General features: G+C 73.4%; 57 protein-coding genes and 1 tRNA gene (2 of these 58 only partly in view). 36 read left to right on the forward strand and 22 right to left on the reverse strand.

Annotated elements, in window-relative coordinates; genetic code table 11:
- The 3 genes in view from J3P32_RS14570 to holA are tightly spaced (at most 20 nt apart) and all read left to right on the forward strand, a layout consistent with a single transcriptional unit that may run on beyond the window.
- Positions 1 to 301 carry the final stretch of a ComEA family DNA-binding protein gene (locus J3P32_RS14570; RefSeq protein ID WP_210440497.1) on the forward strand. 518 nt of this gene lie to the left of the window's left edge, so the window shows 301 of its 819 coding nt (coding positions 519-819); the start codon falls outside the window, past its left edge; its stop codon occupies positions 299 to 301.
- Between the two features lie 20 nt (positions 302 to 321).
- Positions 322 to 2,589 (forward strand): ComEC/Rec2 family competence protein, encoded by a 2,268-nt coding sequence (locus J3P32_RS14575; protein ID WP_307861710.1) that lies wholly within the window; start codon positions 322 to 324, stop codon positions 2,587 to 2,589.
- Between the two features lie 12 nt (positions 2,590 to 2,601).
- Positions 2,602 to 3,588 (forward strand): DNA polymerase III subunit delta, encoded by a 987-nt coding sequence (holA, locus tag J3P32_RS14580; RefSeq protein ID WP_210440498.1) that lies wholly within the window; start codon positions 2,602 to 2,604, stop codon positions 3,586 to 3,588.
- 85 nt (positions 3,589 to 3,673) lie between these two features.
- Here the strand turns inward: holA and rpsT are convergent, their stop codons facing one another.
- The 3 genes from rpsT to J3P32_RS14595 all read right to left on the reverse strand — a co-directional run bounded on the left by rpsT (position 3,674) and on the right by J3P32_RS14595 (position 5,297).
- Entirely contained in the window at positions 3,674 to 3,934 is a 261-nt protein-coding gene (gene rpsT / locus J3P32_RS14585; protein WP_210440499.1) for a 30S ribosomal protein S20, read from the reverse strand.
- Between the two features lie 198 nt (positions 3,935 to 4,132).
- Positions 4,133 to 4,309 carry a hypothetical protein gene (locus tag J3P32_RS14590; protein WP_210440500.1) on the reverse strand — a complete coding sequence of 59 codons (177 nt, stop codon included), beginning with the start codon at positions 4,307 to 4,309 and terminating at the stop codon, positions 4,133 to 4,135.
- Between the two features lie 28 nt (positions 4,310 to 4,337).
- A complete protein-coding gene (locus tag J3P32_RS14595; protein WP_210440501.1) occupies positions 4,338 to 5,297 on the reverse strand; it encodes a phosphotransferase family protein in 960 nt (319 codons plus the stop codon).
- Between the two features lie 83 nt (positions 5,298 to 5,380).
- On the opposite strand from J3P32_RS14595, the gene J3P32_RS14600 reads away from it, so the two are divergent.
- Positions 5,381 to 5,911, forward strand: coding sequence for a GNAT family N-acetyltransferase (locus J3P32_RS14600; RefSeq protein WP_307861711.1), 531 nt, complete (start codon positions 5,381 to 5,383; stop codon positions 5,909 to 5,911).
- 82 nt (positions 5,912 to 5,993) lie between these two features.
- On the opposite strand, the gene J3P32_RS18575 is transcribed toward J3P32_RS14600, so the two are convergent.
- A complete protein-coding gene (locus J3P32_RS18575) occupies positions 5,994 to 6,899 on the reverse strand; it encodes a DMT family transporter (RefSeq protein ID WP_210440502.1) in 906 nt (301 codons plus the stop codon).
- A gap of 107 nt (positions 6,900 to 7,006) precedes the next feature.
- On the opposite strand from J3P32_RS18575, the gene lepA reads away from it, so the two are divergent.
- From lepA to hemW, 5 genes are all read left to right on the forward strand, one after another.
- The gene (gene lepA / locus J3P32_RS14610; RefSeq protein WP_210440503.1) at positions 7,007 to 8,881 is read left to right on the forward strand and encodes a translation elongation factor 4; all 1,875 of its coding nucleotides are present in this window, start codon (positions 7,007 to 7,009) and stop codon (positions 8,879 to 8,881) included.
- Positions 8,881 to 9,321 (forward strand): HutD family protein, encoded by a 441-nt coding sequence (locus tag J3P32_RS14615; RefSeq protein ID WP_210440504.1) that lies wholly within the window; start codon positions 8,881 to 8,883, stop codon positions 9,319 to 9,321. The genes lepA and J3P32_RS14615 overlap by 1 nt, the downstream gene beginning before the upstream one ends.
- Positions 9,322 to 9,364: 43 nt before the next feature.
- Positions 9,365 to 10,297 carry an aminoglycoside phosphotransferase family protein gene (locus J3P32_RS14620; RefSeq protein WP_210440505.1) on the forward strand — a complete coding sequence of 311 codons (933 nt, stop codon included), beginning with the start codon at positions 9,365 to 9,367 and terminating at the stop codon, positions 10,295 to 10,297.
- Positions 10,298 to 10,443: 146 nt separating this feature from the next.
- The gene (locus tag J3P32_RS14625) at positions 10,444 to 12,264 is read left to right on the forward strand and encodes an AMP-dependent synthetase/ligase (protein ID WP_210440506.1); all 1,821 of its coding nucleotides are present in this window, start codon (positions 10,444 to 10,446) and stop codon (positions 12,262 to 12,264) included.
- A gap of 287 nt (positions 12,265 to 12,551) precedes the next feature.
- A complete protein-coding gene (hemW, locus tag J3P32_RS14630) occupies positions 12,552 to 13,769 on the forward strand; it encodes a radical SAM family heme chaperone HemW (protein WP_210440507.1) in 1,218 nt (405 codons plus the stop codon).
- Positions 13,770 to 13,811: 42 nt separating this feature from the next.
- Here hemW and J3P32_RS14635 read toward each other — a convergent pair whose 3' ends face one another.
- The 4 genes from J3P32_RS14635 to J3P32_RS14650 form a co-directional block, all read right to left on the reverse strand.
- Positions 13,812 to 14,660, reverse strand: a complete 849-nt coding sequence (locus J3P32_RS14635; RefSeq protein ID WP_210440508.1) for a DUF3097 domain-containing protein — start codon at positions 14,658 to 14,660, stop codon at positions 13,812 to 13,814.
- Positions 14,661 to 14,740: 80 nt separating this feature from the next.
- Positions 14,741 to 15,067 carry a hypothetical protein gene (locus J3P32_RS14640; RefSeq protein WP_210440509.1) on the reverse strand — a complete coding sequence of 109 codons (327 nt, stop codon included), beginning with the start codon at positions 15,065 to 15,067 and terminating at the stop codon, positions 14,741 to 14,743.
- A gap of 74 nt (positions 15,068 to 15,141) precedes the next feature.
- Positions 15,142 to 15,822 carry a hypothetical protein gene (locus J3P32_RS14645; RefSeq protein ID WP_210440510.1) on the reverse strand — a complete coding sequence of 227 codons (681 nt, stop codon included), beginning with the start codon at positions 15,820 to 15,822 and terminating at the stop codon, positions 15,142 to 15,144.
- A gap of 81 nt (positions 15,823 to 15,903) precedes the next feature.
- Entirely contained in the window at positions 15,904 to 16,767 is an 864-nt protein-coding gene (locus tag J3P32_RS14650; RefSeq protein WP_210440511.1) for an MBL fold metallo-hydrolase, read from the reverse strand.
- 79 nt (positions 16,768 to 16,846) lie between these two features.
- On the opposite strand from J3P32_RS14650, the gene hrcA reads away from it, so the two are divergent.
- From hrcA to J3P32_RS14665, 3 genes are read left to right on the forward strand one after another with little or no spacing between them, the layout of a single operon-like run.
- A complete protein-coding gene (gene hrcA / locus J3P32_RS14655) occupies positions 16,847 to 17,869 on the forward strand; it encodes a heat-inducible transcriptional repressor HrcA (RefSeq protein ID WP_210440512.1) in 1,023 nt (340 codons plus the stop codon).
- Entirely contained in the window at positions 17,866 to 19,041 is a 1,176-nt protein-coding gene (gene dnaJ / locus J3P32_RS14660) for a molecular chaperone DnaJ (protein ID WP_210440513.1), read from the forward strand. The genes hrcA and dnaJ overlap by 4 nt, the downstream gene beginning before the upstream one ends.
- A 3-nt stretch (positions 19,042 to 19,044) precedes the next feature.
- Positions 19,045 to 19,785 (forward strand): 16S rRNA (uracil(1498)-N(3))-methyltransferase, encoded by a 741-nt coding sequence (locus tag J3P32_RS14665; protein ID WP_210440514.1) that lies wholly within the window; start codon positions 19,045 to 19,047, stop codon positions 19,783 to 19,785.
- A gap of 15 nt (positions 19,786 to 19,800) precedes the next feature.
- On the opposite strand, the gene J3P32_RS14670 is transcribed toward J3P32_RS14665, so the two are convergent.
- The gene (locus tag J3P32_RS14670; RefSeq protein WP_210440515.1) at positions 19,801 to 20,790 is read right to left on the reverse strand and encodes a Gmad2 immunoglobulin-like domain-containing protein; all 990 of its coding nucleotides are present in this window, start codon (positions 20,788 to 20,790) and stop codon (positions 19,801 to 19,803) included.
- 75 nt (positions 20,791 to 20,865) lie between these two features.
- Between J3P32_RS14670 and J3P32_RS14675 the strand changes: the two genes are divergently transcribed.
- The 10 genes from J3P32_RS14675 to era all read left to right on the forward strand — a co-directional run bounded on the left by J3P32_RS14675 (position 20,866) and on the right by era (position 30,516).
- Complete coding sequence (locus J3P32_RS14675; protein WP_210440516.1) at positions 20,866 to 21,219, forward strand: HIT domain-containing protein; 354 nt, start codon at positions 20,866 to 20,868, stop codon at positions 21,217 to 21,219.
- A 5-nt stretch (positions 21,220 to 21,224) separates the two neighbouring features.
- Positions 21,225 to 22,478 carry a hypothetical protein gene (locus J3P32_RS14680; RefSeq protein ID WP_210440517.1) on the forward strand — a complete coding sequence of 418 codons (1,254 nt, stop codon included), beginning with the start codon at positions 21,225 to 21,227 and terminating at the stop codon, positions 22,476 to 22,478.
- 265 nt (positions 22,479 to 22,743) lie between these two features.
- Positions 22,744 to 23,796 (forward strand): PhoH family protein, encoded by a 1,053-nt coding sequence (locus tag J3P32_RS14685; protein WP_210440518.1) that lies wholly within the window; start codon positions 22,744 to 22,746, stop codon positions 23,794 to 23,796.
- Positions 23,793 to 24,254 carry an rRNA maturation RNase YbeY gene (gene ybeY, locus J3P32_RS14690; protein ID WP_210440519.1) on the forward strand — a complete coding sequence of 154 codons (462 nt, stop codon included), beginning with the start codon at positions 23,793 to 23,795 and terminating at the stop codon, positions 24,252 to 24,254. Before J3P32_RS14685 ends, ybeY begins: the two co-directional genes overlap by 4 nt.
- A 21-nt stretch (positions 24,255 to 24,275) precedes the next feature.
- On the forward strand, positions 24,276 to 25,592 hold the full coding sequence (locus tag J3P32_RS14695) for a hemolysin family protein (RefSeq protein ID WP_210440520.1): 1,317 nt from the start codon (positions 24,276 to 24,278) through the stop codon (positions 25,590 to 25,592).
- Entirely contained in the window at positions 25,589 to 25,966 is a 378-nt protein-coding gene (locus J3P32_RS14700) for a cytidine deaminase (protein WP_210440521.1), read from the forward strand. The genes J3P32_RS14695 and J3P32_RS14700 overlap by 4 nt, the downstream gene beginning before the upstream one ends.
- Before the next feature lie 42 nt (positions 25,967 to 26,008).
- A complete protein-coding gene (locus J3P32_RS14705) occupies positions 26,009 to 27,373 on the forward strand; it encodes an FAD-binding oxidoreductase (protein WP_210440522.1) in 1,365 nt (454 codons plus the stop codon).
- Positions 27,370 to 28,659: a class I SAM-dependent methyltransferase gene (locus tag J3P32_RS14710; RefSeq protein WP_210440523.1), complete on the forward strand. Its 1,290-nt coding sequence runs from the start codon at positions 27,370 to 27,372 to the stop codon at positions 28,657 to 28,659. The genes J3P32_RS14705 and J3P32_RS14710 overlap by 4 nt, the downstream gene beginning before the upstream one ends.
- A 20-nt stretch (positions 28,660 to 28,679) precedes the next feature.
- Entirely contained in the window at positions 28,680 to 29,456 is a 777-nt protein-coding gene (locus tag J3P32_RS14715; protein ID WP_210440524.1) for a siderophore-interacting protein, read from the forward strand.
- Positions 29,449 to 30,516 carry a GTPase Era gene (era, locus tag J3P32_RS14720; RefSeq protein ID WP_210440525.1) on the forward strand — a complete coding sequence of 356 codons (1,068 nt, stop codon included), beginning with the start codon at positions 29,449 to 29,451 and terminating at the stop codon, positions 30,514 to 30,516. The genes J3P32_RS14715 and era overlap by 8 nt, the downstream gene beginning before the upstream one ends.
- Here era and J3P32_RS14725 read toward each other — a convergent pair.
- Together J3P32_RS14725 and J3P32_RS14730 are read right to left on the reverse strand one after the other, a co-directional pair.
- Positions 30,513 to 31,358, reverse strand: coding sequence for a septum formation family protein (locus tag J3P32_RS14725; protein WP_210440526.1), 846 nt, complete (start codon positions 31,356 to 31,358; stop codon positions 30,513 to 30,515). The genes era and J3P32_RS14725 overlap by 4 nt on opposite strands.
- A gap of 11 nt (positions 31,359 to 31,369) precedes the next feature.
- Entirely contained in the window at positions 31,370 to 31,855 is a 486-nt protein-coding gene (locus J3P32_RS14730) for a flavodoxin family protein (protein ID WP_210440527.1), read from the reverse strand.
- Positions 31,856 to 31,902: 47 nt separating this feature from the next.
- Between J3P32_RS14730 and J3P32_RS14735 the strand changes: the two genes are divergently transcribed.
- From J3P32_RS14735 to recO, 3 genes are all read left to right on the forward strand, one after another.
- Entirely contained in the window at positions 31,903 to 32,661 is a 759-nt protein-coding gene (locus J3P32_RS14735; protein WP_210440528.1) for a class I SAM-dependent methyltransferase, read from the forward strand.
- Positions 32,662 to 32,836: 175 nt separating this feature from the next.
- Positions 32,837 to 34,576, forward strand: coding sequence for a 2-isopropylmalate synthase (gene leuA / locus J3P32_RS14740; RefSeq protein ID WP_210440529.1), 1,740 nt, complete (start codon positions 32,837 to 32,839; stop codon positions 34,574 to 34,576).
- Between the two features lie 68 nt (positions 34,577 to 34,644).
- The gene (gene recO / locus J3P32_RS14745) at positions 34,645 to 35,373 is read left to right on the forward strand and encodes a DNA repair protein RecO (RefSeq protein WP_210440530.1); all 729 of its coding nucleotides are present in this window, start codon (positions 34,645 to 34,647) and stop codon (positions 35,371 to 35,373) included.
- A gap of 29 nt (positions 35,374 to 35,402) precedes the next feature.
- Here recO and J3P32_RS14750 read toward each other — a convergent pair whose 3' ends face one another.
- Complete coding sequence (locus J3P32_RS14750; protein WP_210440531.1) at positions 35,403 to 36,212, reverse strand: SDR family NAD(P)-dependent oxidoreductase; 810 nt, start codon at positions 36,210 to 36,212, stop codon at positions 35,403 to 35,405.
- Positions 36,213 to 36,325: 113 nt separating this feature from the next.
- On the opposite strand from J3P32_RS14750, the gene J3P32_RS14755 reads away from it, so the two are divergent.
- Positions 36,326 to 37,105, forward strand: coding sequence for an isoprenyl transferase (locus J3P32_RS14755; protein WP_307861712.1), 780 nt, complete (start codon positions 36,326 to 36,328; stop codon positions 37,103 to 37,105).
- 9 nt (positions 37,106 to 37,114) lie between these two features.
- On the opposite strand, the gene J3P32_RS14760 is transcribed toward J3P32_RS14755, so the two are convergent.
- The 4 genes from J3P32_RS14760 to J3P32_RS14775 are packed head-to-tail and all read right to left on the reverse strand — an operon-like array spanning position 37,115 to position 40,404.
- A complete protein-coding gene (locus J3P32_RS14760; protein ID WP_246850129.1) occupies positions 37,115 to 37,528 on the reverse strand; it encodes a Fur family transcriptional regulator in 414 nt (137 codons plus the stop codon).
- Positions 37,515 to 38,519, reverse strand: a complete 1,005-nt coding sequence (locus J3P32_RS14765) for a metal ABC transporter permease (protein ID WP_307807935.1) — start codon at positions 38,517 to 38,519, stop codon at positions 37,515 to 37,517. The genes J3P32_RS14760 and J3P32_RS14765 overlap by 14 nt, the downstream gene beginning before the upstream one ends.
- Positions 38,516 to 39,385, reverse strand: coding sequence for a metal ABC transporter ATP-binding protein (locus J3P32_RS14770; protein ID WP_210440532.1), 870 nt, complete (start codon positions 39,383 to 39,385; stop codon positions 38,516 to 38,518). Before J3P32_RS14770 ends, J3P32_RS14765 begins: the two co-directional genes overlap by 4 nt.
- Positions 39,382 to 40,404: a metal ABC transporter substrate-binding protein gene (locus J3P32_RS14775; RefSeq protein WP_210440533.1), complete on the reverse strand. Its 1,023-nt coding sequence runs from the start codon at positions 40,402 to 40,404 to the stop codon at positions 39,382 to 39,384. The genes J3P32_RS14770 and J3P32_RS14775 overlap by 4 nt, the downstream gene beginning before the upstream one ends.
- Before the next feature lie 128 nt (positions 40,405 to 40,532).
- Here J3P32_RS14775 and J3P32_RS14780 point away from each other — a divergent pair, with 128 nt between their 5' ends.
- From J3P32_RS14780 to J3P32_RS14805, 6 genes are all read left to right on the forward strand, one after another.
- Positions 40,533 to 40,862 (forward strand): antibiotic biosynthesis monooxygenase family protein, encoded by a 330-nt coding sequence (locus tag J3P32_RS14780; RefSeq protein ID WP_307861713.1) that lies wholly within the window; start codon positions 40,533 to 40,535, stop codon positions 40,860 to 40,862.
- A gap of 52 nt (positions 40,863 to 40,914) precedes the next feature.
- Positions 40,915 to 42,327 carry a glycine--tRNA ligase gene (locus tag J3P32_RS14785; RefSeq protein ID WP_210440534.1) on the forward strand — a complete coding sequence of 471 codons (1,413 nt, stop codon included), beginning with the start codon at positions 40,915 to 40,917 and terminating at the stop codon, positions 42,325 to 42,327.
- Between the two features lie 48 nt (positions 42,328 to 42,375).
- Complete coding sequence (locus tag J3P32_RS14790; RefSeq protein WP_210440535.1) at positions 42,376 to 43,071, forward strand: hypothetical protein; 696 nt, start codon at positions 42,376 to 42,378, stop codon at positions 43,069 to 43,071.
- Between the two features lie 37 nt (positions 43,072 to 43,108).
- A complete protein-coding gene (gene dusB, locus J3P32_RS14795) occupies positions 43,109 to 44,248 on the forward strand; it encodes a tRNA dihydrouridine synthase DusB (protein ID WP_210440536.1) in 1,140 nt (379 codons plus the stop codon).
- A 264-nt stretch (positions 44,249 to 44,512) separates the two neighbouring features.
- On the forward strand, positions 44,513 to 45,364 hold the full coding sequence (locus J3P32_RS14800; RefSeq protein ID WP_210440537.1) for a hypothetical protein: 852 nt from the start codon (positions 44,513 to 44,515) through the stop codon (positions 45,362 to 45,364).
- Positions 45,365 to 45,400: 36 nt separating this feature from the next.
- Positions 45,401 to 46,684, forward strand: coding sequence for a deoxyguanosinetriphosphate triphosphohydrolase (locus J3P32_RS14805; protein WP_210440538.1), 1,284 nt, complete (start codon positions 45,401 to 45,403; stop codon positions 46,682 to 46,684).
- A gap of 29 nt (positions 46,685 to 46,713) precedes the next feature.
- Here the strand turns inward: J3P32_RS14805 and J3P32_RS14810 are convergent, their stop codons facing one another.
- Positions 46,714 to 47,040 carry a YtxH domain-containing protein gene (locus tag J3P32_RS14810; protein ID WP_210440539.1) on the reverse strand — a complete coding sequence of 109 codons (327 nt, stop codon included), beginning with the start codon at positions 47,038 to 47,040 and terminating at the stop codon, positions 46,714 to 46,716.
- A gap of 25 nt (positions 47,041 to 47,065) precedes the next feature.
- The gene (locus J3P32_RS14815) at positions 47,066 to 47,341 is read right to left on the reverse strand and encodes a DUF3618 domain-containing protein (protein ID WP_210440540.1); all 276 of its coding nucleotides are present in this window, start codon (positions 47,339 to 47,341) and stop codon (positions 47,066 to 47,068) included.
- A gap of 242 nt (positions 47,342 to 47,583) precedes the next feature.
- Between J3P32_RS14815 and dnaG the strand changes: the two genes are divergently transcribed.
- From dnaG to J3P32_RS14830, 3 genes are all read left to right on the forward strand, one after another.
- Positions 47,584 to 49,485: a DNA primase gene (gene dnaG / locus J3P32_RS14820; RefSeq protein WP_210440541.1), complete on the forward strand. Its 1,902-nt coding sequence runs from the start codon at positions 47,584 to 47,586 to the stop codon at positions 49,483 to 49,485.
- The gene (locus tag J3P32_RS14825) at positions 49,482 to 49,988 is read left to right on the forward strand and encodes a hypothetical protein (protein ID WP_210440542.1); all 507 of its coding nucleotides are present in this window, start codon (positions 49,482 to 49,484) and stop codon (positions 49,986 to 49,988) included. The genes dnaG and J3P32_RS14825 overlap by 4 nt, the downstream gene beginning before the upstream one ends.
- A 52-nt stretch (positions 49,989 to 50,040) precedes the next feature.
- A tRNA-Asn gene (locus J3P32_RS14830) sits at positions 50,041 to 50,116 on the forward strand.
- A gap of 99 nt (positions 50,117 to 50,215) precedes the next feature.
- Here J3P32_RS14830 and J3P32_RS14835 read toward each other — a convergent pair.
- On the reverse strand, positions 50,216 to 51,022 hold the full coding sequence (locus tag J3P32_RS14835; protein WP_210440543.1) for an SDR family NAD(P)-dependent oxidoreductase: 807 nt from the start codon (positions 51,020 to 51,022) through the stop codon (positions 50,216 to 50,218).
- A gap of 308 nt (positions 51,023 to 51,330) precedes the next feature.
- On the opposite strand from J3P32_RS14835, the gene J3P32_RS14840 reads away from it, so the two are divergent.
- Positions 51,331 to 52,158: a hypothetical protein gene (locus J3P32_RS14840; RefSeq protein ID WP_210440544.1), complete on the forward strand. Its 828-nt coding sequence runs from the start codon at positions 51,331 to 51,333 to the stop codon at positions 52,156 to 52,158.
- A 42-nt stretch (positions 52,159 to 52,200) separates the two neighbouring features.
- Here the strand turns inward: J3P32_RS14840 and J3P32_RS14845 are convergent, their stop codons facing one another.
- The 3 genes from J3P32_RS14845 to J3P32_RS14855 all read right to left on the reverse strand — a co-directional run.
- Positions 52,201 to 52,953, reverse strand: a complete 753-nt coding sequence (locus tag J3P32_RS14845) for a PIG-L deacetylase family protein (protein WP_210440545.1) — start codon at positions 52,951 to 52,953, stop codon at positions 52,201 to 52,203.
- A 124-nt stretch (positions 52,954 to 53,077) separates the two neighbouring features.
- On the reverse strand, positions 53,078 to 54,358 hold the full coding sequence (locus J3P32_RS14850; protein WP_210440546.1) for a DUF1501 domain-containing protein: 1,281 nt from the start codon (positions 54,356 to 54,358) through the stop codon (positions 53,078 to 53,080).
- A 1-nt stretch (position 54,359) separates the two neighbouring features.
- Positions 54,360 to 55,704, reverse strand: the 3' portion of a protein-coding gene (locus tag J3P32_RS14855) for a DUF1800 domain-containing protein (RefSeq protein ID WP_210440547.1). It continues 53 nt past the right edge of the window; the window shows 1,345 of its 1,398 coding nt (coding positions 54-1,398); the start codon falls outside the window, past its right edge — the gene reads right to left on this strand; it ends in the stop codon at positions 54,360 to 54,362.

Here is a 55,704-nt window from a genome sequence, read left to right on the forward strand (position 1 = left end):
GGCGCTCAACCTGGCCCGGCCGGTCGTCGACGGCGAGCAGATCCTGGTGGGGGTCGCGCCGGCGGCCGGGGTGGCCGGCACCCTCGACGCGCCCGTGCCCGGCGGCGAGCAGCTGGTCAACCTCAACACCGCCGACCAAACCACCCTCGACACGCTGCCGGGCGTCGGGCCGGTCACCGCCGACGCCATCCTGTCCTGGCGGGAGGCCAACGGCGCGTTCAGCTCGGTCGAGGAGCTCCTCGAGGTCGACGGCATCGGGCCGGCGACGCTCGAGGACCTCGCCCCGCTCGTGACGATCTGACCTCGCGGACGAGACGCCCGGTGCCTGACCTGCGCGCGGTCGTGCTGGGCGCCGGCGCCTGGGCCGGTGCCTTGCTGGTGCTGCTGCTCCCGGGGCGGGTGGCTCTCGGCGCGGTCCTCGCACTGGCAGCCGTCGCCGGCGTCCTCGTCGTACGTCGCCGCCTGGCAGCCGGCTGGCTGGGGCCCGTCGCCGCCCTCGTCGCGGTGGCCGGCGTGGCCGCCCTCCAGCAGGCGGTGATCGCCACCTCGCCGCTGACCGGGCTCGCCGAGCAGGAGGCGGTCGTGACGCTGCGGCTCGAGCTCACCTCCGACGTACGCGTCGTCGCCGGGCGCCACGGCGACCTCCACGTCGTCCGGGCGCAGGCCTCCCGCGTCCACGGCCGGGGCGACACGTGGCTGCTCGACGCGCCGGTCGTCGTGCTGGCCGACGCCGCGTGGCCGCGACTGCCCCTCGGCACCTCGCTGGACACCACCGCCCGGCTGGTGCCCGCGGACGGCGACGTGGCGGCGCTCGTCCGGCCCACGGGCGAGCCCCGGGTCGTGGCGCCACCGGACCCGTGGTGGGACGCCGCCGCAGGGGTGCGCCGCTCCGTGCGAGCCGCTGTGGCCGGGCGGGACGCCGACGCCCGCGAGCTGGTGCCGGCGCTCGTGGTCGGCGACGACGGCGGCCTCGACGCCCGCCTGGCCGACGAATTCCGCACGACCGGCCTCACCCACCTCCTCGCCGTGAGCGGCACCAACCTCACGCTGGTCGTGGGGTCCCTGCTGGTGCTCGGCCGGTGGCTCGGCGTGCGCGGACGCTGGCTCCACCTGCTGGGGGCGATCGGCATCGCGGGCTTCGTCCTGACCGCGCGGGCAGAGCCGAGCGTCGTGCGCGCCGCGGCGATGGGCACCGTGGCGCTGGTCGGCATGGGCAGCAACGGCAGGTCCCGCGGCGTCCGCGGCCTGGGGGTGGCGGTCCTCGGCCTCCTGCTGGTGTGGCCGCGGCTGGCCGTGACGGCCGGCTTCGCGCTGTCGGTGCTGGCGACGGCCGGGATCCTGCTGCTCGCACCGGTCTGGCGCGACGCGCTGATGCGCTGGACGCCGCGCTGGGTGGCCGAGGCGGTCTCGGTGCCGCTGGCGGCGCAGGTCGCCTGCACGCCGGTCGTGGCCGCCCTCTCCGGCCAGGTCAGCCTCGTCGCGGTGGGCGCCAACCTGCTGGCCGCGCCGGCCGTCGCTCCGGCGACCGTGCTCGGTCTGGCCGGCGGGCTGCTCGGCCTGCTCTGGTCGCCCCTGGGGGTCGTCGTCGCGGCACCGGCCGCGTGGTCCGCGGGGTGGATCATCGCCGTCGCGCGCCGGGGTGCCGACGTGCCGACGGCGGCGGTCGACTGGGGCACCGGTCCGGTCCCGCTCGCCGTGCTCACCCTGCTGTGCGTCGCTGCTGTGCCGCTGGCCCCGCGGTTGCTCGGGCGGCCCGGGTCGACCCTGGCCTGCACGGGCCTGCTCGTGGTGGCGATGCTCGTGCGGCTGCCGACGCCGGGCTGGCCTCCGGACGGCTGGGTGCTGGCCATGTGCGACGTGGGCCAGGGCGACGGGATCGCCCTGCGCGCCGGCCCCGGTCAGGCGGTGGTCGTCGACGCGGGTCCCGAGCCCGCGGTGATGGACGCGTGCCTCGACCGGCTCGGGATCACCTCCGTGCCGCTGCTGGTGCTGACGCACTTCCACGCCGACCACGTGGGCGGTGTCGCCGGGGTCGTGGACGGGCGTGAGGTCGGTGCCATCGAGGCGACGGGCCTCGTCGAGCCGGCGGCCGGTGCCCGGGGCGTCGAGTCGGCAGCCGGCCGCGTCCCTGCACAGGCGGCGTACGGGCTCACCCGCACGGTCGGCGAGGTCACCCTCCAGACGGTGTGGCCCCGCCCCGGCGAAAGTAGGGTCGACCCGAGCGAGAGCGCGGCCAACAACGCGAGCGTCGTGCTCGTCGCCGAGGTGGCGGGCGTGCGCGTCCTGCTGACCGGCGACGTCGAGCCGTCCGCGCAGGCCGCTCTCGCCCGCGACCTGTCCGACCTCCGGGTGGACGTGCTCAAGGTGCCGCACCACGGCAGCCGGCACCAGGACACCGACTGGCTCGGCTCGCTCGGGGCGCGGCTGGCGTTGGTGTCGGTGGGGGAGGACAACGACTACGGCCACCCGGCGCCGGACCTGCTGTCGTCCCTCTCCTCCGCCGGGATGCGGGTGTGGCGCACCGACCTCTCCGGCGACGTGGCCGTCGTCGCGCGCGACGAGGGACTCGGTGTCGTCGCTCGCGGATAGAGTTGCCGCACCATGGCACGCACCCCCTCCGCCGCGCAGGTCCTCGGCCACGTCGTCCTCGTGACGGGCAAGGAGGAGTTCCTCTCCGCGCGCACCGTCGCGTCGGTGCGCGAGGCCGTGCGCGCCCACGACGCGGAGGCGGAGCTCGCCGAGACGATGGCCTCCGACCTCACCCTCGCCTCGCTCGGCGAGATGTCCGCACCGTCGCTATTCTCCTCGGTGCGGTGCGTGGTCGTGCGGGGGCTCGAGGACCTGCCCGACGAGTCGGTCGACGGCCTGCTGGGCTACTGCGCAGCGCCGGCCGACGACGTCGCGCTGGTGCTCGTGCACTCAGGAGGGCAGAAGGGCAGCGGCGTGCTGACCAAGATGCGCAAGCTGCCGCGCGTGACGGAGGCGAGGTCCGAGGAGGTACGGCCCAGCGAGATGGCGGCCTTCGTGACCTCGGAGGTCGCCTCCCACGGCGCCAGGATCGTGCCCGACGCCGCCGCCTTCCTCGTCCAGGCCGTCGGCAACGACCTGCGCTCCCTGGCGGCTGCGGCCGACCAGCTCACCAGCGACTTCCACGGCGAGCAGCTGACGGTCGACAAGGTGCAGCGATACTTCGGCGGCCGTGCGGAGGCGAAGTCCTTCACCGTCGCCGACGCGGCCTTCGCCGGCAAGCGCGCGGTGGCGCTCGAGGAGCTGCGCTGGGCGCTCGACTCGGGCACCGCCCCCGTGCTGGTCACCTCGGCGATGGCGGCCTCGGCCCGCAGCCTCGCGCGCTACCTGGGTGCCCCTCGCGGAGCGCGCGACGCCGACCTCGCCCGCGACCTCGGCGTGCCGCCGTGGAAGGTCCGCACCGTGCGGGACCAGTCCCGCTCATGGAGCCCGGAGGGCATCGCCGCGGCGGTGCGCGCCGTCGCCGTCGCCGACGCCGACGTCAAGGGTCAGGCGCACGACGCGTCGTACACCCTCGAGCGGCTCGTGCTCACCGTCGCCGGCCTGCGCGACTCCCGCTGAGGGCGGCGCCGACGCCCGGGGGTGACCCCCCGGAAATGCGAAACACCCGCCACGAAGGGCGGGTGTCCGGCGAGAAGGGCCTGCGTCAGAGCGCGGCGGCCTTCTTGGCGATCGACGACTTGCGGTTGGCGGCCTGGTTGGCGTGGATGACGCCCTTGGAGGCGGCCTTGTCGAGGGCCTTCATGGCGTCGCGACCGGCGGCGACGGCCGCGTCCTTGTCGCCCGCCTCGGCCAGCTCGCGGAACTTGCGAACGGCGGTCTTCAGGCGCGACTTCACGGCCTGGTTGCGCTGGCGGCGCACCTCGTTCTGCTTGTTGCGCTTGATCTGGGACTTGATGTTCGCCACGTGGTGATCCTCGGATGTCAGAGCTGGTCTGGAATGGAAGTCTCGTGCCTGTCGGCTGCCTGGCAACCCCCCAGCCGAGAGGAGCGTGGGGGTCGGGTGCCGGACATGCAGGGAGAAACACTACCGGCAGGGCGCGTACCCGCCCAAATCGCGCAGGCGGAGGTGCGCCGTGCAGGCCATCGGGGCCCGGCGAGCGTCTCACCCGCCGTCCGGGACCCGGCGGCCGGTGCGGCGCGCGACGGCACCCAGCATGCGTCGTGAATCGGTGATCCTGAAGTCCTCGAGCGTCGGCAGGTTCACGTCGACCGCCACGACCGACCGCACGGCCAGGTGGGCGCCGAAGCCGGCGAGGAAGGCGGTGACGATCTCGTCCACGGCCTCCAGCAGCGGCGGGGACGTGGGGTCACGACCACCCGCGCCGCTCGGCGAGCCAGTCCCAGCACACCTCGCCCTGCCAGCGCTGGTGGTCGCGCAGGTGCGGGGACGTGGGCGGCACGGGCAGCTCGCACTGGGTGAGGAAGTAGCCGACGTAGAGCGCCAGGTTGATGTCGAAGGCCTCGGGGTCGACGTGCCGCAGGAGGCGGCGCGAGGCGATCACGGCGTCGACGTCGATGCCCTCCCCGCGGGGTCCGATGAGGGCGGCGAAGGAGTCGAACCACGCGGCGCCGCGCACCGGCCAGTTCCAGTCGCAGACCAGGGCGCGACCGTCGGCGTCGATGATGACGTTGTCGGAGCGGATGTCGGTGTGGACGAGCGTCTCGCCGCCCACGACGTCGGCGTAGCGCAGGGCCAGTGCCTCGGCCTCGGCGAGGCGGGCCGGGCCCAGGTCGGCGCGGCGCTCCCGCAGGGCGGTCCAGCCGGCGACCAGCGGGGCGAAGTCCGCCTCGGCCGTGTCCAGCGCGAGCTCCCCGGGGGGAGGGGTGAGCGCGTCGGCCGCGACCTCCAGGGAGTCCAGGAGCGCGTCGAGGTCGGCCGCGCGCCACGGCCGGTGCGGCGCGCGCCCGGCGACGTACTCGATGCCCAGCACCACCCAGTCGTCGTCGAGGTGCCACAGCAGCCGCGGGGCCGGTACCCCGGCCGGCAGGGCGGCGAGCTTGCGGGCCTCCTCGCGGTAGGAGTCCGCGAACATGCGCTGCGCCTTCACCGACGCCGCCTTCACGAAGTGGCGCGAGCCGTCCTCGCACACCAGCACCGAGGCGAAGCCGGGCGTGAAGCCGGTGGTCTGCGAGGTGGCGGACACGACGGGGGAGCCGCACCGTCGCTCGATGTACGCCCGGAGGTGCGGCGGCAGGAAGCCCCACTCGAGGCGCCGGGCCGTCCTCCCGTGCGGGGCGGGATAGGGGGCGAGGGGCGCGCGGGACATGGCGGCATCCTTCCCCACCCGTCGGCGCGCCACGAGCCGATATCCGCTGGCACCGCCCCGGACGTGCCCGCGAGACTGGTGCCGTGCCCGATCTCGTCCTGCCGACCACGTCGGTCCACCGGTCCTTCCTCGCGGCGATGGACGAGTTCGTCGCGGAGGGCGCCGAGCACACCCAGACCGCGGCGTGGATCGAGCGACATGCGCCGAGGTGGGAGGAGCCGCAGGCGTTCGCGGCCTTCGTCGAGGCGGTGCGGGCCGACGCCCTGCCCGCGACGCCGCGGCCCGAGCGGCACGTGCCGTGCACGACGCTGTGGTGGGTGGACGGCGAGGACTACCTGGGCCGCCTCGCCATCCGGCACGTGCTCAACGACTTCCTGCTCGAGGTGGGCGGGCACATCGGCTACGACGTGCGTCCGTCGCGGCGTCGCGAGGGACACGCCACCGCCATGCTGCGGCAGGCCCTGCCCTGGGCGTCCGGGCTGGGCGTCGACCCGGCCCTGGTGACCTGCGACGTGGACAACCACGGCTCGATCCGGGTCATCGAGGCCGCGGGCGGCGAGCTGGAGGACGTGCGGGGGGCCAAGCGGCGGTACTGGGTGCCCACCTCGGGGTAGTCCACCGGGTTCTGGTCGTCCCGCGGGCGGTCCGGCAGCCACTTCCCGGTGGACTACCGAGGGGTCGGGCGTCGGGCGGGCGTCAGGCGGGCGGGGGAGGGACCGGCGTACGACGGGTGCGCGTGGCCGCCCCGACGCTGACCACCGCCACCACGAGGCCGAGGAGCTGGACGGCTGACAGCGTCTCGTCGAGCAGCAGCCAGGCGAGCACCGCCGTCACCGGCGGGCTGAGGAAGAACAGGCTCGCCGCCGCGCCGGACCCGCCACGCAGCACGAGCAGCGAGAGCAGCACCAGCCCGAGGATCGAGTTCACGATCGCGAGGAAGAGGACCGCGACGAGCGCCTCCCGGCCATCGGTGACCGGCCAGGCACCCTCGGTCGTCCAGCCCAGGACGAGCAGCGGGGGAGCGGACACCGCGAACTGGACCGCCGCCGACCAGAGCAGGTCGGGCTGCGCGCCGATCCACCGCTGGCCGAGGGTGCCGAGGCTGAGCGTCAGCATGCTGAGGGAGCCGATGAGCACGGCGACCGGGCCGCCGGCGTGCCCGAGGTCTGCCCCCAGCACGAGCAGGACGCCGGCCACGCCGACCACGAAGCCGACCACCTGCAGCGGGGAGACCGCCTCACCGAGAAGGGCGGCCGCGAGGAGGGCGGTGAGCACCGGGCTGAGGGCGTGGAAGAGCGAGGCCAGCGTGGCCCCGAGCCCGAGGTCGAAGGCGACGTACATCAGGCCGAACTGGAGCGCGTTCATCACCAGTCCCACGGCTGCCACGCGGCCGAGCGTGGCGCGGTCCATCCGGGTGGGCCGGCGCAGGGCGAGCGCGAGGCCGGTCGCGAGCAGCGCGGCGAGGACGAAGCGCCACGCGAGCACGGAGAAGGGCGCTGCGGCATGGACGGCCGCCGGACCCGAGATGTAGCCGGAGGACCACACGAGCACGAAGGCCGCCGCCGGGAGGAGGGGGAGCCCCGGACTGGTCCTCGGCGCCACGCGAGCACGCTAGCGTCCGCCCTCGCGCGGGCGCCCGCCGGTTCGGTGGGGCACGACCCGCGTGGAAGAATGACGCGATCCCGCCGTCGTATCCCTGAAAGCAGTCCGTGAGCCTCACAAACGCGCCGCAGCCTGGCTCGACCGACCCGTCGATCATCCGCAACTTCTGCATCATCGCGCACATCGACCACGGCAAGTCGACCCTGGCCGACCGGATGCTGCAGCTGACCGGGGTGGTCGACGAGCGGGCGGCGCGCGCGCAGTACCTCGACCGGATGGACATCGAGCGCGAGCGCGGCATCACCATCAAGTCGCAGGCCGTGCGGATGCCGTGGACGGTCGAGGCCGGCAACGCCGCGGGCGCCGAGCCGGGGACCTACGTCCTCAACATGATCGACACCCCCGGCCACGTGGATTTCACCTACGAGGTCTCGCGCAGCCTCGAGGCGTGCGAGGCCGCGATCCTGCTCGTCGACGCCGCCCAGGGCATCGAGGCGCAGACGCTGGCGAACCTCTACCTCGCGATGGCCGCGGACCTCCACATCATCCCGGTGCTCAACAAGATCGACCTGCCGAGCGCCAACGTGGAGAAGTACGCCGCCGAGCTCGCCGGCCTGGTCGGCTGCGAGCCCGAGGAGGTGCTGCTGACCAGCGCCAAGACGGGCGTCGGCGTCCAGGCGCTCCTCGACGAGATCGTGCGGCAGACCCCGGCGCCGGTCGGCGACGCCACCAAGCCGGCCCGCGCGCTGATCTTCGACTCCGTCTACGACACCTACCGCGGCGTGGTCACCTACGTGCGCGTGGTCGACGGCAAGCTGAGCCACCGCGACCGGATCAAGATGATGTCGACCAACGCGGTGCACGAGATGCTCGAGGTCGGGGTGATCAGCCCGGAGCCGGTGAAGGCCGGCGAGATCGGCGTCGGCGAGGTCGGCTACCTGATCACGGGCGTGAAGGACGTGCGCCAGTCACGGGTCGGCGACACGGTCACCTCCCAGCACCACGGCGCGACGGAGCCGCTTGGCGGCTACAAGCACCCGAACCCGATGGTCTACGCCGGTCTCTACCCGATCGACGGCGACGACTACCCGACGCTGCGCGACGCCCTGGAGAAGCTCCAGCTCAACGACGCGGCGCTGACCTACGAGCCGGAGACGTCCGGCGCCCTGGGCTTCGGGTTCCGCTGCGGGTTCCTCGGCCTGCTCCACATGGAGATCACCCGCGACCGCCTCGAGCGCGAGTTCAACCTCGACCTCATCTCGACCGCGCCCAACGTGGTCTACGAGGTGGTCATGGACGACGGCACCCACCACGAGGTCACCAACCCCAGCGAGTACCCCGACGGCAAGGTCGCGGAGGTCCGTGAGCCGGTCGTGAAGGCGACGATCCTCGCGCCGGCCGACTTCATCGGCACCATCATGGAGCTGTGCCAGCTCAAGCGCGGCAACCTGCAGGGCATGGACTACCTCTCCGAGGACCGTGTCGAGATGCGCTACACCCTGCCGATGGGCGAGATCGTCTTCGACTTCTTCGACCAGCTGAAGTCGCGCACGAAGGGCTACGCCTCGCTCGACTACGAGCGATCCGGCGACCAGGCCGCCGACCTGGTGAAGGTCGACATCCTGCTCCAGGGCGAGCCGGTCGACGCGTTCAGCGCGATCGTGCACCGCGAGGCCGCCTACTCCTACGGCGTGATGATGGCGTCGAAGCTCAAGGACCTCATCCCGCGCCAGCAGTTCGAGGTGCCCATCCAGGCCGCGATCGGCGCCCGCGTCATCGCCCGCGAGACCATCCGCGCCATCCGCAAGGACGTGCTGGCCAAGTGCTACGGCGGTGACATCAGCCGCAAGCGCAAGCTGCTGGAGAAGCAGAAGGCGGGCAAGAAGCGGATGAAGAACATCGGCTCGGTCGAGGTGCCGCCGGAGGCGTTCGTCGCCGCGCTGTCCACCACGCAGCCGGCGGAGAAGTCCGGCAAGAAGTAGTGGACCGCGAGCTCGCACGCGCCGACGACCACAGCTGGCGGATCAGCCTGCTCGAGGTCGCCGCCGACGGACCGCTGCCCACCGCTCCGGGCCGCACCCGGCTGCTCACCGTGGTCGACGGTCCGGTGCTCGGCCTCGAGGTCGACGGTCAGAGCGCGGTCGTCGAGCCGCACCGCCCGTACGCCGTCCCCGCCGACGCCGCGGTGGTGGCGTCGGCGCCGGAGGGCGCCGTGCGCGCGCTCGAGGTGGTCGTCGACCCGGCGGCCGTCTCGCCGTTCGTCACCGTCCTCGAGCTGGGCCGGTCGTCGACGCTCCCGCTGGCCGGCGACCAGGCGGCGTACGTGCTCACCGGCGGCGACGCCCGCACCCTGGTCCGCGGCCCCGGCGAGGTCGCCGGGCGGTGCACCGTCGCCGTGGTCACCCTCGAGCAGACCGGCTGACCGCACGCGTCCGTGCCCGCGGCGCGGAGCCTAGGCTCGGGGCATGCCCGTCACCATCCCGCAGGGCCTGTCGTCGCAGCGCGGACGAGGACCGGACTGGGCGCGGTGGCTCGAGCGGCTGCCGCGGCTCTGCGCCGACCTGCTCGCCGAGTGGCGGCTCCGCGCGACCGAGGAGCCGCTGCACGGCCGCTGCTCGCTGCTCGTCCCGGTGACCGACGCCGACGGCGCACCCCGCGCCCTCAAGATCGGCTTCGACGGGAACGAGGAGTCCCGCCACGAGGCCCTCGCGCTGCAGCACTGGGGCGGTCGCGGCGCCGTACGCCTGGTGCGCGCCGACCCGCGCCGGCGCGCGCTCCTGCTCGACTGGCTGCCGGGGCCGGACCTCGGTGACGCCTGGGACGTCGAGGCGTGCGAGGTGGTCGGCGACCTCCACCGGCAGCTACACATCCCCGCCCTGCCGCAGCTGGCGAGCGTGGCGTCGTACGTCGAGCGCTGGCTGCGGGACCTCGAGCGGCTCGGACGCGACCTGCCGGTCCCGCGCCGGTACGTCGAGCAGGCGCTCGCCCTCGGTCCCGACCTGGTCGCGGACGACAGCGGCTCCGTGGTCGTGCACGGCGACCTGCACTACGCCAACGTCCTGGCGGACGCGTCGGGGCAGTGGCGCGCGATCGACCCGAAGCCGATGGCCGGCGACCCCCACTACGAGCCGGCGCCGATGCTGTGGAACCGCATGGACGAGCTGAGCGGTCCGCTGGCGGTCGGCTCCGTGCGCGAGGGGCTGCGCCGGCGCTTCCACGCCCTCGTCGACGCCGCCGGGCTCGACGAGGCGCGGGCCCGCGACTGGGTCGTGGTCCGCACCGTCCTCAACGCCGGCTGGTCGGTGCAGGACGCCCGCCGTGCGGGACGCCGGCTCACCGCCGACGAGCAGGAGTGGATCACCCGGTGCGTGGCGATCACCAAGGCGGTCCAGGACTGAGGCGAGGACCGGTCCAGGTGCGGTCACCGGACAATTGCGGCGGTTCGCTACCGCTGGGTAAAGGCGGTGATCTAGGTTACAGCCAAGTCAGCAGCCAGCCCGCTGTGTGGCGCGTACCGCCACGCTCCGACGATTGTAGGTATTCCATGCCGATCACCGCCGACACGTCCTTCCTGGACACCATGCCGGCCAACGTGGCCGTCCAGTTCTTCGAGCGCGTCGCCGCGTCTCCCGACAGCGAGGCGTTCCGCTTCCCGCGCGGCGAGGCGTGGGAGTCCGTCACCTGGAAGCAGGCCGGGGACAAGGTCGAGGCCCTCGCCGCCGGCCTGATCGTGCTGGGCGTCGAGCCGGAGCAGCGCGTCGGCATCGCGTCCGGCACCCGCTACGAGTGGATCCTCGCCGACCTCGCGATCATGTGCGCCGCCGGGGCCACCACCACGGTGTACCCCACCACCAACGCCGAGGACACCGTCTACATCCTCGGTGACTCCGAGAGCCGGGTCGTCTTCGCCGAGGACGACGAGCAGCTGGCCAAGCTCACCGCGCACCGCGCGGAGCTGCCGCACGTGATGAAGGTCGTCACGTTCGAGGGCAGGGCCGACGGGGACTGGGTGATCAGCCTCGACGACCTCGCCGAGCTGGGCGCGAAGCGGCTCGCCGAGCAGCCCGACGTCGTGCGGACCACCTCGCAGGCCATCCGCCCCGACCAGCTCGCCACCCTGATCTACACCTCCGGCACGACCGGTCGCCCCAAGGGCGTGCGCCTGCGCCACTCGTCGTGGGTCTACGAGGGCGAGGCGATCCGCGCGCAGGGCATCCTCGGGCCCGATGACCTCGAGTTCCGCTGGCTGCCGATGGCCCACTCGTTCGGCAAGGTGCTGATGTCGACGCAGATGGCGTGCGGCTTCGCCGCCGCCATCGACGGCCGCGTCGAGAAGATCGTCGACAACCTGGGCGTCGTGAAGCCGACGTTCATGGGAGCCGCGCCCCGCATCTTCGAGAAGGCGCACGGCCGCATCGTCACCATGCAGGCCGCCGAGGGTGGCGCCAAGGAGAAGATCTTCAAGAAGGCGTTCGAGGTCGGCCTCGAGGTCGAGCGGCTCAAGCGCGAGGGCAAGTCCGTCCCGCTGGGCCTGAAGGTGCAGCACGGGCTCTTCGACAAGCTGGTGTTCTCCAAGATCCGCGACCGGTTCGGCGGCAACGTGCGCTTCTTCATCTCCGGCGCCGCCGCCCTCAACCGCGACATCGCGGAGTGGTTCGGTGCAGCCGGCATCACGATCCTCGAGGGCTACGGGCTCACCGAGACCTCGGCCGGCTCCTTCGTCAACCACCCCGACCAGAACAAGTTCGGCACCGTGGGGCCGGTCTTCCCGGGCAGCGAGGTCAAGCTCGGCGAGAACGACGAGATCCTGATCAAGGGCCCCGGGGTGATGGACGGCTACCACAACCTCCCCGAGGAGACCGCGCGGACGCTCACCGCCGACGGCTGGCTGCACACCGGCGACAAGGGCGCCCTCGACGAGGACGGGCACCTCGTCATCACCGGACGCCTCAAGGAGCTCTTCAAGACCTCCGGGGGCAAGTACATCGCGCCGCCGGCGATCGAGTCGAAGTTCAAGGCCGTGTGCCCCTACGCCAGCCAGTTCATGGTCTTCGGCGACGAGCGCAACTTCTGCGTCGCGCTCGTCACCCTCGACCCGGACGCGATGGCCGCGTGGGCCGAGGAGAACGGCATGGGCGGGAAGTCCTACACCGAGATCGTCCGCTCCGACGAGGTGCAGAAGATGGTCGGCGGCTACATCGACGAGCTCAACAGCCACCTCAACCGCTGGGAGACCATCAAGAAGTGGCAGGTCCTCGACCACGACCTCACGATCGAGTCGGGTGAGCTCACCCCCTCCATGAAGGTCAAGCGCAACGTCGTCGAGCAGAACCACAAGGCTTTGATCGAGGCGATGTACGCCTAGTCGGGTACGCCTGGTCGGGTACGCCCGTTCGGGCGCGCCCGGTCTGGGCGGGGGCCGAGGCTGCGCACAGCCGGTGCACAGGACGAGCCGTTCGGATGGGTGCCAGGGGGGACCACCGGCACCCATCCGTCGTCTCCCCACGGCCTCTCGCTGGACTCCGACGGCGTCTTCGGCGACGGCCACTCGCTGCAGATGGCCGACATGGAGGGCTCGGTGGCCGCCGGCTGCACCGCGACGCCCACCGTGCCGATCTGGGGAGCGGGGGATCCCGTGGTTGGATACCTGACGTGCCTCCCGCTCAACCCGACGGCGACTCCGCCCCCGAGGACGGCCTGCTGCCCGACGAGGCGTGGGCGGAGTTCGGCACCCGACCGTTCGGGCTCTACGTGCACGTGCCGTTCTGCTCCGTGCGCTGCGGCTACTGCGACTTCAACACCTACACCGCCCCGGAGCTCGGCGACGAGGTCGGCGCCAGCCGCGCGTCGTACGCCGAGGCCGCGATCCGCGAGATCCGCTTCGCCCGCCAGGTGCTGGGCCACCGTGACGTGCCGATCGAGACGATCTTCTTCGGCGGCGGCACCCCGACGCTGCTGAAGCCGGCCGACCTCGGCGCCATCGTGGCGAGCGCGGCGGCCGAGTTCGGCCTCGCCGACGACATCGAGATCACCACGGAGGCCAACCCCGACAGCGTCGCGGCGTGGGACCTCGAGGAGCTGCGCACGGCCGGCTTCAACCGCATCAGCTTCGGCATGCAGTCGGCCGTCGACCACGTCCTGCGCACGCTCGACCGCACCCACGACCCCCTGCGCGTGCCGGCGGCGGTCGAGTGGGCGCGGCGGGCCGGCTTCGACGACGTCAGCCTCGACCTCATCTACGGCACGCCGGGGGAGTCGCTCGCCGACTGGGAGACGTCCGTCGACGCGGCGCTCGAGTGCCGGCCCGACCACGTCTCGGCGTACTCCCTCATCGTCGAGGACGGCACCGCGATGGCGCGCCAGGTCGCCCGCGGCGAGCTGCCGATGCCCGACGAGGACGACCTCGCCGACAAGTACCACCTCGTCGACGAGAAGCTGTCGGCCGCCGGCATGAGCTGGTACGAGGTGTCCAACTGGGCCACCTCACCCGATCACTGGTGCCGCCACAACCTGCTCTACTGGACCGGCGGCCACTGGTGGGGCGTCGGCCCCGGTGCGCACTCGCACGTGGGCGGGGTCCGCTGGTGGAACGTCAAGCACCCCGCGGCGTACGCCGGCCGGCTGGCGCGCGGCGTGTCACCCGCCCTGGCCCGCGAGGTGCTCGGCTACCACGACCAGCGCGTCGAGCGGATCCTGCTCGAGGTCCGCCTGGTCGAGGGACTCCCGGTCACCGCGCTCGAGGCGACCGGACGCTCCCACGTCGCCCGCCTCGTCGCCGACGGCCTCGTGGAGCTCGTCGCCGAGCGGCTGGTGCTCACCCAGCGCGGGCGCCTGCTCGCGGACGCGATCGTCCGCGACCTCGTGGACTGAGCCCGGGGCCGGTCGGGGCCGGGCCGGCCAGGGCTGGGTCGGTCAGGGCTGGGTCGTGAAGTCGATGAGCTCCTCGACCCGGCCCAGCAGGGCGGGCTCGAGGTCGGCGTAGGAGGAGACCCGGCCGAGGATGTGCTTCCACGCGCGGGCGATGTCGGCCTGGTCGCGGTGGGGCCACCCGAGCTGCTGGCAGGTCCCGGTCTTCCAGTCGATGCCCTTGGGGACCGACGGCCAGCGCGGGATGCCGAGGCGGTCGGGCTTCACGGCCTGCCAGATGTCGATGAACGGGTGCCCGACCACCAGCACGTGCTTGCCGATGGGGGAGCGGGCGATGCCCTGCGCGATCCGGGCCTCCTTCGACCCGGCGACGAGGTGGTCGACCAGCACGCCGACGCGGCGCTCCGGGCCCGGCCTGAAGTCGCGCAGGTGGTCGGCGAGGTCGTCGACGCCGCCGAGGTACTCCACGACGACGCCCTCGATCCGCAGGTCGTCGCCCCAGACCTTCTCGACGAGCTCGGCGTCGTGGCGTCCCTCCACGAAGATGCGGCTGGCCCGCGCCACGCGAGCCCGGGCGTTGGGCACCGCGACCGAGCCGGAAGCCGTGCGCGTGGGGGCGGCGGGCGCCCCGCCGCGGACCGGCCGGGTCAGGACGACCGGCCGGCCCTCGAGGAGGAACCCCGGGCCGAGCGGGAACGTGCGTCGCTTACCGCGCCGGTCCTCCAGCGTCAGCGTGTCGATGTCGCGGTCGACGGCGACGACCTCGCCGCACCAGTCGGTGGTGACCTCCTCGACGACCATCCCGAGCTCGGTCGGGACCTCCACGGCGCGGCCGTTCCTCGGGGCCCTCCAGTCACCGGAGAGGACGTCGGTTCCGTAGCGATCAGCAGGCACCGGCACACGGTAGGCGCACCGGCGCCCCCAACCGGTGGTGGCACGCCGTGCCCCGACGATCCGGGCGACGGGGCGGCGGATCAGCCCTCGGCGAGGCCGTCGCCCTCGGCGCCCTCGCCGCTGTTGGCGCCCCCGCCGGTGGCGATCCGCTCGTCCTCCTCCTGCGTGGCGTCCATCTCGAGCTCCTCGCGGCTCTTGGTCGCCTCGTCGTCGGGGTCCAGCGGCTGGGCGAGCGGGTTGTCCTCGCCGGGCTGGAGGTCCTCGGGGAGCTGGTCGTCGGAGATGCCGCCGAGGGTCGCCTCGGAGGGCGAGGCCGTGTCGCCGGAGTGGTCGGAGTCCGCCGGGCTGGTGCCGCTCGTCGCCTCGGGGGTCTCGCCGGGGTCCTGCTGGGACTCGTTGTCGGTCATGCCCCCAGTCCTACCGAGCCGGGCGACCGCCGGTCCAGCCCCCTCCGGGTGGGCGGCGCCGCGAGGCGCCGCGCTCAGCAGAGGCCGGCGTGCAGGCGTGAGCGCAGCGCCGCGTCGAGCTCCTGCGGGGTGGTGACCGGCTGGACGAACTCGAGGCGCCGCGTGTGCGCGCCGGCCTCGTCTACCCAGGCGACCTCCACGCCGCCCGGGTCGACCCGCCGCAGGCTCGCGGCCAGGAGCGTGCGCACCGGCAGCCCGAGCGCGGCCGCCGTGGCCGTGCGCAGCTCGGGCTCGTGCGCCTCGTTGGCGTGCTCGGCGGTGCGCTGGAGGTAGCCCTCGTTCAGCACGTGGCGCCGGTCGCGGAACTCGTGCACGTCCACCGGGACCGCCAGCGACCCGCGCAGCAACGTGACCGCCTCCAGCTCGACCGCCACGAGCGCGCGGTCGTCGGCGCAGCACCGGCAGCCGGCCTCGCGCCGGCCCAGCCGGCCCCGCATGACGAGGCGCAGCCCACGCTCGCGCGTGGCGGGGGCCCCCAGGCCGCTGCTGACCTCGACCACCGCGCCTCGGCCGTGCTCGGCGCCCGCCACGAGCGCCGATCCCGGCGCGGTGGCGAAGACGGGTACGCCGTGGACGTCGGTCGTCACCTCGCAGCCCTCGTGCTCGACGGCCGGGTCGACGTCGACGCGGAGCGTGACCGCGCTCGGGCACGACAGGACGCTGCGTGCGATCAGGGCTGCAGCTGCCGGGGTCATGGTCGCCTCCACGGATCAGGTAAGGCAACCCTAACCCCAACTGGTCCACGTGGCCAGACGGGTCACCCCGTCCGGGACGGGTCAGACCAGGGGGAGTCGCTTCTGGGCGCGCGGGAGGTGCTCGTAGCCCCGGCGGACCGCGCTCTCCAGCAGGGCGGGGTCCCAGGGCCACTCACCCTGGGCGAGGGCCTCCGACTGCGGCACGCCGCGCGAGGCGAGGTCGCGCACGGTCTCCGCGATCACGCCGAGGTCCACCCGCTGGTCCTGGACGAACGATCTGTCGACGACCCGACCGTGCCCGGGCACCACGACCGTGCGGTCGGTCATCAGGCCCAGCACCAGGTCCAGCGTCGTCGGCCACTCCAGCGGCCACGAGTCGTCGCCGATGAAGGGCGGGTCGGACTCCTCGACGAGGTCGCCGCCGAGCAGCACGTCGGCGTCCGGCACCCGGACGACGAGGTCACCCGCCGTGTGGCCCCGGCCCGGATGGACGAGCTCGACGGCACGGTCGCCCAGGTCGAGCTGCACGGCCGAGGAGAAGGTGTGGGTGGGCGGGCGCACGGTGGTCGCCAGGACCTCGTCGCGCCGTGGGTCGGCGGTGTCGCGCTCGTACTGCTCGAACGTGTGCCGCGCGGACTCCTCCAGGTGGTCGCGCGCCCACTCGGTGGCGTGGATCGGCATGTCGCCGAACTGCTCGACCATGGTGGCGTTGCCGAAGTGGTGGTCCCAGTGCTCGTGGGTGTTGACCAGCCCGGTGAGCGGTCCCGCGCCGAGGCGGCGTACGTCGTCGGCGACGAGTCGCGCCTGCGCCGCGGAGCCGTGGGTGTCGACCATGAGCAGGCCGTCGGAGCCGCCGACCAGCGTGATGTTGACGTGCATCCAGTCGTAGTGGGCCACCCACACGCGCGGTGCCACCTCGGTGAACCGGGCGCTGTCGTCGGGCATGTCCACGAGCCTACGGTTCCCTAGTAGAGTTGGCACTCCAGACGAAGGAGTGCCAGCACACGAGCAGCGAGGAGGGCTCATGGTCGACGACCGCAAGCTCGACGTGCTGCGCGCGATCGTCGAGGACTACGTCGCCACCGAGGAGCCCGTGGGCTCCAAGGCGCTGGTCGAGCGGCACGGCCTGGGGGTCTCGCCCGCGACCGTCCGCAACGACATGGCCGCGCTCGAGGACGAGGGCTACATCCACCAGCCCCACACCAGCGCCGGGCGCGTGCCGACCGACAAGGGCTACCGGCTCTTCGTCGACAAGCTCGCCACGCTCAAGCCGATGAGCGCCGCCGAGCGCCGGGCGATCGCGACGCTGCTCGACGGCGCCGTCGACCTCGACGACGTGGTGCAGCGGTCCGTGCGGCTGCTGAGCCAGCTGACCCGCCAGGTCGCGATCGTGCAGTACCCGACGCTCTCGCGCTCCACCGTCCGCCACGTCGAGCTCGTCGCGCTGACGCCGACCCGCATCCTCGTGATCCTCATCCTCAGCACCGGTCGCGTGGAGCAGCGCCTCGTCGAGCTCGACGAGGCGGTCGTCGACGCCGACCTCGCCGAGCTGCGGGTCTCGGTCAACCAGGTCACCGCCGGGGTGCGGATCGCCGAGGCGGCCGCCGCCCTCGGCGCGCTGCCCGACGACGTGCGCCCCGGCCAGGCGGACTCCGCCCGGGCGATCGTCGGGGTGCTGACCGAGGCGATGTCCGACCACCGCAGCGACGAGCGCGTCGCCGTCGGCGGCACCGCGAACCTGGCTCGCTACGGCGACTTCGACACCGCCGTCCGCCCGCTGCTCGAGGCGCTGGAGGAGCACGTGGTGCTGCTCAAGCTGCTGGGGGAGTCGGGCGTCGATGCGCTCACGGTGCGCATCGGGCACGAGGGCCCCTACTCCGAGCTCGCCGCCACGAGCGTCGTGGCCACCGGCTACGGCCCGCAGGAGCTCCACCTCGGATCCCTCGGCGTGGTGGGACCGACCCGGATGGACTACCCCGGATCCATGGCAGCCGTGCGTGCCGTCGCGCGCTACGTCTCCCGGATCCTCGATGAAGGAAACCAGTGACCCAGGACCCCTACGAGATCCTCGGCGTCTCGCGCGACGCCAGCGCCGACGAGATCAAGAAGGCCTATCGCAAGCTCGCGCGGCAGCTCCACCCCGACGTCAACCCCGACCCGGAGACCCAGGAGCGGTTCAAGGACGTCTCCCGCGCCTACGAGGTGCTGAGCGACCCCGGCAAGCGCGCGGCGTACGACCGTGGCGGCGACGCGTTCAGCCAGGGCTTCGGCGGCGCCGGCCAGGGCTTCAGCTTCACCGACATCATGGACGCGTTCTTCGGCGGCGGTGCCCCCGGCGGCGCGCAGACGCGCGGGCCCCGCTCGCGTGCCCGGCGCGGGCAGGACGCGCTGATCCGCCTCGACGTCGAGCTGGCCGAGGCGGCCTTCGGCGTCACCCGCGACATCAAGGTCGACACCGCGCTGCGCTGCGAGGCGTGCGCGGGCGAGGGCACCGCGCCCGGCACGTCGCCGGTCACCTGCGAGACCTGCCACGGCCAGGGCGAGGTCGCCGTCGTGCAGCGCTCGTTCCTCGGCGAGATCCGCACCCTCCGCCCGTGCGCGGCGTGCCGCGGCTACGGCTCGATCATCCCCGATCCGTGCCGTGAGTGCTCCGGCGACGGCCGGGTGCGCTCGCGTCGCACGCTGACCGTGAAGATCCCGGCAGGCGTCGACCACGGCACCCGGGTGCAGCTCACCGGCCAGGGCGAGGTCGGGCCCGGCGGCGGGCCGGCCGGTGACCTCTACGTCGAGATCCACGTGGAGCCGCACAAGACGTTCACCCGGCACGGCAACGACCTCCACACCACGGTGTCCCTGCCGATGACGGCGGCGGCGCTCGGCACCCGGCTCACGCTGCCGCTGCTCGAGGCCGACCTGCAGCCATCGGAGACGCAGTCGGGCGACGCCGGCACCACGACGACCTACGACCTCGAGGTGCACCCCGGCACCCAGTCGGGCAGCGAGCAGGTGATCCGCGGCTTCGGGGTGCCCAGCCTGCGCGGCGGGCGCGGCGACCTGGTCGTCAGCATCGTCGTGGAGACGCCGACCCGGCTCGACGCGCGCCAGGAGGAGCTCATGCGCGAGCTGGCGGCGATCCGCGGCGAGGAGCAGCCCGACGGCAAGAACGAGGCCCCGCACAGGTCGATGTTCGGCCGGCTGCGCGACGCGTTCCAGGGCTGAGGCGTGTCGCTCCCGGTCCACCTCGTGCCGTCGCTGGCGGGGGTCGCCGCCGGTGCGGTGGTCGAGGTGTCCGGCGACGAGGCGCACCACGCCGTCGCCGTGCGCCGGCTGCGCGAGGGGGAGCGGCTGGTGCTGACCGACGGCCTCGGGACCTCGGTCACGGGCACCGTCGCCTCGACCGGCAAGCGGGTGCTCACCGTGTCCGTCGACGCCGTGGGGCGCGAGGAGCGGCCGTCGCCGGCGATCACGGTGGTGCAGGCCCTGCCGAAGGGCGACCGCGGGGAGCTCGCGGTCGAGGTGCTCACCGAGGTGGGGGCGGACCGCATCGTGCCGTGGGCGGCGTCCCGCTCCGTCGCCGTCTGGAAGGGCGAGCGGGCCGCCAGGTCGCACGCCAAGTGGCAGGCGACGGCGCGCGAGGCCGCCAAGCAGTCGCGCCGTTCGTGGCTGCCGACCGTCGCGCCGCTGGCGTCGACGGCCGAGGCCGCCGAGGTCGTCGCGGCCGCGGACCTGGCCGTCGTCCTCCACGAGGACGCCGACGTGCCCCTGGCCGCGCTCGACGTGCCGGCCTCCGGTCGGGTGGTCGTCGTGGTCGGCCCGGAGGGCGGCATCGCCGACGACGAGCTCGCCACGCTCACCGACGCGGGCGCCCACGTCGTACGCCTGGGCGCGGAGGTGCTGCGCACCTCCACCGCCGGCGTCGTGGCGGTGGCCGCGCTGCTGGCCCGTACGCCACGCTGGTCCTGAGCGGCGTCAGGTCGCCTACCGCACGGTGATGGTCTTGGTGTCGACGGCCGGTCCGGGGCCCTCCGTGCCACCGCTGGGGTCGTAGGTCTCGCAGCGCAGCGTCACCTCGCCGGTGATGCCGTCGAGCGGCAGCTCGGCCTCGAAGGGGAAGAGCCGGTTCCCCATCCAGGCCTCCGCCTGGTAGCCGCCCGCGGCGAGCTCCTCGCGGCCGCGGAGGATCCGGCACGGGCCCGAGGCCTCGAACGAGTTGGCCACCCCGGTGATCGCCAGCGCGTCGCCGCTGACGGTGTCGCCCTCCGCGGGAGAGGTGATGCTGACGAGGTTCAGCGTGCGCAGCGCTCGCGCCGCCTCGAACGGGGCGTCGGTCGGCAGCCCGAAGAGGCGCGGCGGGGCTTCGGTGCGCTCGACCACCACCGGGACGCGGTCCTGCTGCACGCCCTGCAGCGTGTAGACCAGCTGCTGCAGCGCCAGCCTGGCCTCCCGCCTCGACATGCCGTCCGGCGCCTCGGTGAAGGCGTCGGTCGGGACCTCGACGAGCAGCACGCCGTCGGTGGCGGTGACGGCCGCGATGTCGACGGCCGGCCAGAGCGTCCGGTAGTCGGGGTCGTCGGGCTGCCCGCCGCCGGCCACCAGCCTCGCGGCCTCCGTCAGCGGGTCGCCCTCGACCCGGTGGAACTCCCGGAACAGCACGGTGCGCCCGCCAGGCCCGTCGCCGGCGAAGTATACCGGCACCGCGGTGCCGGCCGCGCCGTCGGTCGGCGCCTCGGTCCCGGGCGACGTCCCCGGCGTCTCGGGGGTCCGCGTCGGGTCCGTCGGGTCCGTCGGGTCCGTCGGCTCCGGCTCGCCGCCCGGCTCGGGGGTCGCGGTCTCCTGCCCGGTCGGGTCGGACACCGGCGCCTGGTCTCCGGCGCTGCACGCGCCCAGCGCGAGCGCACCGGCCACGACCACGGCGGCGGCGCCCGCCCGGCGTCGTACCCGTCGGGTCGGGGAAGCAAGGAGCGTCATGGTCGCCACCGTACGGCCAGCCGGCGTCCGCGGATCCGCGCACACGCCGCCTCGCACGGGCCGTACGATGACGCGATGAGCGCCACGTCGCACGACTGCGTCTTCTGCAAGATCGTCGCGGGCGAGATCCCCGCCGACGTGCTGGGCCGCAACGACCACGCCATCGCCTTCGCCGACCTCGCTCCGCAGGCACCGTTCCACGTCCTGGTCGTGCCGCTCGAGCACCACGAGGACGCCGCCGCGTCCGCTGCCGCCGACCCGGCGATCATCGGCCACCTGGTCACGCTCGCCGACGAGGTGGCCAAGGCGTCCGGCAACGAGGACTACCGGCTGGTCGCCAACACCGGCGCCGGTGCCGGCCAGACGGTCTTCCACACGCACCTGCACGTGCTGGGCGGCTCGTCGAGCATGACCGAGACGCTGGTCTGAGCGGCATGCGCCGCGCCCGCTCGCGCTCCGCCCTCGCGGCGCTCCTCGCCGCCGCGCTGCTGGCCCTGTCGGCCTGCGGCGGTGACGGCGCCGCCCGGTCCGCCGGCTCCGGGACCGGCACGACCGAGCCCGACGCCCAGGGCGCGGGCGGTGCGGCCGCTGCGGCCGACGAGGGGGAGAGCGCGGACGCCGGCGGGGACGGTGCCGGCCACGGCGGCCACCACGCCGAGCCGGCCCGGTCGAAGCCGCTGCGCGCGGGCGAGAGCCGGACGACCGTCGCGATGCCGGGCAGCTACACGCCGTCCGCCCCCTACGGCACCGGCACCGACGACTACCGCTGCTTCCTGCTCGACCCCGGGCTGGACCGCGACACCTGGCTCACCGGCACCCAGGTGCTCCCGGGGAACCCGGACGTGGTCCACCACGTGATCCTCTTCCAGGTCCCGCCGGAGCAGGTCGCCGCGGCCGAGGCCAAGGACGCCGCCGAGGAGGACGAGGGCTGGACCTGCTTCGGCGGCACCGGCCTCGACCGGTTCCAGGACGTCGACCGGTCGTCGTGGATCGGCGCCTGGGCACCGGGCGGCACCGAGTCGGTGACCAAGCCGGGGTTCGGCGTACGCCTCGCCAAGGGCAGCCGCATCGTCATGCAGGTCCACTACAACCTGCTGGCGGGCCAGGAGCCCGACACCTCGGCGGCCCAGCTCCGGCTCGCCCCGGGCAGCCGGGACTACCAGGCGCTCAGCACGATGCTGCTGCCGGCGCCGGTCGAGCTGCCGTGCCGGCCGAAGCACTCCGACAGCCCGCTGTGCGACCGGCCGGCGGCCGTGGCGGACGTCAAGGAGCGCTTCGGCGCCGAGGGCAGCACCGCCGACCTGCTCCACCTGCTGTGCGGCGGCGAGCCGCGAGCCGGCGAGGTGCAGTCGTGCGTCCGCACGCTCGGCGAGCCGATCACCATCCACGGGGTCGCCGGCCACATGCACCTGCTCGGCCGGTCGCTGCGGATCGAGGTCGACCCGGGCACCTCCCGGGCGCGCACCATCCTCGACATCCCGGTGTGGGACTTCGACGACCAGGGCAGCCGGTCGATCGAGCCGGTGCACCTCGAGCCGTTCCAGCAGGTGGAGGTCACCTGCCGCCACGTCCAGTGGCTGCGCGACAGGCTGCCCGCCTTCGAGGGCCAGCCCGACCGCTACGTCGTGTGGGGCGAGGGCACCACCGACGAGATGTGCCTCGGCATGCTGCAGGTCACCCGCCCCTGACCGCCCCACCGCTCACCCCGTCCACCGGCGGTCGCGGCACTCCGGGTAACGCCACCGAAGGTGCACTCCCGCCCCCACCGGCGGGGGCGGGAGCGCGTACGTGGTGGCGTTACCCGGGGACGGGGGGCGCGGCGGGGGACCGTCCGGCCCGCAGCGGCGGACGTGGGCGGCACGGGTCACCCCGATTCAGGTGGGCCGCGCGCCGGCCGGTCGGTAGCATGGACGGCCTCTGACACCGATGGGAAGGCCGCCCGACCCGGGCATCATGACTGAGACCAACCACGCAGGTTCCTCGCAGGACCGTCCGACGCACACCGTCGTCGTCCCCAACAGCATCGACATGGTCTCGGTCCTGGGTCCGGGCGACGAGCACCTCCGCCTCATCGAGCGGGCCTTCGAGGCCAGCGTCCACGTCCGGGGCAACCGGATCACCCTGGCCGGCGAGTCCGCCGAGGTCGCGATGGCCGAGCGCCTCCTCGACGAGGTCGTCACGCTCGTCCGCACCGGCCAGGGCGTCACCGCCGAGACCGTCGAGCGGATCATCCAGATGCTCCGCACGGAGACGCAGGAGCGGCCGGCCGACGTGCTGAGCCTCAACATCCTGTCCAACCGCGGCCGCACCATCCGGCCCAAGACGGTCAACCAGAAGCGCTACGTCGAGGCCATCGACAAGAGCACCATCACCTTCGGCATCGGGCCCGCCGGCACGGGCAAGACGTACCTCGCGATGGCGAAGGCGGTGCAGGCGCTGCAGGCCAAGGAGGTCAACCGGATCATCCTGAGCCGGCCGGCCGTCGAGGCGGGCGAGCGGCTGGGCTTCCTGCCCGGCACCCTGAGCGAGAAGATCGACCCCTACCTGCGGCCGCTGTACGACGCGCTGCACGACATGGTCGACCCCGAGACGATCCCCAAGCTGCTGTCGGCCGGCACCATCGAGGTGGCGCCGCTGGCGTTCCTGCGTGGTCGCTCGCTCAACGACTCCTTCATCATCCTCGACGAGGCGCAGAACACCACGCCGGAGCAGATGAAGATGTTCCTCACCCGCCTCGGCTTCGGCTCGCGCATCGTCGTCACCGGCGACACCAGCCAGGTCGACCTGCCGTCAGGCACCCAGTCCGGCCTCCGGGTCGTCGAGGGCATCCTCGAGGGCGTGGACGACATCACCTTCTGCCGCCTGACCGGCACCGACGTCGTCCGGCACCGCCTGGTCGGTCGCATCGTCGAGGCCTACGAGGTCTTCGACGCCGAGCGCGAGGCCAGCCGCCCCAAGTCCAAGGTGGCGAAGGCCGAGCGCGACCGGCCGCGGGGCCCGCGATGAGCATCGAGGTCCTCAACGAGTCGGGCCTCGAGCTCGACGTACGCCGGCTGTCGCACCTGGCGCGCTTCGTGATGGAGCAGATGCGGGTCCACCCGCAGGCCGAGCTGTGCATCAAGGCCGTCGACGAGGAGACCATCGCCGAGCTCAACGAGCAGTGGATGGAGAAGGAGGGCCCGACCGACGTGCTGGCCTTCCCGATGGACGAGCTGCGCCCGGGCAAGGTCAACGAGGAGCCCGAGGAGGGCGTGCTCGGCGACCTGGTGCTGTCGCCGGCGGTCGCCGAGCGCCAGGGCGAGGAGGCCGGTCACGGCCGCGAGGCGGAGATCGAGCTGCTGACGGTGCACGGCATCCTGCACCTGCTCGGCTACGACCACGCGGAGCCCGACGAGCACGCCGTGATGTTCGGCCTGCAGGGCGAGCTGCTGGAGAAGTGGCGCGCCGTCGCCGCCTCCGCCTGAGCGCTCCCGACCGGACACCCCGTGACCGCTGACATCTGGCAGCTCGGCACCGCCGCCCTGCTCGTGCTGCTCGCCGGCCTGTTCTCCGCGGCCGACGCCGCCCTCGGCAGCTTCTCGCGCGCCCGCGCGGAGGAGCTGAAGGCCGAGGGCCGGGCCGGCGCGACCCGGCTCGTGCTGCTGCTCGGCGACCCGGCGCGCTACCTCAACACCGCGCTGATGCTCCGGCTGCTGTGCGAGATCAGCGCCATCGTGCTCGTCGCCACCTGGGCGCGCGACGCCTACCACGGCTCGCCCGTCCCGACGTTCCTCACCACCATCGGCGTGATGCTGGTGGTGTCCTTCGTGGTGATCGGGGTGGCGCCGCGCACCATCGGACGCCAGCACGACGTGAAGGTGGCGCTGGCCTCAGCCGGCCCGCTCTCGCTCGTCACCACCATCCTCGGGCCCGTCCCGGCGCTGCTGATCCTGCTCGGCAACGCGATCACCCCGGGCCGGGGCTTCAGCGAGGGCCCGTTCTCGACCGAGACCGAGCTGCGCGAGCTCGTCGACCTGGCCGAGGCCTCGGCGGTCATCGAGTCGGGGGAGCGCCGGATGATCCACTCGGTGTTCGAGCTCGGCGACACCATCACCCGCGAGGTGATGGTCCCGCGCCCCGACGTGGTCTACATCGAGCGCCACAAGAACCTGCGCCAGACGCTGTCGCTGTTCCTGCGCAGCGGCTACTCGCGCATCCCGGTCATCGACGACAACCTCGACCACATCGTCGGGATGGCCTACCTCAAGGACGTGGTGCGGCGCGACTTCGAGGCACCCGACGTCGAGTTCACCCAGCGCGTGGACGAGGTGATGCGCCCGGTTCACTACGTCCCGGACTCGAAGCCGGTCGACGCGCTGCTGACGGAGCTCCAGGCGCGACGCCAGCACATCGCGGTGGTCGTCGACGAGTACGGCGGCACGGCCGGCCTGATCACGATCGAGGACGTGCTGGAGGAGATCGTCGGCGAGATCACCGACGAGCACGACGTCGCCGAGGTCGAGGTCGAGCACGTCGACGGCGGGGCGATCCGCGTCTCGTCCCGCTACCCGGTCGACGACCTCGACGAGCTCGTCGGCTTCCCCGTGGAGGACGACGACGTCGACAGCGTCGGCGGGCTGATGGCCAAGCACCTCGGCAAGGTCCCGATCCCCGGCTCGGTCGTGGAGTGCCACGGCCTGCGGCTCGAGGCGGAGCGCGCGACCGGTCGCCGCAACAAGATCGAGACGGTGCTCGTCACGGTGCTGCCCACCGCGGACGACGGCGCCACCGACGACGCGGCGCTCTCTAGACTCACGCCATGACCGACCTGTCCGGCGACCTGAGCGCCGAGGACGCCAAGCTCCTGACCCTCGCCCGCGCCACCCGAGCCCGCGCTCGCGCCGCGGAGGGCGCCGCGGTGCGCGACCTCGACGGGCGCACGTACGCCGCCGCGAGCGTGGACCTCGAGCACCTGCGCCTGTCCGCGCTCGAGGTCTGCGTCGCGATGGCGGTGTCGTCGGCCTCGGCGGGGCTCGAGGCGGCCGTCGTCCTCGTCGACACCGGTGCGGCGAGCGCCGAGGTCGACCTGCGGGCGGCTCGCGACTTCGCCGGCACCGACGTGCCCGTGCTCGTCGGCGACGTGGCGGGGCGGCTGCACACCCGGACGACCACGGCTGGGACGACCACCGGCCGGTGAGGCGCTCGCGCACCGTCGGCGGGACTCGCTAGCGTGAGCGCCGTGCGAACGCCTGTCGGTTGGGAGCAGCACTCCACGGGGGTGGCGCGGCTGAGGCAGTCCTGGGCCGCCCTGCCACCGGGTGCGCCCGTCCGGCTGGCCAAGCGCACCAGCAACCTCTTCCGCGGCCGCGCCGCCCTCGGCCGGGGCCTCGACGTGACAGGCCTCGACGGCGTGATCGAGGTCGACGGCGACGTGGCCGAGGTGCAGGGCATGTGCACCTACGAGCACCTGGTCGAGGCGACCCTGGCGCACGGCCGGATGCCGCTGGTGGTGCCGCAGCTCAAGACGATCACGCTCGGCGGTGCGGTGAGCGGGCTGGGCATCGAGTCCACCAGCTTCCGCAGCGGGCTCCCGCACGAGTCCGTCCTCGAGATGGACGTGCTCACCGGGTCGGGGGACGTCGTCACCACCAAGCCGGGCGACGAGCTCTTCGACGCCTTCCCCAACTCCTACGGCTCGCTCGGCTACGCCACCCGGCTGCGCATCGAGCTCGAGCCGGTGCCAGCCCGTGTCGCCCTGAGGCACGTGCGCTTCCACGACGCCGCCACCCTGGCCGACGCCGTGGTGCGGATCGTCGAGGACGGTGCGTGGGAGGGCGAGCGGGTCGACGGCCTCGACGGGGTCGGCTTCGCCCCCGACGAGCTCTACCTGACCCTCGCCCGGTGGAGCGACGAGCCGGGTCCGACGTCGGACTACACCGGCCAGCAGGTCTACTACCGCTCGCTGCAGCGGCGCACCACCGACCGGCTGACGATGCACGACTACCTGTGGCGCTGGGACACCGACTGGTTCTGGTGCTCGCGGGCGTTCGGCGCCCAGCACCCGCTCGTACGCCGCGTGTGGCCGCGGCGGCTGCGCCGCTCCGACGTCTACTGGAGGCTGGTCGCCCTCGACCGCCGCCTCGGCATCGGCGACCGCCTCGACCGGCGCGCCGGCCGGCCGCAGGGCGAGCGTGTCGTCCAGGACGTCGAGGTGCCGGTCGACCGGCTGCCCGAGTTCCTCGACTGGTTCGACCGCGAGGTGGGGATGCGGCCGGTGTGGCTGTGCCCGCTCCGCCTCCGGCGCAGCGACGCGGAGAGGCCGTGGCCCGGCTACCCGCTGACCGCCGGCACCACCTACGTCAACGTCGGGTTCTGGGGCGTCGTCAACGTCGGCCCCGACGCCGCGACCTCGCCGCGCAACCGCGCGATCGAGGCGAAGGTGAGCGAGCTCGGTGGCCACAAGAGCCTCTACTCCGAGGCCTTCTACGAGCGCGAGGAGTTCGACCGCCTCTACGGCGGGCCCCACCTGGCCCGCGTGAAGGCGAGGCACGACCCGCAGGACCGACTGACCCCTCTCTACGACAAGGTGGTGGGACGACGATGACCGCGAGCACGGGGGCACCGGACCGGATGTCCATCGGTGAGGCCATGGACCGGTTGGTGAGGGGCGGCCTGCCGCTGCGCTTCACGGCGTACGACGGCAGCGGCGCCGGGCCCACCGACGCCGCGGTCGGGATGCATCTGCGCACCCGGCGCGGCCTGTCGTACCTGATGACGGCGCCGGGAGACCTGGGACTGGTGCGGGCCTACGTCAGCGGCGACATCGAGCTCTCCGGCGTGCACCCGGGCGACCCCTACGACGCACTGGTCCTGCTCAAGGACCACACGAAGTTCCGGATGCCCGCACCGTCGGAGGCGCTGCACATCGCCCGCAGCCTGGGCCTGTCCCACCTGCGGCCGCCCGCGCCCCCGCCCCAGGAGCACCTGCCGCGGTGGCGGCGAGCGGTGGAGGGCCTGCGCCACTCGATGACCCGCGACGCCGAGGTCATCTCGCACCACTACGACGTCTCCAACCGCTTCTACGAGATGGTGCTGGGCCCGTCGATGGCCTACACGTGCGCCCTCTACGAGACGCCCGACGCCACGCTCGAGCAGGCCCAGGCGGCGAAGTTCGACCTGGTCTGCCGCAAGCTCGACCTCCGGCCCGGGCAGCGGCTGCTCGACGTCGGCTGCGGCTGGGGCACCATGGTCCGGCACGCCGCGCGGGAGTACGGCGTGAAGGCGCTCGGCGTGACGCTGTCGCTCGAGCAGGCGCAGTGGGCCAAGGAGGCCATCGACCGCGAGGGGCTCGGCGACCTCGCCGAGGTGCGCCACCTCGACTACCGCGACGTCGTCGAGACGGGGTTCGACGCGATCAGCTCCATCGGCCTCACCGAGCACGTCGGCGTGCGCAACTACCCGTCGTACTTCCGTCACCTGCGCGACCGGCTCAAGCCGGGCGGGCGGCTGCTCAACCACTCCATCACGCGCCGCCACAACCGCCGCCAGGAGACCGGTGCGTTCATCGACCGCTACGTGTTCCCCGACGGCGAGCTCACCGGCTCGGGCACCATCATCACCACGGCCCAGGACCAGGGCCTGGAGGTGCAGCACAGCGAGAACCTGCGCCCGCACTACGCCCTCACCCTGCGCGACTGGAACCGCAACCTCGTCGAGCACTGGGACGAGTGCGTGGCCGAGGTGGGGGAGGGCACAGCCCGCGTCTGGGGCCTCTACATCGCCGGATCCCGTGTGGGGTTCGAGCGTGACGAGGTGGAGCTGCACCAGGTCCTGGCCACCCGCAACCACGACGACGGGCGGTCGGAGTTCCCGATGCGCCCGGACTGGTGAGCCACCGATAACCTCGGCGGGTGAGCACCCGCGCCGCGCAGTTCGAGGCGACCGTACGTCGCCGTGAACCGCTGTCGGACCACCTCGTCCGGCTCGTCCTCGACGGACTCGACGGATTCGTCTCGACAGGGGTCCCCGACGAGTGGGTCGGCCTCGTGGTGCCCGGACAGTTCCAGAGCCGCTACTACACCGTGCGCTCGTGGGCCGACGGCGAGCTGACGCTCGACGTGGTCGTCCACGACGTCGGCCTGGTCACCGAGTGGGCGACGCGCGACTGCCTCGGCGACGTGGTCACCATCACCGAGCCCAAGGCGTCGTTCGCGCCGCCGCCGGGCGCCGGCTGGCTGCTGCTCGTCGGAGACCTCACCGCGATGCCGGCCATGGCGCGCATCACCGAGACCCACCCCGACCTCGCCACGCACGTCATCGCCGAGGTGCCCGACGACCTCGCCGGCTACCTCCCCGCGAGCGCCGACGTGACCTGGCTCGAGCCCCCCGGCCACGGACAGAGCAACCTCGCCCAGGTGGTCGAGGGCATCGAGTGGCCAGCGGGCGAGGGGTACTTCTGGATGGCCGGGGAGTCCGCCCAGATGCGTGCGATCCGCAAGCACCTCATGCGCGAGGTCGGGCTGCCGACCAGCCACTACGACGTGATGGGCTACTGGCGCGCCACGGCCGGGCGCCAGCCCCGGGCGGTCGACCCCGGGCCCATCTGGCGCGCGGGCAAGGCGGCAGGGAAGAGTGACGAGCAGATCTGGGCGGAGTACGACGCAGCGCGGGAGGCGGGCGATGGCTGACGACGAGCACGTGGACGAGCACGTGGACGAGCACGACGACCTCGACGACGACGACCTCGACGACGACGACCTCGACGACGACGACCTCGACGACGAGTTCGACCTCTCGGGCGTGGCGCCCGCGGGGGCCTTCTACGAGGCCCCGGAGGGCTTCCGCAGCGGCTTCGCGTCCTTCGTGGGCCGTCCCAACGCGGGCAAGTCCACCCTGACCAACGCCCTTGTCGGGCAGAAGATCGTCATCACGTCCTCCAAGCCGCAGACCACCCGCAACGTGGTGCGAGGCATCGTCCACCGCGACGACGCCCAGCTCATCCTCGTCGACACGCCGGGCCTGCACCGCCCTCGCACCCTGCTCGGTGAGCGGCTCAACGACCTGGTGCGCACCACGTGGGCCGAGGTCGACGTGGTCGCCGTCTGCTTCCCGGCCAACGAGAAGATCGGGCCCGGCGACCGCTTCCTCGTCACCGAGCTGGCCAAGGTGCGGCGCACCGTCCGGATCGCGGTCGCCACGAAGACCGACCTGGTGACGCCGGAGCAGCTGGCCAACCACCTCCTCGACATCGCGGCCCTCGGCGAGGAGACCTCGACCGAGTGGGCCGAGATCGTGCCGGTCTCGGCGGTGGCGGGCGACCAGGTCGACCTGCTGGCGGACCTGCTGGTGCGGCTGCTGCCCGAGGGGCCGCCGCTCTACCCCGACGGCGACCTCACCGACGCGCCCGAGGAGGCGCTGGCCGCCGACCTCATCCGCGAGGCCGCGCTCGAGGGCGTGCGCGACGAGCTGCCGCACTCGATCGCCGTCGTCGTGGAGGAGATGGGCCTGCGCGAGGGCCGCCCGGACGACAAGCCGCTGCTCGACATCGTGGCCAACCTCTACGTCGAGCGCGACTCGCAGAAGGGCATCATGATCGGCCACAAGGGCTCGCGCCTGCGCGCGGTCGGCACCGCGGCCCGCAAGCAGATCGAGGCCCTGCTCGGCACCCCGGTCTACCTCGACCTGCAGGTCAAGATCGCCAAGGACTGGCAGCGGGACCCGCGCCAGCTGCGCAAGCTCGGGTTCTAGTCCGGCACCCAGCAGATGCCGTAGCGCTGGCCGGCCTCCCACTGGGCGCGCGTCGGGCTCTCCTGCGCCCAGCTGAAGTCGAGCGGGTCGTCGGCGCTCGCCGCGGCGGCGTCGCGGCACGTCGCGTCCATCCGGCGGGCGATCGCGGCACGCGCCGGCAGCCGCGCGCCGCGGATGTCCACGGTCGAGACGGCGCGCCACGTGTGGTCCGCGCCGCACGTCACCCGCCGGAACCCCCTCGTCCCCGGCGCGGCGGTCGCGCACATCGCGGGTGCTGCGTCCCAGCCCCTCGTCGTGCGGGGAAGTCGCAGGAGGGCGCGCGGCGCCGCGACGGCGACGACGTCGCAGCGGAACCAGTCGGCGCCGGCCTCCGCGCGCTTCGGGCTCGGTGTGAACCAGACGGCTCGCACCATGCTCAGCCGCAGCTCGCGCGGCGTACGACCGAGGTGGCGGGGCAGGCGGGTGGTGCACGCCCGGCGCATCTGCCGCTGTGCGGCCTGCGAGTCCACCCGGCGGGTGAAGCCGGCCTTCGTCTCGAGGTCGAGCCGGCCGACGAAGTAGGTCTCGGCCGTGTGCTGGCGGCGACACGCGACGGGCGCGGTGCGTCCGACGACGGCCAGCGCCTGCCGGAAGGTCAGGGCGTGGCACTCACCGACCCGGGGGCTCGGTCCCGGGTCCGGCGACACGCTCGGCTCGGACTCGGGCGCGGACTCGGGCGCGGTCGACCCCGGCGAGGTCGATCCGGGCGACGCGGGGGCCGACGAGCCCGGGTCGTCGCCGGGCTGCGAGGGCGACGCGGTGCAGCCGGCCAGCGCGACCAGCAGGGCCACGACGAGGGACATGGCTGGGCGTCTCATCGCATCACCAGCGACGCGAGCGTCCCGCCCAGGTCGTACGCCGACTCCCGCTCCGGCTCGCCCACCTCGCCCAGCACCTCCAGCACGGGGGCGGACCGGCGCCAGGGCAGCGCACCGGCGATCGCCTCGACCGACCCGACGGCACCGGTCGTGTCGTACCGCCCGTGCACGTAGAGGCCGTACGGCTTCCGCCCGCCCGGGCCCGGGGCGGCCGAGCCGTCGTCGCCGAGCGCGCCGCCTGCCTCGAGGAAGACGGTGTCGAAGAAGTGCTTGAGCGCCCCGCTCATGTAGCCGAAGTTCGCCGGGGTGCCGAGCACGAAGGCGTCGGCGTCCCGTACGTCGCCGGCACCCGCCTCGAGGGCCGGCCGCACGACCACCTCGACGCCCTCGATCGCGTCGTCGCCCGCTCCCGCGACCACGGCATCGGTCAGGGAGCGCACCGACGGCGTGGGGGAGTGGTGGACGATCAGCAGGCGCGGCACGGTGCCGAGGCTACTCACCGGCCACCGGGCGGCGTACGGTCGGGAGCGTGACGTTCGAGGTACCGGGCGACGCCTACGACAGGTTCATGGGGCGGTACTCCCAGCCCCTGGCCGCGGGGCTCGCCGACTGGCTCGAGGTGACGACGGGCCAGGAGGCGGTCGACGTCGGGTGCGGCCCCGGCGCCCTCACGAGGCATCTCGTCGCCCGCCTCGGCGCCGACCACGTGCGGGCGGTCGACCCGTCGGAGTCCTTCGTCGCCGCCTGCCGCGAGCGCTTCCCCGGCGTCGACGTCCGGCACGGCGTGGCGGAGGCGCTGCCGTTCGAGGACGACTCCTGCGACGTGGCCGCTGCCTGCCTGGTCGTCCACTTCATGTCCGACCCGGTGGCCGGTGTCGGCGAGATGAGGCGGGTGACGCGTCCCGGCGGCTGGGTCGGTGCCACCGTGTGGGACCTCGCCGGGGGACGGGCGCCGACGTGGCCGCTGTGGGAGGCGGTCGCGGGGCTCGATCCGCGGCACGGCGCCGAGCGGGAGCGCCCGGGCGGCTCGCGCGACGGTCTCGTGGCGATCGTCGAGGCCGCGGGCCTGCGCGAGGTCGAGTCCCTGGAGCTGCCGGTCACCGTCACCCACCCGAGCTTCGAGGAGTGGTGGGAGCCCTACCTCCATGGCGTGGGCCCGGCCGCGGAGGTCGTGCACGACGTGGGGCCCGACGGCCGCGAGCGGCTCGAGGCCGCGCTCCGGCGGCGCCTCGGAGCGGGACCCTTCGAGCTCACCGCGGTGGCGCACGCCGTGCGCGGCCGTGCCTGAGCACGTCTCACTCCGCGGGAGACCGGGCACGCCCACGACGGCGGGCGGCTACGCTGGCGGGGTCATGATGCGCACCCTCCTCCTTGGCTGCCGCAGCGAGGTCTGATCCGGCCTCCTCGCTGCGGAGTGTGGCGCGCGCCGGTCGCCCAGCACCGACCGATCCCCGAGGGACACCATGACCAACCTGAGCAACACCGCCAACCAGCAGGCGACGAGCCCCATGCCGTTCGCCCGCTACACGCCCTTCGTCCCCGTCGACCTGCCCGACCGCACGTGGCCGACGCGGAGGATCGAGAAGGCGCCCCGCTGGCTGTCGACCGACCTGCGCGACGGCAACCAGGCGTTGATCGACCCGATGACGCCGGCCCGCAAGCTCACGATGTTCGAGCTGCTGGTGGCGATGGGCTACAAGGAGATCGAGGTCGGCTTCCCCAGCGCCAGCCAGACCGACTTCGACTTCGTGCGCAAGCTCGTCGAGGAGGACCGGATCCCCGACGACGTGCAGATCTCGGTGCTGACGCAGGCGCGCGAGGACCTCATCGAGCGGACCGTCGACTCGCTGGTGGGCGCACCGCGGGCCACGATCCACCTCTACAACGCGACCGCGCCGCTCTTCCAGCGGGTCGTCTTCAACGTCACCCCCGACGAGTGCCGCAGCATCGCGGTCCGCGGCACCGAGATGGTCCTGAAGTACGCCGAGGAGCGGCTCGGCGGCATCGTCGGCAGCCAGGACTTCGGCTACCAGTACAGCCCCGAGATCTTCACCCAGTCCGACACCGACTTCGCGCTCAGCGTGTGCGAGGCGGTCTCCGACGTGTGGCAGCCCGAGGCCGGCCGCGAGATCATCCTCAACCTGCCGGCCACGGTGGAGATGTCGACGCCCAACACCTACGCCGACCAGATCGAGTACTTCAGCCGCGGGCTGACCCGCCGTGAGCACTCCGCGATCAGCCTGCACCCGCACAACGACCGCGGCACCGCCGTGGCGGCGACCGAGCTGGCGCTGATGGCCGGTGCCGACCGCGTCGAGGGCTGCCTCTTCGGCCACGGCGAGCGGACGGGCAACGTCGACCTGGTGACGCTGGGCATGAACCTCTTCAGTCAGGGCATCGACCCGCAGGTCGACTTCAGCGACATCGACGAGGTTCGCCGCACGGTCGAGTACTGCACCAACCTCCCGGTCCACCCGCGCCACCCCTACGCCGGCGACCTGGTCTACACGGCGTTCTCCGGCTCGCACCAGGACGCCATCAAGAAGGGCCTCGAGGACCTGGAGAAGAAGGCCGCGGCGCTGGGCACCGAGGTGGGGCAGCTGCCGTGGGAGGCGCCGTACCTGCCGATCGACCCGAAGGACGTCGGCCGGACCTACGAGGCGGTCATCCGGGTCAACAGCCAGTCCGGCAAGGGCGGCGTGGCCTACGTGCTGAAGTCCGAGCACAAGCTCGACCTGCCCCGTCGCGCGCAGATCGAGTTCAGCCGCGTGGTCCAGCAGCGCACCGACACCGAGGGCGGGGAGATCACGCCCGAGGAGATCTGGCAGGTCTTCCGGTCCGAGTACCTCGACCGCGAGACCCCGCTCAAGCTGAACTCGGTGCACACCTCCAGCGCGGCGGGCGAGAAGGACCAGCTCACCGTCGGGGTGTACGTCGACGGCGAGCGCCACGAGCTCACCGGGCAAGGCAACGGCCCGATCGCCGCCTTCGTCGACGCGATCTCGGCCATGGGCCACGACGTCCGGGTGCTCGACTACGCCGAGCACGCGCTGTCGGCCGGCGGCGACGCGATCGCGGCGGCCTACGTCGAGTGCGCGGTGTCGTGCGACAGCGGTGACAAGGTGCTGTGGGGCGTCGGGCTGGACGCCAACATCGTCACCGCCTCGCTGAAGGCCGTGATCAGCGCCGTCAACCGCGCCTGAGCGACGCGCACCGGCAATCGCCGAGCCCGGACCGGGCCGTGGACGGGTCGGTGGGGGAGAATGGTGGCGTGCCCCTCTACCGCGACGAGGCGGTCGTGCTCCGCACCCACAAGCTGGGCGAGGCCGACCGCATCATCACCCTGCTGACGCGTCAGCACGGGCGCGTGCGCGCGGTCGCCAAGGGGGTGCGGCGCACGACGTCGCGCTGGGGCTCGCGCCTCGAGCCCTTCACCCACGTCGACCTCCAGCTCGCCGAGGGCCGCAGCCTCGACGTCATCACGCAGGCCGAGACCCTCGACCCGTTCCACGCGCGGCTCGGGCTCGACTACGACCGCTACACCGCCGGCACCGCGATGCTCGAGACCGCCGAGCGGCTCGTCACCGAGGACAAGGAGCCGGCCGTCCAGCAGTTCCTCCTCCTCGTCGGTGGCCTGCGGGCGATGTCCGGCGGGGAGCACCCGGCCGGCCAGGTGCTCGACTCCTACCTGCTGCGCTCGCTGTCCGTGGCCGGCTACGCGCCCAGCTTCGACCACTGCGTGCAGTGCGGCGTCGAGGGCCCGCACCGGTTCTTCAACCCGTCGGCCGGTGGCGTGCTGTGCGCCTCCGACCGGTTGCCCGGCTCGGCGACGCCCGCTCCGGAGACCGTGCTCGTGCTCGGCGCGCTGCTCGTCGGCGACTGGCCGGTGGTGCACGCCGCCGACCCGCGCCACCTCCGCGAGGCCAGCAGCCTCGTCTCGGCCTACCTCGCCTGGCACCTCGAACGCGGCCTGCGATCGATGGCGTACGTCGAGCGCTGAGCGCCCGCCGCCGCGGCCCGGCGGTCCGGTCAGCGGCGCTCCTCGGAGATGCTGTTGCCGCCGTCGACGACGAGGCACTGGCCCGTCACGTACGACGCCCCGGGCGTGCACAGGAAGGCGACGGCGGCCGCGACCTCGTCCGGCGTCGCGCTGCGCCCCACGGGGGTACGGCGTCCCTGGCCCTCCTCGTCAGCCGTCTGGCTCGTCGTGGCGACCCAGCCGGGTGCCACCGCGTTGGCCGTCACGCCGTCGGCGGCGTGGTCCACGCCGACCGCGCGCGCGAGTCCGACCATGCCGGCCTTCGCGGCCGCGTACGCTGCCTCGTCGCGCATCGCCATGACGGGACCGGTCACGGAGGCGACCATCACCACGCGTCCCCACCCCTGCCCGCGCATCCCGGGCAGGACGGCCCGGGTGGCGAGGAACGCGGAGTCGAGGTTGCGCGACAGCGAGCGGCGCCACTGCTCGTAGGACATCTCGACGACGGCGCCCGACTCCGTGCCCCCGGACGACGGGAGCGCGAGGGCCGGCGACGTCGTGCTGGTCATGCCCGCGTTGTTGACCAGGACCGTCGGCGGCCCCAGCGTGGCGGTCACCGTGGCGACCAGCGCCCGCACCTGCTCCTCGACCGTCAGGTCGCCCACCACCCCGACGGCACGCACGCCGTGCTCCTCGAGCTCGGCCGCGCGCTCGAGCGCGCGATCCGTGGTGGCCGCCACCGCCACGCCGGCGCCGAGCGCCCCCAGCAGGCGCGCGGTCGCGAACCCGATGCCCTCCGGCGCGCCGGCGCCGGTGACCAGCGCGACCCGTCCGCTGAGGTCGAAGGAAGGGGGGAGCATGCGCGAACCCTCACCGGTCCCGGCGTGGGGGTCAAGGGCCGGGCGCAGGGCGACCCGACCCGCCGCCGTGCCGCCTGCGACCTCGACCTCACCCCGAGACCTAGGCTGCTCCCGTGAAGCGACAGGTGAAGGCGCCGACCCCCCACCCGTCCGGCGCGACACCGCCGCCGCTGCCGCGCGACCTGGTCCCGGCCCACGTCGCGATCATCATGGACGGCAACGGCCGGTGGGCCAAGCAGCGCGGCCTGCCGCGCACCAAGGGCCACGAGCAGGGCGAGCACACGCTGTTCGACGTGGTGGAGGGTGCGATCGAGATCGGGGTGAAGGCGGTCTCGGCCTACGCCTTCTCGACCGAGAACTGGTCGCGGTCGACCGACGAGGTCCGCTTCCTGATGGGCTTCAACCGCGACGTGATCCGGCGGCGACGCGACGAGATGCACGACCTCGGCGTCCGCGTGCGGTGGGCCGGCCGGGCCCCGCGGCTGTGGAAGTCGGTCATCAGGGAGCTGCAGGTGGCCGAGGAGATGACCCGCGACAACGACGTGCTGACCCTCACGATGTGCGTCAACTACGGGGGCCGCGCCGAGCTCGCCGACGCCGCCCGGTCGATCGGGCGCGAGGTCGCGGCCGGCCGGCTCGACCCGGACCGCATCGACGAGCGCACCTTCGCCCGCCACCTCTACGTGCCCGAGCTGCCCGAGGCCGACCTGGTGTGGCGCACCTCGGGGGAGCAGCGGCTGTCGAACTTCATGCTGTGGCAGGCGGCCTACAGCGAGATGGTCTTCACCGACGTGCTGTGGCCCGACGTGGACCGGCGGCACCTGTGGGCCGCCATCGAGACCTACGCGAGCCGTGACCGGCGCTACGGCGGCGCCCTGCCCGACCCTTCGTGAGAGGAGGTCCTAGCGGCAGGCGGGGCAGGTCCCGAAGATCTCCAGCGTGTGACTGATGGCGGCGAAGCCGTGCGCGTCGGCGACCGCGCTGGTCCACCGCTCGACCGCGGGGCCCTCGACCTCGACGGTCGCGCCGCACGAGCGGCAGACCAGGTGGTGGTGGTGGGTGCCGGAGCAGCTGCGCCAGATCGCCTCGCCGTCCTCGTTGCGCAGCATGTCGACCTCGCCGGCCTCGGCGAGCGCCGCGAGCGTGCGGTAGACCGTCGCCAGCCCGACCGAGTCGCCCTGCTGGTTGACCAGGTCGTGGATCTCCTGGGCGCTGCGGAAGTCGGGGAGAGCGGCGAGCGCGGCCGCGACGGCCCGCCGCTGGCGGGTGGGCCGCACGGGGGAGCGCTGCACCTGGCCCCGCTCAGTGCTCGTCATAGTGCTCCCCGTGCACGGCGTGCCGGTGGCCGTCGTGGACGTAGTCGACGTGGTCGCCGTGCGGGACCGCCGGGTGCCCGCAGTCCCGGCCGTGCTCGTGCGGGTGCTCGACGGGGGAGCGGTGGGGGGTCGCGGACACCTCCGGGAACGGCGCCATCAGCCGGCTGCGGCTGCGCAGCCACACGCCGATCGGCCACGTCGCGGTGAACATCGCCAGCGCCAGCAGCACGATGGTGGGTCCCGGCGCCACCGAGACGCGGAACGACAGCCAGGCGCTGAGGACGAGCCCGCCCACCGAGGCGGTGCACCCGACCACCATGGCGCCGAGGAGCGTCGCGCGGAACGAGCGCGCCAGCTGCTGCGACGTCGCCACCGGCACCACCATCAGCGCCGAGACCAGCAGCAGTCCCACCGTACGCATAGCGACGGTGATGCTGACCGCCGCCAGCACCGCGGTGAGCAGGTTGTAGGCCCGCACGCGCAGCCCGGCGACCCGGGCGAAGTCGGGGTCGCTGGCCACGGCGAAGAGCTGGGGCGAGAGCCCGAGCGTCACGACCAGGACCACCGCCGTCAGGCCCGCGGTGAACCACACGTCCTCGGACGAGATGCTGTTGAGCGAGCCGAACAGGTAGGCCTGCAGCGTCGCCGCGCCCTGTCCCGCGATGCCCGTGATCAGCACGCCGCCGGCCAGGCCGCCGTAGAAGAGCAGCGCGAGGGCGACGTCGCCGTTGGTGTGCCCGCGCTCGCGGATCAGCTCCATCAGCACCGCGCCGAGCACCGCGACCAGGACGGCCGTCCACGTGGGCGAGGCGCCGGTGAGCAGGCCGAGGGCCACGCCGGTGACGGCGACGTGGCCGATCCCGTCGCCGAGGAGCGCCAGCCGGCGCTGCACGAGGAAGGTGCCGATCGCCGGGGCGGCCAGGCCGGTGAGCAGCGCGGCGACGAGGGCGCGCTGCATGAAGTCGAGCGCGAAGAGGTCGAGGAAGCTCACGGCCGGGTCCTCCGCTCCCAGTCGAACGGGGACGACACGTGCGGCACGTGGTCGTGGGCGTCGCCCTCGGGCGTCTCGAGGTCGTGGGCGTGGTGGGTGTGCGCCGCGACCTCCTGCGTCAGCGGCGGGCCGTCGTAGGCGACCCGGCCGTCGCGCATCACGACCGACCGGTCCACCAGCGGCGCCATCGGCCCGATCTCGTGGGCGACGAGCACGATGGTCGCGCCGCGCTCCTTCAGCCGCGCGAGCGCCTCGGCGAGCGCGCGCTGGTTGGGCAGGTCGACCCCGGCCGTCGGCTCGTCGAGCACCAGCAGGTCGGGCTCGCCGGCGAGCGCGCGGGCGATCAGGACGCGCTGCTGCTGCCCGCCGGAGAGCTGGGAGATGCCGTACGACGCCCGGTCGGCGAGACCGACGACGTCGAGCGCCGCCTCCACCGCACGCCGGTCGGCCCGGCTGGTCGGCCGGAGCAGCCGGCGCCGCCCGACCCGGCCGGAGCCCACGACCTCACGCACCGTGGCCGGCACCCCGCCGGTCGCGCTCGAGCGCTGCGGCACGAACCCGACGCGGTGCCAGTGCTCAAAGTCCGGCAGCGGCGTGCCGAACAGCCGCACCGACCCGCGTGCCAGGGGCATCAGGCCGGTGAGGGCGCGGACGAGGGTCGACTTGCCCGAGCCGTTGGGTCCGAGCAGGGTCACGGTCTCGCCGGTGCGGACGGCGAGGTCGACGTCGCGCAGGATCGGCCGTCCTCCGATGGCGACCGAGACCCGCTCGAGGACCGCAGGGTCCGTGCCGCGGTCCGGACCCCCCTCCGGGCGGGGCTGGGATCCGGCTCCCGAGCCGGCGGTCGTGCTGTCGGCCGGTGTCACGAGCAGCCGTTGGCCCGCTGGAGTGCGGTGAGGTTCGCGCGCATGAGTGAAAGGTAGTCCTCGTCGGCCGTCTCCTCCGACAGCCCCTCGATGGGGTCGAGCACCGCGGACTCCACACCCATGTCGCTGGCGAGGGTGTCCGCCATCTTCGGGCTGACCAGCCGCTCGGAGAACACGGTGGTCACACCGTCGGCGTCGATGACCTCCTGCAGGTGGGCGAGGTCGGCTGCGGTCGGCTCGGCGTCCGGGGACAGGCCGGCGATCGCCTCGAACTCCAGTCCGTAGCGAGCCAGGTAGGCGAACGCCTGGTGGCTGACCACGGTGGTGGACCGCTCGCAGGAGGCCAGTCCCTCGGTGTAGTCCCGGTCGAGCGACTCCAGCTCCGAGCGCAGCTGCGCCGCGTTGTCGGCGTAGGTCTCCGCGCCGTCAGGGTGGATCTCGCCCAGCTCGTCGGCGACCGCGTCGGCGAAGTCCGCGACCAGGAGCGGGTCCAGCCAGAAGTGCGGGTCGACGTCGCCGTGGTCGTGCTCCTCGTCGGCGTGCTCCTCCTCGGCGTGGGCCTCGTCCTCGGCGTGCTCCTCCTCGGCGTGCTCCTCGTCGGCGTGGGCCTCGTCCTCGGCGTGCTCCTCCTCGGCATGGTCGTGCTCCTCACCGGGGGTCGCGGGCAGCAGGTCGAGCACCGCGGCGGCGTCGAGGACCGGCGCGTCGGCGTTGGCGGCGGTGTCGTCGACGGCGGGCTGGAAGCCCTCCTCGAGCACGACGAGGTCCGCGCCCTCCAGGGCGGCGGTCTGGGCGATGTCGAGGGTGAGGTCGTGCGGCTCCTGGCCGGGAGAGGTGAGGTTCTCCACGGTCCAGCCGTCGCCCGCCACCTGCTCCGTCACCCACGCCAGCGGGTAGAACGACGCCACGACCGAGCGACCACTCCCGGCCGTGTCGCCCCCCGACTGCCCGCACCCGGCAAGGAGGACGGTTGCGGTGAGCAGGCTGGTGAGGGAGAGGGAGCGGGTGGCGAGCGACATGAGAACGATTCTCAGACGCGATGAGAACCGTTGTCAAACCGTGGTCGGTAGTCCACCGGGAAACGGTCGCAGGGGACGCGTTCGGACGACCGGAACCCGGTGGACTACCCCAGCCGTAGGGTGAGCCTGTGCTCGTCGTGACCCGCCTCCGCGCCCCCTCGTCCGCAGCGTCGGCGGAGGCCGAGCTGCGCGCCGGGCTCGTGCGGGCCCTCGCCATCCTCGCCGCGAAGCCCGGCTACGTGGGCGGCGAGGTCGGCCGCAACGTCGACGACCCCGCGCTGTGGGTGCTGGCCACCCGCTGGGAGAACGTCGGCTCCTACCGGCGGGCGCTGGGGTCGTACGAGGGGAAGATGCACGTCCAGCCCCTGATGGTCCACGCGGTCGACGAGCCCAGCGCCTACGAGCTCGTCGAGGAGGGGACCGACCTCAACGAGGCCCGGCCGCGCTCGATAGGGTGAGCGCTCGCCCACGAGCCGGCAGCCAGCCGGCCCGACCCGAAGGAACTGCATCGTGGCCAAGCCCGCTCCGACCGCCCTGGACAACGTCGTCTCGCTCGCCAAGCGCCGAGGTTTCGTCTACCCCTGCGGTGAGATCTACGGCGGCACCCGGTCGGCGTGGGACTACGGCCCGCTCGGCGTGGAGCTGAAGGAGAACATCAAGCGCCAGTGGTGGAAGTTCATGGTCACCCGGCGCGACGACGTCGTGGGCCTCGACTCCAGCGTCATCCTGCCGACCCGCACGTGGGAGGCCAGCGGCCACCTGAGCACGTTCAGCGACCCCCTGGTCGAGTGCCAGTCGTGCCACAAGCGCTTCCGCGAGGACCACCTCCAGGAGGACCACGCCGCCAAGAAGGGCACCCCGGACCAGCCCGTGGACCCCGACTCCGTCGACATCAACGAGTCGGTCGCGTGCCCCAACTGCGGCACCCGCAACGCCTGGACCGAGCCGCGCGAGTTCAACATGATGCTCAAGACCTACCTCGGCGTCATCGAGGACGAGTCCGGGCTGCACTACCTGCGGCCCGAGACCGCGCAGGGCATCTTCCTCAACTTCGCCAACGTCGTGACCTCGAGCCGCCAGAAGCCGCCGTTCGGCATCGCCCAGATGGGCAAGAGCTTCCGCAACGAGATCACCCCCGGCAACTTCATCTTCCGCACCCGCGAGTTCGAGCAGATGGAGATGGAGTTCTTCGTCAAGCCCGGCGAGGACGAGGAGTGGTTCCGCTACTGGATCGAGGAGCGCACCCGCTGGTACGTCGACCTCGGCATCGACCCTGCCAACCTGCGCCACTACGAGCACCCGCAGGAGAAGCTGTCGCACTACTCCAAGGGCACGACCGACATCGAGTACCGCTTCGGGTTCTCCGGCCGTGACTTCGAGGAGCTCGAGGGCATCGCCAACCGCACCGACTTCGACCTCAAGCAGCACAGCGAGTACTCCGGCAAGGACCTGTCCTACTACGACCAGGCCGCCGACGAGCGCTACCTGCCCTACGTCATCGAGCCGGCCGCGGGCCTGACCCGCTCGCTCATGGCGTTCCTCATCGACGCCTACACCGAGGACGAGGCGCCCAACACCAAGGGCGGCGTCGACAAGCGGGTCGTGCTCAAGCTCGACCCGCGCCTCGCGCCCGTCAAGGTCGCGGTCCTCCCGCTGAGCCGCAACGCCGACCTCTCGCCCAAGGCCCGCGACCTCGCCGCTGAGCTGCGCCAGAACTGGAACGTCGACTTCGACGACTCCGGCGCCATCGGCCGCCGCTACCGTCGCCAGGACGAGATCGGTACGCCGTTCTGCGTGACGGTCGACTTCGAGACCCTCGACGACGACGCCGTCACCGTGCGCGAGCGCGACTCCATGAGCCAGGAGCGGGTCGGCCTCGACGGCATCACGAGGTACTTCGCCGAGAAGCTCGTCGGCTGCTGAGCCCGGCGTCGCCGGTCGTGGGGGCCCGCGCCGTGCCACGATGAGGCCATGCGGCGCAGCCTCCTCCTCGCCACGGCGCTGGCACTGACGGTGCCGGCGTGCTCCCCGGCGGAGCCCCGCGGCGGCGAGGACCCGTCGCCGCCGACGAAGGGAGCCGCCGCCGACGACGGCGAGGACGGCGAAGACGGCGGGGTCAGCGGGGACGGTGGCACCGAGCCCGGCGCCGAGCTGGCGTTCGGGGAACCCGCCGTGCTCGTCTGGCAGCCGACACGCGACGTGACCGGCGAGCTCGAGCTCACCGTCGCGGCCGTCGCCGAGCAGCGTCCGTCGGTCTTTGACGCCTGGGCGGGCGACGAGGCGGTGGGCGAGGCCCGGCCGTACTTCGCCACGGTCACGCTCGCCAACGTCGGTGACGCCGACCTCGGCGGGCAGGACGTGCCGCTCTACCTGCGCGACACCGTCGGGTCCCTCGGCGCGCCGTGGACGGTGGGCGGCGACTTCGAGGCCTGCCAGAGCGGGCCGCTGCCGGATCCCTTCGAGCCCGGCGCGGAGGCGGAGATGTGCCTGGTCTACCTCGTGCCGCAGGGCGGGCGCGTGCGCGACCTGGTGTTCCAGCCGACGGAGGGCTACGACCCCATCTCGTGGAGCGGCGAGGTGCGCAGGCCCGCGGCCGAGAGGCCCGGGGCACGGACGCCGGGGAAGGCACGGCGCGGGGAGCGCGGGAGGCGCAGCGGTCGCGGCTGATTTGGGCGCGGCACCGCCCGCCTCGGACAATGGGGGCATGACCGCCGTGCCCGACTCGCTCACGCTGGGGTCGCTGCGCGTCGACACCCCGGTGGTGCTGGCGCCCATGGCGGGCATCACCAACGCCGCGTACCGCCGGCTCTGCGCCGAGCAGGGAGCCGGTCTCTACGTCTGCGAGATGATCACCAGCCGCGGGCTCGTCGAGGGCGACGAGACCACCCGCAGAATGCTCGTCTTCGACGACGTCGAGTCCGTGCGCTCCGTGCAGCTCTACGGCACCGACCCGGTCTACATCGGCAAGGCCGTGGAGATCCTGTGCGCCGACCACGGCGTCGCCCACGTCGACCTCAACTTCGGTTGCCCGGTCCCGAAGGTGACCCGCAAGGGCGGCGGGGGAGCGCTGCCGTGGAAGCGGGGGCTGCTCGGCGAGATCCTCACCGCCGCCGTCGCCGCCGCGGCGCCGTACGACGTGCCGGTGACGATGAAGACCCGCAAGGGCCTCGACGACGACCACCTCACCTACCTCGACGCCGGCCGCATCGCGCAGGAGACCGGTGTGGCGGCGATCGCGCTGCACGGGCGCACGGTCCAGCAGGCGTACTCCGGCGAGGCCGACTGGGACGCGATCGGCGCCCTGGTCGACCACGTCGACATCCCGGTCCTCGGCAACGGTGACATCTGGGAGGCCGCCGACGCCCTGCGCATGGTGGAGCAGACCGGCGCCGCCGGCGTCGTCGTGGGCCGCGGCTGCCTCGGTCGCCCGTGGCTGTTCCGCGACCTCGCGGCGGCGTTCCACGGGGAGGACGTCGCGACGCTGCCGACGCTCGGCGAGGTGCGCGACATGATGCGCAGGCACGCCGAGCTGCTGTCGGAGCACATGGGGGAGGAGCGGGGCTGCAAGGAGTTCCGCAAGCACATCACCTGGTACCTCAAGGGCTTCCCCGCCGGCGGCGAGCTGCGCCACCAGCTCGCCCTCGTCGACTCGCTGGCCGCGCTCGACGCCCTCCTCGACGGCCTCGACGGCGACGCGCCCTTCCCCGAGCGGGAGCTCGGCACGCCCCGCGGACGCCAGGGCGCGCCCCGCAAGAAGGTGGTGCTGCCCGACGGGTGGCTCGACGACACCGACGGGCGTGGAGCCCAGCTGCGCGAGGACGCCGACGAGGCGACCGGCGGGTGAGCCGGAACACGGGGATTTTTACCGTGGAAGATTGGGACGCGCCGACGAACCTGTGCTCTACTCGATGATCGCGTCGACGTGGGCACGAGTTCACCGAAGCTCCACTCGTGGTTCGACGCAGTCCCCCGTCAGCAACAGCAAAGGATCAGCGCTGTGGCTCAGCATCGCCACAAGCGGGAAACCCCTGCTCGCCCCCGTCTGTCCCGTCTGCCCCGCGCCGTGCAGGTCGCCGCGCCCCTCGCGGTGGTCGCGACGCTCTCCGCAGTGACCATGGGTGTGCTCGCCGCAGAGCCCGCCACCAGCGACGACCTGCTCGCCTCGTCCGGCTCCCAGTCGACCGCCCGCGCTGCGGCCGACAGCGAGCCCGGTGCCGGGCGTCCGAGCGCCTTGAGCGCCGACCCGACCGCCGACCCGACCGCCGGCTCGGCGCTGCGCCGCCGCGACGAGAGCCCCGTCTCCCGGTCGCGGACCCGCTCCGCGGCGAGGGCGGAGGCGGCGCGCGAGGAGCTCGCGGTCGACCGGCGGGCCCGGCGCCTGGCCCGCGAGGTCGGCGACACGATGTGGACCACCGAGGTGCTCAACCTCTGGGAGGGCCCGTCGGAGAAGTCCGACAAGATGGGCGTGATCGGCGAGCTCGAGCAGGTGGCGGTCACCGGCCGCCAGCAGATGGGCCGCACGCAGGTCGTCGTCGACGGCCAGTCCCGGTGGGTCACGTCCGGCTACCTCGTCGAGGACAAGCCGAAGCCCGAGCCGGAGGGTCCCAGCCTCGGCGGCGTCTGCAGCAACGGCTCCGCGATCGACGCGGGCCGCGCGTCGCTCTACGAGATCCACGACGTGGTCTGCGCGAACTGGCCCGAGGTCACCAGCTACGGCACGTGGCGCGGTGACGGCGAGCACGGCCAGGGCCGCGCGATCGACATCATGGTGAGCGGCTCGACCGGGTGGGCGATCGCCGAGTTCCTGCGGACCAACTACGCCGCCCTCGGCATCGAGTACATCATCTACGCCCAGAAGATCTGGTCCGTGGAGCGCTCCGGCGAGGGCTGGCGCGGGATGTCCGACCGCGGATCGGTCACTGCGAACCACTACGACCACGTGCACGTCACGGTCTACTGACCGCTCGTCCCCGGTGCTCGCTAGGCTGACCGGCCGATGAGCATCGAGGACCTGTACGACGACGCGGCGCGCGAGCGCCTCGTGGCCGAGCCGCCCAAGCGGGTCGACGCCCCCGTCCGGCTGGCGTTCGAGCGCGACCGGGCGCGCGTCGTCCACGCCGCGGCGTCACGCCGGCTGGCGGCGAAGACGCAGGTGGTGGGTCCGCAGACCGACGACTTCGTCCGCAACCGGCTCACCCACAGCCTCGAGGTCGCCCAGGTCGCGCGCGACCTCGCTCGTGCGCTGGGCACCCATCCCGACATCGCGGAGACCGCGGCGCTCGCCCACGACCTCGGCCACCCGCCGTTCGGGCACAACGGCGAGCGAGCGCTGGCGGGCCTGAGCGTCGACTGCGGTGGCTTCGAGGGCAACGCCCAGACGCTCCGGCTGCTGACCCGGCTGGAGGCGAAGACCGTCGACGCCGACGGCCGCTCCGTGGGCCTCAACCTCACGCGCGCCACGCTCGACGCCTGCACGAAGTACCCGTGGGGCCGCTCCGAGGCGACCGGTCCGCACGGCGTCCACGCCGACGGCACCCCGCGCGTGGTGGTGAAGTTCGGGGTCTACGACGACGACCGCCCGGTGTTCGACTGGCTGCGCGCCGGGGTCGAGGGGCGCCGGCGCTGCCTCGAGGCGCAGGTCATGGACCTCGCCGACGACGTCGCCTACTCCGTCCACGACGTCGAGGACGGCATCGTGGCCGGTCGGCTCGACCTGACCCGCCTCGACCGGGACGCGCTGTGGGCGACGGTGCGCTCGTGGTACCTCCCGGGCGCCGACGACGCGACGCTCGACGTCGCGCTCGAGGGCCTGCAGGCCGTCGGGAGCTGGCCGCGGTCGTCGTACGACGGGAGCAGGCGCAGCCTCGCCGCCATCAAAAACCTCACCAGCGACCTCATCGGCCGCTTCTGCGGCAGCGTCCAGCAGGCCACGTTCGCAGCGGCGGGCGGGGACCCGCTGGTCCGCCACCGGGCCGACCTGGTCGTCCCGGAGAGCACCCAGGTGGAGATCGGCGTGCTCAAGGGCGTGGCCGCGCTCTACGTGATGCAGGCCGACGACCGGGTCGCGCTGATGGAGCGCCAGCGCCAGCTGGTCGCGGAGCTGGTGGAGGCGCTGTGGCAGCGCGGTGCCGATGGGCTCGACCGCGTCTTCGTCGACGACTGGGACGCGGCCGGCGACGACGCCGCACGCCGGCGGGTGGTGGTCGACCAGGTCGCCTCACTCACCGACGCGAGCGCCGTCGCCCGCCACGCTGCGCTGGTGCTGCCCGCGGCCGGGTAGTCAGCGGCGAGCCGGCCGCGAGGGCCCCGTCAGGGCAGGTCGCCCTGCGGGTACGGGTCCTCCTGGCGGGCGGTGCTGTCGGGGTGCAGCTGGTCCTCGAGGTCCGAGCGGTGGCCGCCGTTGCTGGACGGGGTCACCTTGTCCGCGGCCGAGCTCGCCGCCGCCGTGACCTTGTCCTTCACGACCGGGGCCTTCTCCTTGGCCAGGTCGGCGGCCTGGTGGGCCTTCTCCTGCACCCGGGGGTCCTGCTTGACCCGGGTGGCGGTCCTCTTGATCTGTTCGTAGCGCTCGCGGCCGGCGCGCGCGCCGAGCACGTAGCCGACGCCTCCGGCGACGAGCAGCATGAGCTTCTTCATGTGGTTCCCCTTCCCTGGGCGGTGGTCAGTGGGTGCGACGGCGCCGCCACAGCAGCAGCACCACGGCCATCGCGACGAGTGAGCCGGCAGCGGCCAGCACCTCGGGGCGCGGCGTGCCCGAGTCGGTGGTCGCGGCGCCCCGGAGGTCCGCGACCTTGCGCCGCGCCTGCGACTTCACGTCGAGCTTGGCGGCGAGCTCGTCGACGGTGTGCGAGAGCTGCTCACGCTGCGCCGCGATCTCGGCCGCGAGCTGCTCGGGCGTCTTGTGCCCGTCGGAGGAGCCGTTCACCTGCTCACCCATCGTGCACCGCCGCCGTCGCGTCCGTGGACAAGGCCTGGGCACGGCTCGGCCGGGACAGTCGGTGGACGGGTGCTCCGAGAGCCTGACTCTCTGGCCCTCCCTGCTGAGCGGTCATGTCCCGAGCCTCCCAAACTCGGCTGGCACGCACCACCCGCCCACGCCCCAAGGGGTGGCGGTCGGCCCGCTCCGGGGTTGGGGAGACCGCGCCGCGCCGATGGGGGCCCGCCCGTAGACTCCCCGGCGTGGCAGGCCGGATTCGCGACGACGACATCGCCGAGGTGCGCGAGAAGGCGCGGATCGACGACGTGGTCTCCGGCTACGTCACGCTCAAGCCCGCCGGCGGCGGGTCGTTGAAGGGGCTGTGCCCGTTCCACGACGAGAAGACGCCGTCGTTCAACGTCAACCCGGCTCGGCAGTTCTTCCACTGCTTCGGCTGCGGCGAGGGCGGCGACGTCATCTCGTTCGTGATGAAGGTCGACGGCCTGACCTTCACCGAGACCGTCGAGCGCCTCGCCGAGAAGTACGGCGTCCAGCTGCGCCGCGAGGACGGCGACGACGAGCCCGTACGCCCGCGCGGGCCGGCCCGCGGCCGGCTGGTCGAGGCACACCGGGTGGCCCAGGAGTTCTACGCCGAGCAGCTCGGGTCGGCCGACGCCGTCGTCGCCCGCCAGTTCCTCCACCAGCGCGGCTTCGACCAGGCCGCCGCCGAGATGTTCGGCGTCGGCTTCGCACCCCGCGACGGCGAGGCGTTGACCCGCCACCTGCGCGGCCGCCGCTTCACCGACGAGGAGGCGGTCGCCGCCGGCCTGGTCGCCCTGGGCCGCTCCCACTACGACCGGTTCCGCGGCCGGCTCGTCTGGCCGATCCGCGAGGCCAACGGCGACACGATCGGCTTCGGTGCCCGCCGGATCTTCGACGACGACCGCATCGAGGCCAAGTACCTGAACACCTCCGAGACCGCGATCTACAAGAAGAGCCAGGTGCTCTACGGCCTCGACCTGGCCCGCGCCGCCATGAAGGACAGCCAGCAGGCGGTCGTGGTGGAGGGCTACACCGACGTGATGGCCTGCCACCTCGCGGGCGTGCGGACCGCGGTGGCGTCGTGCGGCACCGCCTTCGGCACCGACCATGCCAAGGTGCTGCGCCGCTTCATCGGCGACCACGGCACCACCAACGGCGAGGTGATCTTCACCTTCGACGGCGACTCGGCGGGCCAGAAGGCCGCGATGAAGGTGCTCGACAGCGACCAGGTGTTCGCCTCCCAGACCTACGTCGCCGTCGCCCCCGAGGGCATGGACCCGTGCGACCTGCGCCTGCGGGAGGGCGACGAGGCGGTCCGCGAGCTGGTCGCCAGCCGGCAGCCGCTCTACCGCTTCGCTCTCGACAACATCCTCACCCGCTACGACCTCGACCGCGCCGACGGCCGCGTCGACGCGCTGCGCGACGCGGCCGGCCTGGTGGCCGGCATCCGCGACAAGACGAAGGTCGAGTCCTTCTCCCGCGAGCTGGCCCACATGGTCGGCGTCGACCTCGACCAGGTGCGCGAGGAGGTGCGCCGGGCGGCCAGCCGCCCGGCCCGCACCGACGAGCGGCGCCCGGCCCGCTCGAGCGAGGCGCCGCAGGCACCCGAGTCCGCCCGGCCGGCCCTGCCCAGCCTGTCCGACCCCCGCTTCCTCATCGAGCGCGAGCTGCTCAAGCTCGTCATCCAGCACCCGGCGGGCGTGGGGCGCACGACCGCTCACGTGACCACCGGCGACTTCACCCATCCGACCTTCCAGGGCGTGTGGGAGGCGGTGACCCGGGCAGGCGGCCCGACCACCGGAGTCGACGACCCGGGCTGGGCCAACCGGGTCCGCGGCTCGGCGAGCGATCCGGCCGTGGTCGCCGCGGTGACCGAGCTGGGCGTCGAGCCGGTCCGCGGCACCGCCGACCCGTCGCCGACGTTCGCCGTCGCCTACGTCTACCGGCTCCAGGAGCTCACCACGTCGCGCCGCATCGCCGACGTGAAGGCGCGGCTCCAGCGCACGAACCCGGTCGAGCAGGCGCTCGACTACAACCGCATGTTCGGCGAGCTCGTCATGCTCGAGCAGCACCGCCGGAAGCTGCGTGAGGGCGCCGTGGGCCAGCCGGGGGGCTCCGCGTGAGCCGCTTCCGGAGGCGTACGCCGTCCCCGTCCGTCGACGTGGGCCCGGGGGAGCGGGTGCTGGCCGCCGCGACCACGGCCGACGGCACCGTCCTGGCCGGCACCCGTGACGCCTTCTACGTCGTCACCGACGGCACCACCCGTCGGGTCCCGTGGGAGCAGGTCGAGGCGGCCGGGTGGGACCGCGACACCGACACCTTCCGGCTCTCCGAGGTCGGCTCCTGGGGGGAGCAGCGCCCGGTGCACACCGCCACCATCGAGGCCCCCGGACGGCTCCTCGAGCTCGTCCACGAGCGCGTCACCGCCAGCGTCGTCCTGCAGCGCCACGTCCGGCTCGGTCGTCGCCGCGGACTGCGCGTCATCGCCCGCCGGGCACCCTCGGGGGCGGGTGAGGTGCAGTGGGTCTACGAGTACGACGAGGGCGTGGACCCCGACGACCCGGCGGTCCGCGCCGCGGCCGGGGAGGCGCTCGAGCTGGCCCGCCGTGACGTGGGCCTGCCCTGATTTCACCCGCGGTGAGGGGGCTTGCTAAGGTTTCGGCTCGCTGCACAAGCGATCCCCTGTAGCTCAACTGGCAGAGCATTCGGCTGTTAACCGGAGGGTTGTTGGTTCGAGTCCAACCGGGGGAGCCAGAGAAGGGCCCGAGGCCGACGCCTCGGGCCCTTCGCCATCTCCCGGTGTGAGCGACCCCCGAAGCCGCCGGGAGGTGCGCGGACCGGAGCGCCGAGGCGTCAGGGCAGGATCGCGTCGACGTACCCGCCGTCCACCCGTACGGCACCGCCGGTGGTGGCCGAGGCGAGGGGCGAGCCGAGGTAGGCCACCATGGCGGCGATCTTGGAGGGCTCGATGAGGCGCTGGAGGAGCGACTGCGGCCGGTGCGTGCGCATGAACTCGCGCTGCGCCTCGTCCCAGGGCAGGTCGTCGCCGACGAGGCTGCGCACGAAGTCCTCGACCCCGCCCGTGTGGGTCGGCCCGGCGATCACGGAGTTGACGGTGACCCCGCTGCCGGCGGCCTCCTTGGCGAAGCCGCGCGAGACCGCGAGCAGCGCGGTCTTCGACATGCCGTAGTGGATCATCTCGACGGGCGTCACCACCGCGGAGTCGCTGGCGACGATGAGCACCCGGCCCCACCCCCGCTCGACCATCCGGGGGAGGTGGTGGCGCGTGAGGCGGACCCCGGCGAGCACGTTGACCTCGAAGAACCGCCGCCACTCCTCGTCGGTGATCTCCAGCGCCGGGCGGCTCTCGAAGATGCCGAGGTTGTTGACGAGCACGTCGACGTCGGGCATCGCCTCGACCGCCCGGGCGAAGCCCTCGTCGGTCGCCACGTCGGCGACGACCGGGACGAGGGCGTCCGCGGGAACGCCCGGCCGGGCGTCGCGGACCTGCGCGACGGCCCGCCCCACCGACTCCTCGGACCGACCGTTGACGCCCACGGCCGCGGCGCCGGCCGCCGCGAGCTGCTCGACGATCGCGAGACCGATGCCCTGGGTGGAGCCGGTGACGAGGACGCGCTTGCCGCTGAGGTCGATCTGCATGGCCCGAACCTAGCGCCGGGGGCCGGGCGTGGCGTGCGGGAGGGACCCGGGCGACGCCCCCGGGTCCCTCGCTGCTCGCACGCCGTTGTGCGATCCCGTACCCCGGTCCCCGTGGCCCACTGCCATGCCCCGGAACGCCGAAGCCGGGCTCGCGGGATCCCCCATGCCGGGCCCGCTCGACCACGGTGCGGCCCGCACGTTCCGCGGGAAGCGCCGTCCGGTTGCCGTGACGTAACGCTTTCGGCCGCACGTGTGAACGATGCGTTACGCCGGCCGGAACGGCGCCCGGGCTGCGCGAAGGTGGCCGCATGAGCACGGAGCAGGGGCAGGCCGGGGCCGGGACCGAGTTCGTGGTGCGACCGGACGGGACGGTCGTGGGCAGTGACGGCGCCGCCGGTGCGCTGGCGGCGGCGCTGCCCTACACCGGGCGGTTGGCCCGGCGGATGGGCGAGCTCGTCGGGATCGGCGACCTGCGCGGCATGGAGGGCCTCGGTCGGCGCCGGCTGGCCGTGACCGTGACCTGGACGCCCGCGGGCGAGGGCACGTACCGGGCGACCGTGCACAGGGTCGAGGAGCGGGTGGTGCCCCACTTCACGGTCGTCGGGGCCGTCGACACGGCCGCGGCGGTGGACCATTGCCTGGGCCGCCTCATGACCGTCGACGGCGTGGAGTGGAGCACGGTGGTCACCGCGGGGTCGCGGGTGGTCGCGGCGCGCGGGCAGCGCCAGGACCTCCACCACCTCGCCGAGGTCGGGAACCGGATGCTGGCGATCCTGCGGTCGCTGGAGGACCAGCACGCGAGCGGCTTCATGCGGCTGCGCTTCGAGCAGGGGGCTGTCGTGGGCGCCTCGCTCGGACGCCACGCGCTCGTCGCCCGGGTCGCGGCGACCTCCGACGCGGAGCTGGTCGCCATGATCGACGAGGTCAGGGCGATCCTGGCCCAGCACGACCTGACCGCGGTGCAGTCGGAGTTCGACCCGGACGCCGCCGAGAAGGAGCCGGCCGCGCCGGGCGGCCCCGTCGAGGCGGCGGCGCCGCAGCCCGCGACGCCGCCACCGCTGGTGGGGGCGCGGTTCGCCGGCGCCGGTGAGCGCTCACCGCGTTCCCCGCGGCGGCGGAGGTTCGGCGGCCGCTGAACGCGAGGCCGGGCGACCGGTCCCCAGCCGGCGGCACGGTGCTCAGCCCCAGCCGAGCGGGAAGACCTCGAACGTCGACGCGTGCGTGACGCCGAGCCCCTGGCCGCCTCCCCGCAGGATCCCGTCGAGGAACTCCTCCGGGTCCCAACCCTCCCACCCCAGGCCCTCGATGTAGGCCCGGTGCTCCTTCAGTGACGCCACGCCCGCGTCGAAGGTGTCGGTGACGTCGACGGCGTGCGTGGACTGCGGCGAGCCGCCCGCCCACACCGCCCGCACCCCGCCCCAGGGCTCGAGGCCGTCGGTCAGCTGCTCGGGGAAGATCCACCGGTTGCCCGCGTCGCGCACGGCGTCGAGCAGCGCCCTGCCGACGGCGATGTGGTCGGCCTGGTTGAGGTTGGTGCCGCCGAAGGTCTCGCGGAAGTTGATGGTCATGGCGATGTCGGGGCGCTGCTCGCGCACCACCCTCGCGATCGCGCGCCGCAGCTCCACGCCGTACTCCAGGATCCCGTCCGGCAGCCGGAGGAACACCACCTCGTCGACCCCCACCGCGGCCGCGGAGGCGACCTCCTCGGCCTCGCGGATCGGACCGCACTCGTCGGGCTGGATGCCGTCGATGCCGGCCTCCCCGCTGGTCACCATGCAGTAGGCGACCCGCTTGCCCTGGCCGGTCCAGCGCGCGACCGCCGCGGCGGCGCCGTACTCGATGTCGTCGGGGTGCGCGACCACGAAGAGCGCGCTGTCCCAGTCCTCGGGGAGCGGTTCGAACGACGGGGGAGCGGGACGCTGGTCGGTCATGGTCCGAGCATGGCACCGCGCCGCTCGTGCAGTGAAGCGAACGACTTACTCATATAGGGTCGCGCCACGACCGAGGCACCCGGTCCGGTCGCGCCCTGAGCCCGGTCGAGCGAGGCGCGACGGCTCAGGCCATCACGCCGACGGACTGCGGGGTGAATCCGGGGAACACCTGCCCGACCGACACCCCGAACCGCTTGGTGAGCACCTCGGTGAGCACGCTGCGGTAGTCGGTGGTGACCAGCACGTCGGCGTCCGGCGTGTCGGACAGGCCGGGCCAGGTGCCGTAGTAGCGACCGCCTCGCACGCCGGCGCCCGCCACGAACATCACGTTGCCGAAGCCGTGGTCGGTGCCGTAGTCGTCGTTCTCCCGGACCCGGCGCCCGAACTCGCTGAGCGTCACCAGCGTGACCCGGCCGGCGGCCGGGCCCAGGTCGGAGAAGAACGCGGCGATCGAGGCCGCCAGGTCACCGGCGTTGCGCTTCATCTCGCCCCACTCGAGCGTGCCTGCGTCGGTGTGCATGTCCCAGTCGCCCTGGTCGACGGTGATGACCTCGGCGCCGACCCCGGAGCGGATGATGCGGGAGACGTCGGAGAGCGCCTTGCCCAGGCCGGATCCCGGGTACGGCGTCGCCGGGGTGCCGGCAGCGGTGTCGCGAGCCGCGCCGAAGGTCTTCGCCCCCGAGATCGCGTCGCGCACCGCGCGGCTCATCGGGCTGCTGCCGCGCCAGGCGTGCGCGAGGGAGGCGAGCCGCCGTCCGTCCTCCTCCGCGCCCGCCACCTTGGCCTGGTCGACGCGGTCGACCACGAACGCGGGGTTGGCACCGAACAGCGACGTCGGCACCTGGTTGCCCATGGCCGTGCCCTGCAGCGGCGAGGTCCCCGGCAGCTCGCCCAGGAGCCGGTTGAGCCAGCCGTTGCGCTCGGCGGAGCCGGGAGCGGCGTCCTCGATGGCCTCCATGGCGGCGAAGTGCGACCGGTTCGGCGTGGCCATGCCGGTGGCGTGCACCGCCGCCAGGGCGCCGGCGTTCCACATCGGCAGCAGCGGAGCGAGCGCCGGGTGCAGGCCGAACATCGCGTCGGGCGCGAGCAGGGACGACGCCGGGATGCCCAGCCGGGGGCGGGCGGCGTAGTAGACGGGGTCGGCGTGCGGCACGACGAGCGACAGGCCGTCGGCGGCGCCGCGCAGCGACAGCAGCACGAGCACCGAGCCGCCCGGCGCCAGGGTGGCTGCGGAGCGGCCCGTCACGGCGTACGCCCGGGGGCCCGCGCCGGTCAGCGAGGGGCCGAGCGCGACGGCGCCGCCGGCCAGGGCGGTGCCGACGAGCCGTCGGCGGCTGAGCGCCAGGCGGGCCTCGTCGTAGTCGGGGCAGCCGCAGGAGCGGGTGGGGGTCTCAGGAGGTGTCATGTCAGCACGCCAGGTGGTCGGGGGAGTCGAGGACGGCGGCCAGGAGGCGCGGGAAGCCCCATTCGTAGAGACCGTGCTCACGGTCGATCTTCTCCTTGGCCCGGCAGCCGGTGGCCAGGCACGCGGTCTCGACGAGCCGCCTGGACGCCGGACGGTGGAGCAGGTCGCGGCTCACCTCGTCGACGAGGTCCGCGAACCGGATCGGCTTCTTCGGCACCCACGCGCTCGGCGTCCGGTAGCGCAGCCCCTCCGACGGCCACCAGCCGCCGGCCATCGACCAGTGCATGCTCATCGAGCCGAGCGCGCGTGAGGGCGAGGCCCACACGTCGTCGCTGACGGGCGTCCCGTCGGGCCGCGGCCACGCGTGCGGCGACAGCCCGAGTCCCGAGGCCTGCCAGAGGATCGCGTTGGCGCCGGAGTCGTTGCGGCTCGGCCGGCGCACCTCGACCCCCAGCGCGCGGTAGGTCGCCACGACGTCCTCGCCCGGGTCGCGCAGCTTGTCGCCGGCCGAGGCACGGAACTCCTTGCTGGCGACCAGGGCCCGGAGCACCGGGACGATCGCGGTGTCGTTCTCCAGGTAGACCTTCGCGAGCCGCTTCACCAGCGCCTGCGGCGGGTCGTCGCGCACGAACTTCGTCGCGAGCCGCTCGCAGACATGGCGGGCGGTGTCGGGGTGGTGGGCGAGGTAGCGGAGGTACTGCCTGGTCATCTCGCGACCGTCGGCCTCGCGGTTGTCGTGCTCGAAGCCGCGCACCCGGACCTTGCCCGTCCAGTGGTCCTCCTCGACGTAGGAGGCCTTCCACGTCTTCCACAGGTCCACGTGCCAGCCGGTGAGGATCCGCGCCGACGCCTTGACGTCGTCCTCGTCGTAGCTGCCGGTGCCGAGCGTGTGCAGCTCGAGCAGCTCGCGCCCGAGGTTCTCGTTGGGTGCGCGCTTGGTGGAGGTGGCAGCCGACAGGAAGATCAGCATCGCGGGGTGGGTGGTGGTCGCGGCCAGCAGCTGGTCGAAGCGGCCGAGCGCGTGGCGGCGGACGGTGTCGCCGTAGTCCACGCGCCACGTGAACTGCGCGTCGCCGCTCACCGGCACGTGCAGCATCGCCTCCCAGAACTCGGTCATCTTCTCCAGCACCGGGCGTCGCGTGCGGATGCGCCGCACGAGCAGCCAGCGGCCGTAGTCCTCCATGACCTGCCAGCCGCCGCGGATCTCCTGGACCTGTCGCTGCCAGAGGTCCGCGGGCGTGCGGTCCAGGTCGGGCCACCACCGGCGCACCGCGTCGGCGTCGCGGTCGTTGAACGAGCCGGGGCGGGTGAGCTGCTGCTCGAACCACGCCTTCGCGCCGCCGGCT

It is taken from the genome of Nocardioides xinjiangensis (assembly GCF_017916385.1).
GTDB classification, from domain to species: domain Bacteria; phylum Actinomycetota; class Actinomycetes; order Propionibacteriales; family Nocardioidaceae; genus Nocardioides; species Nocardioides xinjiangensis.

Excerpts from the sequence above, each read along its gene's own strand:
- J3P32_RS14680 (WP_210440517.1), top strand. The coding sequence starts at position 21,225 with ATGCGCCGCGCCCGCTCGCGCTCCGCCCTCGCGGCGCTCCTCGCCGCC.
- J3P32_RS14670 (WP_210440515.1), bottom strand. The coding sequence starts at position 20,790 with ATGACGCTCCTTGCTTCCCCGACCCGACGGGTACGACGCCGGGCGGGC.
- holA (WP_210440498.1), top strand. The coding sequence starts at position 2,602 with ATGGCACGCACCCCCTCCGCCGCGCAGGTCCTCGGCCACGTCGTCCTC.
- J3P32_RS14810 (WP_210440539.1), bottom strand. The coding sequence starts at position 47,040 with ATGAAGAAGCTCATGCTGCTCGTCGCCGGAGGCGTCGGCTACGTGCTC.
- J3P32_RS14850 (WP_210440546.1), bottom strand. The coding sequence starts at position 54,358 with ATGACACCTCCTGAGACCCCCACCCGCTCCTGCGGCTGCCCCGACTAC.
- era (WP_210440525.1), top strand. The coding sequence starts at position 29,449 with ATGGCTGACGACGAGCACGTGGACGAGCACGTGGACGAGCACGACGAC.
- J3P32_RS14835 (WP_210440543.1), bottom strand. The coding sequence starts at position 51,022 with ATGCAGATCGACCTCAGCGGCAAGCGCGTCCTCGTCACCGGCTCCACC.
- J3P32_RS14675 (WP_210440516.1), top strand. The coding sequence starts at position 20,866 with ATGAGCGCCACGTCGCACGACTGCGTCTTCTGCAAGATCGTCGCGGGC.
- J3P32_RS14640 (WP_210440509.1), bottom strand. The coding sequence starts at position 15,067 with ATGACCGACAACGAGTCCCAGCAGGACCCCGGCGAGACCCCCGAGGCG.
- J3P32_RS14840 (WP_210440544.1), top strand. The coding sequence starts at position 51,331 with ATGAGCACGGAGCAGGGGCAGGCCGGGGCCGGGACCGAGTTCGTGGTG.
- J3P32_RS14775 (WP_210440533.1), bottom strand. The coding sequence starts at position 40,404 with ATGTCGCTCGCCACCCGCTCCCTCTCCCTCACCAGCCTGCTCACCGCA.
- J3P32_RS14595 (WP_210440501.1), bottom strand. The coding sequence starts at position 5,297 with ATGTCCCGCGCGCCCCTCGCCCCCTATCCCGCCCCGCACGGGAGGACG.
- J3P32_RS14750 (WP_210440531.1), bottom strand. The coding sequence starts at position 36,212 with ATGCTCCCCCCTTCCTTCGACCTCAGCGGACGGGTCGCGCTGGTCACC.
- J3P32_RS14620 (WP_210440505.1), top strand. The coding sequence starts at position 9,365 with ATGCCCGTCACCATCCCGCAGGGCCTGTCGTCGCAGCGCGGACGAGGA.
- J3P32_RS14790 (WP_210440535.1), top strand. The coding sequence starts at position 42,376 with ATGCGGCGCAGCCTCCTCCTCGCCACGGCGCTGGCACTGACGGTGCCG.
- leuA (WP_210440529.1), top strand. The coding sequence starts at position 32,837 with ATGACCAACCTGAGCAACACCGCCAACCAGCAGGCGACGAGCCCCATG.
- J3P32_RS14805 (WP_210440538.1), top strand. The coding sequence starts at position 45,401 with ATGAGCATCGAGGACCTGTACGACGACGCGGCGCGCGAGCGCCTCGTG.
- J3P32_RS14845 (WP_210440545.1), bottom strand. The coding sequence starts at position 52,953 with ATGACCGACCAGCGTCCCGCTCCCCCGTCGTTCGAACCGCTCCCCGAG.
- J3P32_RS14625 (WP_210440506.1), top strand. The coding sequence starts at position 10,444 with ATGCCGATCACCGCCGACACGTCCTTCCTGGACACCATGCCGGCCAAC.
- J3P32_RS14815 (WP_210440540.1), bottom strand. The coding sequence starts at position 47,341 with ATGGGTGAGCAGGTGAACGGCTCCTCCGACGGGCACAAGACGCCCGAG.
- J3P32_RS14650 (WP_210440511.1), bottom strand. The coding sequence starts at position 16,767 with ATGCCCGACGACAGCGCCCGGTTCACCGAGGTGGCACCGCGCGTGTGG.
- J3P32_RS14700 (WP_210440521.1), top strand. The coding sequence starts at position 25,589 with ATGACCGACCTGTCCGGCGACCTGAGCGCCGAGGACGCCAAGCTCCTG.
- J3P32_RS14645 (WP_210440510.1), bottom strand. The coding sequence starts at position 15,822 with ATGACCCCGGCAGCTGCAGCCCTGATCGCACGCAGCGTCCTGTCGTGC.
- J3P32_RS14760 (WP_246850129.1), bottom strand. The coding sequence starts at position 37,528 with ATGACGAGCACTGAGCGGGGCCAGGTGCAGCGCTCCCCCGTGCGGCCC.
- ybeY (WP_210440519.1), top strand. The coding sequence starts at position 23,793 with ATGAGCATCGAGGTCCTCAACGAGTCGGGCCTCGAGCTCGACGTACGC.
- hrcA (WP_210440512.1), top strand. The coding sequence starts at position 16,847 with ATGGTCGACGACCGCAAGCTCGACGTGCTGCGCGCGATCGTCGAGGAC.
- J3P32_RS14710 (WP_210440523.1), top strand. The coding sequence starts at position 27,370 with ATGACCGCGAGCACGGGGGCACCGGACCGGATGTCCATCGGTGAGGCC.
- dusB (WP_210440536.1), top strand. The coding sequence starts at position 43,109 with ATGACCGCCGTGCCCGACTCGCTCACGCTGGGGTCGCTGCGCGTCGAC.
- J3P32_RS14725 (WP_210440526.1), bottom strand. The coding sequence starts at position 31,358 with ATGTCCCTCGTCGTGGCCCTGCTGGTCGCGCTGGCCGGCTGCACCGCG.
- J3P32_RS14685 (WP_210440518.1), top strand. The coding sequence starts at position 22,744 with ATGACTGAGACCAACCACGCAGGTTCCTCGCAGGACCGTCCGACGCAC.